At 59.0% G+C, this 57,671-nt stretch carries 52 protein-coding genes and 1 pseudogene (2 of these 53 cut by a window edge); 24 read left to right on the forward strand and 29 right to left on the reverse strand.

The window, feature by feature from the left end; translation table 11 throughout:
- The 5 genes from gyrB to PY650_RS12370 all read right to left on the reverse strand — a co-directional run.
- Positions 1-2,072, reverse strand: partial view of a DNA topoisomerase (ATP-hydrolyzing) subunit B gene (gyrB, locus tag PY650_RS12350; RefSeq protein ID WP_285879555.1) — the 5' portion only. It extends 364 nt beyond the left edge of the window; 2,072 of the gene's 2,436 nt are visible here — the first part of the coding sequence; it begins with the start codon at positions 2,070-2,072; its stop codon lies beyond the left edge, outside the window.
- Positions 2,073-2,220: 148 nt separating this feature from the next.
- Positions 2,221-2,586 carry a helix-turn-helix domain-containing protein gene (locus tag PY650_RS12355; RefSeq protein ID WP_285879556.1) on the reverse strand — a complete coding sequence of 122 codons (366 nt, stop codon included), beginning with the start codon at positions 2,584-2,586 and terminating at the stop codon, positions 2,221-2,223.
- Positions 2,583-3,167 (reverse strand): Smr/MutS family protein, encoded by a 585-nt coding sequence (locus PY650_RS12360; RefSeq protein ID WP_285879557.1) that lies wholly within the window; start codon positions 3,165-3,167, stop codon positions 2,583-2,585. Before PY650_RS12360 ends, PY650_RS12355 begins: the two co-directional genes overlap by 4 nt.
- Positions 3,167-4,285: a murein transglycosylase A gene (gene mltA / locus PY650_RS12365; RefSeq protein WP_285879558.1), complete on the reverse strand. Its 1,119-nt coding sequence runs from the start codon at positions 4,283-4,285 to the stop codon at positions 3,167-3,169. Before mltA ends, PY650_RS12360 begins: the two co-directional genes overlap by 1 nt.
- Positions 4,282-4,983 (reverse strand): Tim44/TimA family putative adaptor protein, encoded by a 702-nt coding sequence (locus PY650_RS12370; protein ID WP_285879559.1) that lies wholly within the window; start codon positions 4,981-4,983, stop codon positions 4,282-4,284. Before PY650_RS12370 ends, mltA begins: the two co-directional genes overlap by 4 nt.
- 145 nt (positions 4,984-5,128) lie before the next feature.
- Between PY650_RS12370 and PY650_RS12375 the strand changes: the two genes are divergently transcribed.
- Both PY650_RS12375 and secB read left to right on the forward strand, forming a co-directional pair.
- The gene (locus PY650_RS12375) at positions 5,129-5,668 is read left to right on the forward strand and encodes an FxsA family protein (RefSeq protein WP_285879560.1); all 540 of its coding nucleotides are present in this window, start codon (positions 5,129-5,131) and stop codon (positions 5,666-5,668) included.
- A gap of 94 nt (positions 5,669-5,762) precedes the next feature.
- On the forward strand, positions 5,763-6,245 hold the full coding sequence (gene secB, locus PY650_RS12380) for a protein-export chaperone SecB (protein WP_285868797.1): 483 nt from the start codon (positions 5,763-5,765) through the stop codon (positions 6,243-6,245).
- An 84-nt stretch (positions 6,246-6,329) separates the two neighbouring features.
- Here the strand turns inward: secB and dnaQ are convergent, their stop codons facing one another.
- Genes dnaQ through PY650_RS12405 form a run of 5 tightly spaced genes read right to left on the reverse strand, consistent with a single transcriptional unit; the run spans position 6,330 to position 9,971 of the window.
- A complete protein-coding gene (gene dnaQ, locus PY650_RS12385; protein ID WP_285879561.1) occupies positions 6,330-7,046 on the reverse strand; it encodes a DNA polymerase III subunit epsilon in 717 nt (238 codons plus the stop codon).
- Position 7,047: 1 nt separating this feature from the next.
- The gene (gene coaE, locus PY650_RS12390) at positions 7,048-7,665 is read right to left on the reverse strand and encodes a dephospho-CoA kinase (protein ID WP_285879562.1); all 618 of its coding nucleotides are present in this window, start codon (positions 7,663-7,665) and stop codon (positions 7,048-7,050) included.
- Positions 7,665-8,522, reverse strand: coding sequence for a shikimate dehydrogenase (locus PY650_RS12395; protein ID WP_285879563.1), 858 nt, complete (start codon positions 8,520-8,522; stop codon positions 7,665-7,667). Before PY650_RS12395 ends, coaE begins: the two co-directional genes overlap by 1 nt.
- Entirely contained in the window at positions 8,515-9,114 is a 600-nt protein-coding gene (locus PY650_RS12400) for a Maf-like protein (protein WP_285879565.1), read from the reverse strand. Before PY650_RS12400 ends, PY650_RS12395 begins: the two co-directional genes overlap by 8 nt.
- 35 nt (positions 9,115-9,149) lie before the next feature.
- On the reverse strand, positions 9,150-9,971 hold the full coding sequence (locus PY650_RS12405; RefSeq protein WP_285879566.1) for a pyruvate, water dikinase regulatory protein: 822 nt from the start codon (positions 9,969-9,971) through the stop codon (positions 9,150-9,152).
- Between the two features lie 401 nt (positions 9,972-10,372).
- On the opposite strand from PY650_RS12405, the gene hemE reads away from it, so the two are divergent.
- The 8 genes from hemE (at position 10,373) to PY650_RS12445 (ending at position 19,261) form a co-directional block, all read left to right on the forward strand.
- Entirely contained in the window at positions 10,373-11,407 is a 1,035-nt protein-coding gene (gene hemE, locus PY650_RS12410) for a uroporphyrinogen decarboxylase (protein ID WP_285879567.1), read from the forward strand.
- 4 nt (positions 11,408-11,411) lie between these two features.
- Positions 11,412-11,966, forward strand: coding sequence for a protoporphyrinogen oxidase HemJ (gene hemJ / locus PY650_RS12415; RefSeq protein WP_285879568.1), 555 nt, complete (start codon positions 11,412-11,414; stop codon positions 11,964-11,966).
- A 200-nt stretch (positions 11,967-12,166) separates the two neighbouring features.
- On the forward strand, positions 12,167-13,432 hold the full coding sequence (gene rho, locus PY650_RS12420; RefSeq protein ID WP_004127423.1) for a transcription termination factor Rho: 1,266 nt from the start codon (positions 12,167-12,169) through the stop codon (positions 13,430-13,432).
- A gap of 137 nt (positions 13,433-13,569) precedes the next feature.
- Positions 13,570-14,892, forward strand: coding sequence for a tRNA uridine-5-carboxymethylaminomethyl(34) synthesis GTPase MnmE (mnmE, locus tag PY650_RS12425; protein WP_285879569.1), 1,323 nt, complete (start codon positions 13,570-13,572; stop codon positions 14,890-14,892).
- A 109-nt stretch (positions 14,893-15,001) separates the two neighbouring features.
- Positions 15,002-16,882: a tRNA uridine-5-carboxymethylaminomethyl(34) synthesis enzyme MnmG gene (gene mnmG, locus PY650_RS12430; protein ID WP_285879628.1), complete on the forward strand. Its 1,881-nt coding sequence runs from the start codon at positions 15,002-15,004 to the stop codon at positions 16,880-16,882.
- Positions 16,883-16,907: 25 nt separating this feature from the next.
- The gene (gene rsmG, locus PY650_RS12435; RefSeq protein ID WP_285879570.1) at positions 16,908-17,525 is read left to right on the forward strand and encodes a 16S rRNA (guanine(527)-N(7))-methyltransferase RsmG; all 618 of its coding nucleotides are present in this window, start codon (positions 16,908-16,910) and stop codon (positions 17,523-17,525) included.
- 20 nt (positions 17,526-17,545) lie between these two features.
- The gene (locus PY650_RS12440; protein ID WP_285879629.1) at positions 17,546-18,343 is read left to right on the forward strand and encodes a ParA family protein; all 798 of its coding nucleotides are present in this window, start codon (positions 17,546-17,548) and stop codon (positions 18,341-18,343) included.
- 33 nt (positions 18,344-18,376) lie between these two features.
- Positions 18,377-19,261: a ParB/RepB/Spo0J family partition protein gene (locus PY650_RS12445; RefSeq protein ID WP_285879571.1), complete on the forward strand. Its 885-nt coding sequence runs from the start codon at positions 18,377-18,379 to the stop codon at positions 19,259-19,261.
- A gap of 15 nt (positions 19,262-19,276) precedes the next feature.
- Here the strand turns inward: PY650_RS12445 and holA are convergent, their stop codons facing one another.
- The 3 genes from holA to leuS are packed head-to-tail and all read right to left on the reverse strand — an operon-like array spanning position 19,277 to position 23,470.
- A complete protein-coding gene (gene holA, locus PY650_RS12450) occupies positions 19,277-20,314 on the reverse strand; it encodes a DNA polymerase III subunit delta (RefSeq protein WP_285879572.1) in 1,038 nt (345 codons plus the stop codon).
- A gap of 14 nt (positions 20,315-20,328) precedes the next feature.
- The gene (gene lptE, locus PY650_RS12455; protein WP_285879573.1) at positions 20,329-20,850 is read right to left on the reverse strand and encodes an LPS assembly lipoprotein LptE; all 522 of its coding nucleotides are present in this window, start codon (positions 20,848-20,850) and stop codon (positions 20,329-20,331) included.
- Positions 20,840-23,470, reverse strand: a complete 2,631-nt coding sequence (leuS, locus tag PY650_RS12460) for a leucine--tRNA ligase (RefSeq protein ID WP_285879574.1) — start codon at positions 23,468-23,470, stop codon at positions 20,840-20,842. Before leuS ends, lptE begins: the two co-directional genes overlap by 11 nt.
- Before the next feature lie 200 nt (positions 23,471-23,670).
- On the opposite strand from leuS, the gene PY650_RS12465 reads away from it, so the two are divergent.
- The gene (locus tag PY650_RS12465; protein WP_285879576.1) at positions 23,671-24,330 is read left to right on the forward strand and encodes a YggS family pyridoxal phosphate-dependent enzyme; all 660 of its coding nucleotides are present in this window, start codon (positions 23,671-23,673) and stop codon (positions 24,328-24,330) included.
- Positions 24,331-24,389: 59 nt separating this feature from the next.
- Here PY650_RS12465 and PY650_RS12470 read toward each other — a convergent pair whose 3' ends face one another.
- Positions 24,390-25,094, reverse strand: a complete 705-nt coding sequence (locus PY650_RS12470) for a DUF1013 domain-containing protein (RefSeq protein WP_285879577.1) — start codon at positions 25,092-25,094, stop codon at positions 24,390-24,392.
- Between the two features lie 221 nt (positions 25,095-25,315).
- Here PY650_RS12470 and acs point away from each other — a divergent pair, with 221 nt between their 5' ends.
- A complete protein-coding gene (gene acs, locus PY650_RS12475; protein ID WP_285879578.1) occupies positions 25,316-27,274 on the forward strand; it encodes an acetate--CoA ligase in 1,959 nt (652 codons plus the stop codon).
- A 249-nt stretch (positions 27,275-27,523) separates the two neighbouring features.
- On the opposite strand, the gene PY650_RS12480 is transcribed toward acs, so the two are convergent.
- Positions 27,524-27,742, reverse strand: a complete 219-nt coding sequence (locus tag PY650_RS12480; RefSeq protein WP_285879579.1) for a DUF1674 domain-containing protein — start codon at positions 27,740-27,742, stop codon at positions 27,524-27,526.
- A gap of 108 nt (positions 27,743-27,850) precedes the next feature.
- On the opposite strand from PY650_RS12480, the gene htpX reads away from it, so the two are divergent.
- From htpX to purH, 4 genes are all read left to right on the forward strand, one after another.
- Complete coding sequence (gene htpX, locus PY650_RS12485; RefSeq protein WP_285879580.1) at positions 27,851-28,840, forward strand: zinc metalloprotease HtpX; 990 nt, start codon at positions 27,851-27,853, stop codon at positions 28,838-28,840.
- Positions 28,831-30,243, forward strand: coding sequence for an RsmB/NOP family class I SAM-dependent RNA methyltransferase (locus PY650_RS12490; RefSeq protein WP_285879630.1), 1,413 nt, complete (start codon positions 28,831-28,833; stop codon positions 30,241-30,243). Before htpX ends, PY650_RS12490 begins: the two co-directional genes overlap by 10 nt.
- A 176-nt stretch (positions 30,244-30,419) precedes the next feature.
- Positions 30,420-32,048 (forward strand): heparinase II/III family protein, encoded by a 1,629-nt coding sequence (locus PY650_RS12495; RefSeq protein ID WP_432761521.1) that lies wholly within the window; start codon positions 30,420-30,422, stop codon positions 32,046-32,048.
- Between the two features lie 90 nt (positions 32,049-32,138).
- Entirely contained in the window at positions 32,139-33,755 is a 1,617-nt protein-coding gene (gene purH, locus PY650_RS12500; RefSeq protein ID WP_285879582.1) for a bifunctional phosphoribosylaminoimidazolecarboxamide formyltransferase/IMP cyclohydrolase, read from the forward strand.
- A gap of 164 nt (positions 33,756-33,919) precedes the next feature.
- Here the strand turns inward: purH and PY650_RS12505 are convergent, their stop codons facing one another.
- The gene (locus PY650_RS12505) at positions 33,920-35,308 is read right to left on the reverse strand and encodes an MFS transporter (protein WP_349644492.1); all 1,389 of its coding nucleotides are present in this window, start codon (positions 35,306-35,308) and stop codon (positions 33,920-33,922) included.
- Between the two features lie 147 nt (positions 35,309-35,455).
- Positions 35,456-40,246: an NAD-glutamate dehydrogenase gene (locus PY650_RS12510; RefSeq protein ID WP_285879583.1), complete on the reverse strand. Its 4,791-nt coding sequence runs from the start codon at positions 40,244-40,246 to the stop codon at positions 35,456-35,458.
- Between the two features lie 295 nt (positions 40,247-40,541).
- Between PY650_RS12510 and pdxY the strand changes: the two genes are divergently transcribed.
- Both pdxY and PY650_RS12520 read left to right on the forward strand, forming a co-directional pair.
- Positions 40,542-41,417, forward strand: coding sequence for a pyridoxal kinase PdxY (gene pdxY / locus PY650_RS12515; RefSeq protein WP_285879584.1), 876 nt, complete (start codon positions 40,542-40,544; stop codon positions 41,415-41,417).
- Between the two features lie 73 nt (positions 41,418-41,490).
- On the forward strand, positions 41,491-42,129 hold the full coding sequence (locus PY650_RS12520) for a carbonic anhydrase (protein WP_285879586.1): 639 nt from the start codon (positions 41,491-41,493) through the stop codon (positions 42,127-42,129).
- 73 nt (positions 42,130-42,202) lie between these two features.
- Here the strand turns inward: PY650_RS12520 and PY650_RS12525 are convergent, their stop codons facing one another.
- From PY650_RS12525 to leuB, 8 genes are all read right to left on the reverse strand, one after another.
- On the reverse strand, positions 42,203-43,024 hold the full coding sequence (locus PY650_RS12525; RefSeq protein ID WP_285879587.1) for a lytic murein transglycosylase: 822 nt from the start codon (positions 43,022-43,024) through the stop codon (positions 42,203-42,205).
- A 280-nt stretch (positions 43,025-43,304) separates the two neighbouring features.
- On the reverse strand, positions 43,305-44,339 hold the full coding sequence (locus PY650_RS12530; RefSeq protein WP_285879588.1) for an aspartate-semialdehyde dehydrogenase: 1,035 nt from the start codon (positions 44,337-44,339) through the stop codon (positions 43,305-43,307).
- Between the two features lie 328 nt (positions 44,340-44,667).
- Positions 44,668-45,174, reverse strand: coding sequence for a Dps family protein (locus tag PY650_RS12540; RefSeq protein WP_285879589.1), 507 nt, complete (start codon positions 45,172-45,174; stop codon positions 44,668-44,670).
- A 309-nt stretch (positions 45,175-45,483) separates the two neighbouring features.
- On the reverse strand, positions 45,484-46,233 hold the full coding sequence (locus PY650_RS12545; RefSeq protein WP_285879590.1) for an SDR family NAD(P)-dependent oxidoreductase: 750 nt from the start codon (positions 46,231-46,233) through the stop codon (positions 45,484-45,486).
- Between the two features lie 179 nt (positions 46,234-46,412).
- The gene (locus PY650_RS12550) at positions 46,413-46,706 is read right to left on the reverse strand and encodes a winged helix-turn-helix domain-containing protein (protein WP_285879591.1); all 294 of its coding nucleotides are present in this window, start codon (positions 46,704-46,706) and stop codon (positions 46,413-46,415) included.
- 319 nt (positions 46,707-47,025) lie between these two features.
- Positions 47,026-47,769 (reverse strand): lipid A 1-phosphatase LpxE, encoded by a 744-nt coding sequence (gene lpxE / locus PY650_RS12555; RefSeq protein WP_285879632.1) that lies wholly within the window; start codon positions 47,767-47,769, stop codon positions 47,026-47,028.
- 29 nt (positions 47,770-47,798) lie between these two features.
- Complete coding sequence (locus tag PY650_RS12560; protein ID WP_285879592.1) at positions 47,799-48,620, reverse strand: phosphatase PAP2 family protein; 822 nt, start codon at positions 48,618-48,620, stop codon at positions 47,799-47,801.
- A gap of 132 nt (positions 48,621-48,752) precedes the next feature.
- Positions 48,753-49,865 (reverse strand): 3-isopropylmalate dehydrogenase, encoded by a 1,113-nt coding sequence (leuB, locus tag PY650_RS12565; RefSeq protein ID WP_285879593.1) that lies wholly within the window; start codon positions 49,863-49,865, stop codon positions 48,753-48,755.
- 176 nt (positions 49,866-50,041) lie between these two features.
- Here leuB and PY650_RS12570 point away from each other — a divergent pair.
- A pseudogene (locus tag PY650_RS12570) lies at positions 50,042-50,857 on the forward strand (IS110 family transposase); the annotation flags it as partial.
- 127 nt (positions 50,858-50,984) lie between these two features.
- On the opposite strand, the gene PY650_RS12575 reads toward PY650_RS12570, so the two are convergent.
- The 3 genes from PY650_RS12575 to PY650_RS12585 form a co-directional block, all read right to left on the reverse strand.
- Positions 50,985-51,803, reverse strand: coding sequence for a sugar phosphate isomerase/epimerase family protein (locus PY650_RS12575; RefSeq protein ID WP_285879595.1), 819 nt, complete (start codon positions 51,801-51,803; stop codon positions 50,985-50,987).
- A gap of 188 nt (positions 51,804-51,991) precedes the next feature.
- Entirely contained in the window at positions 51,992-52,600 is a 609-nt protein-coding gene (gene leuD / locus PY650_RS12580) for a 3-isopropylmalate dehydratase small subunit (RefSeq protein ID WP_285879596.1), read from the reverse strand.
- Between the two features lie 189 nt (positions 52,601-52,789).
- The gene (locus PY650_RS12585) at positions 52,790-53,020 is read right to left on the reverse strand and encodes a hypothetical protein (RefSeq protein ID WP_133709258.1); all 231 of its coding nucleotides are present in this window, start codon (positions 53,018-53,020) and stop codon (positions 52,790-52,792) included.
- Positions 53,021-53,145: 125 nt separating this feature from the next.
- On the opposite strand from PY650_RS12585, the gene PY650_RS12590 reads away from it, so the two are divergent.
- The 3 genes from PY650_RS12590 to PY650_RS12600 are packed head-to-tail and all read left to right on the forward strand — an operon-like array spanning position 53,146 to position 54,716.
- On the forward strand, positions 53,146-54,075 hold the full coding sequence (locus PY650_RS12590; protein ID WP_285879597.1) for an HpcH/HpaI aldolase/citrate lyase family protein: 930 nt from the start codon (positions 53,146-53,148) through the stop codon (positions 54,073-54,075).
- A 28-nt stretch (positions 54,076-54,103) separates the two neighbouring features.
- Entirely contained in the window at positions 54,104-54,310 is a 207-nt protein-coding gene (locus tag PY650_RS12595; protein ID WP_285879598.1) for a DUF1737 domain-containing protein, read from the forward strand.
- A 58-nt stretch (positions 54,311-54,368) separates the two neighbouring features.
- Positions 54,369-54,716, forward strand: coding sequence for a hypothetical protein (locus PY650_RS12600; protein WP_285879599.1), 348 nt, complete (start codon positions 54,369-54,371; stop codon positions 54,714-54,716).
- 21 nt (positions 54,717-54,737) lie between these two features.
- On the opposite strand, the gene PY650_RS12605 is transcribed toward PY650_RS12600, so the two are convergent.
- On the reverse strand, positions 54,738-55,175 hold the full coding sequence (locus PY650_RS12605) for a metallopeptidase family protein (protein WP_120706134.1): 438 nt from the start codon (positions 55,173-55,175) through the stop codon (positions 54,738-54,740).
- A gap of 163 nt (positions 55,176-55,338) precedes the next feature.
- On the opposite strand from PY650_RS12605, the gene PY650_RS12610 reads away from it, so the two are divergent.
- Together PY650_RS12610 and PY650_RS12615 are read left to right on the forward strand one after the other, a co-directional pair.
- Positions 55,339-56,307 carry an ImuA family protein gene (locus PY650_RS12610; RefSeq protein WP_285879600.1) on the forward strand — a complete coding sequence of 323 codons (969 nt, stop codon included), beginning with the start codon at positions 55,339-55,341 and terminating at the stop codon, positions 56,305-56,307.
- A gap of 40 nt (positions 56,308-56,347) precedes the next feature.
- Positions 56,348-57,671, forward strand: partial view of a Y-family DNA polymerase gene (locus tag PY650_RS12615; protein ID WP_285879633.1) — the 5' portion only. It continues 104 nt past the right edge of the window; 1,324 of the gene's 1,428 nt are visible here — the first part of the coding sequence; it begins with the start codon at positions 56,348-56,350; its stop codon lies off the right edge, out of view.

Genomic DNA, 57,671 nt, shown 5'->3' on the forward strand with positions numbered 1-57,671 from the left:
GAGCCGATCAGGGCCATGTCGAGAACGACGACTTCCTTGACGCCACGCACCATGCGCTCGAAACGCAATCCGCCTTCGCTGGTGAGACCGCCGCTCCAGCCGCGTTCAGTTTCCTCGGCAATGATATCGAGCCGCTTGGCGACGTCATCCACCAGATTTTGCGCTCGCGCCGCGTCGCTGACGAGCTCGGCATTCAGTGCGCCGGCAATCGCCGCCTGTTCGACAACGGCGCGGTTATAGCGCGAATGCAGGTTGTCTAGCAGCGTGCGCAGACGCAGCGCATCGACAATGACCTCGCGCAGATCCTGACCGGCACGGACTTCACCGCTGCCGAGCCGCAGGCTGGCATCCTCGAGACCCTGGCCGATCAAATATTCTTCCAGTGCCTTCTCATCCTTCACATATTGCACCGACTTGCCGCGCGTCACCTTATAGAGCGGCGGTTGAGCGATGTAGAGATGGCCCCGCTCTATGAGATCGGGCATCTGCCTGAAGAAGAAAGTAAGGAGCAGCGTGCGAATATGGGCGCCGTCGACGTCGGCGTCTGTCATGATGATGATCTTGTGGTAACGCAGCTTGTCGGCATTGAACTCGTCCTTGCCGATGCCGGTGCCGAGCGCGGTAATCAGCGTGCCGATTTCCTGGCTCGAGAGCATCTTGTCGAATCGGGCGCGCTCGACGTTCAAGATCTTGCCGCGCAGCGGCAGGATCGCCTGATTTTCGCGCGAACGGCCCTGCTTGGCTGAACCACCTGCCGAGTCGCCCTCGACCAGGAAGACTTCGGACTTGGCCGGATCGCGTTCGGAGCAATCGGCAAGTTTGCCGGGCAGCGAAGCAATATCGAGAGCGCCTTTGCGCCGCGTCAGCTCGCGCGCCTTGCGGGCGGCTTCGCGCGCGGCGGCGGCTTCGACGACCTTGCCGACAAGCACCTTCGCATCGGCCGGATGTTCTTCAAGCCAGGTGTTCAGCGCTTCGTTGACAAGGCTTTCGACCACTGGACGAACCTCCGACGACACCAGCTTGTCTTTGGTCTGCGAGGAAAATTTCGGATCCGGAACTTTTACCGAAAGCACTGCAGTCAGGCCTTCACGGCAATCGTCACCGGTCAGCGTCACCTTTTCCTTCTTGGTGATGCCGGAGGTATCGGCATAGGAGGTGATCTGGCGCGTCAGCGCGCCTCGGAAGCCCGCCATATGCGTCCCGCCATCCCGCTGCGGGATATTGTTGGTGAAGCAAAGCACGTTTTCATGGTAGCTATCGTTCCACCACATTGCCACTTCGACGGTGATGCCATCCTTTTCACCACGGATGGATACCGGCTTTTCGACCAGCGGCTTCTTGGCACGATCGAGATAGGCGACGAAAGCCTCCAGGCCACCGTCGTAGATCATTTCTTCCTGCCTGATGTCGGAGTGACGCTTGTCAGTCAGCAGAATGCGAACGCCGGAGTTCAGGAACGCGAGCTCGCGCAGGCGATGCTCCAGCGTGGCATAATCGAATTCCGTCATGGTGAAGGTTAACGAGCTCGGCATGAAGCTGACTTCGGTGCCGGTCTCGTCACCGGCATCTCCCGTCTCCCGCAGCGGCGCGTCGGCAACGCCGTGGGTGAAGCTCATTTCATGAATCTTGCCCTGGCGACGGATCTTCAGCCTCAGCCAGACGGACAATGCGTTCACGACCGAGACGCCGACGCCGTGTAGGCCGCCAGAGACCTTGTAGGAGTTCTGATCGAACTTACCGCCGGCATGGAGTTGGGTCATGATGACCTCGGCGGCGGAAACGCCTTCGCCGGTATGGATGTCCGTCGGGATACCGCGGCCGTTATCTGTTACCGTCACTGAGCCGTCGGGGTTGAGCGTCACCGTGACGATGTCGGCATGGCCGGCCAGTGCCTCGTCAATGGCGTTGTCGACGACCTCATAAACCATGTGATGCAGGCCGGAGCCGTCATCCGTGTCACCGATGTACATCCCGGGACGCTTACGCACTGCATCAAGACCCTTCAGAACCTTGATGGAATCTGCGCCATATTCGGCATTGCCGCCGTTTTCGGGTACGGATGTATCGGTCATATATTGAAGTCTTTCCAGTGTTTTAGAGAACACCACCGATCTCTACCGAATCAGCGGTTTTTCTTTCCCTGAATATAGGATGTTTCGCCCCGAACTTCCAAACGGAAGGCCCCCAATTCAGGCATAAAGCAGGGGATTAAGGCGGTTTTCAGCCGCTTTTACCGGCATTTTCGAGAAGCTGGGACAGCTCCCCGATCGTTGCCGCATCGAGGCTGCGAATCCGGCCCGCCAACCGATTGATGAACGCCGTATATTCCGGCGCCAGGCCCGAGGTATCGATGACGACGCGCGGGTCTGAAAAGCGCGCCAGCAGGAATAATTCCTCTGCTTCGTCCCAGATGATGTTGAAGTATCCGGCAATGCGTTGCAATAAATCGAAGGTCGGCGTGCCGCGCTTCCCATGTTCTAAGGCAGATAAATAAGCCGGAGTCACATTCAGTGCCGCCGCCATTTCCTTCTGCGAGACGCCCTTGCGCGCCCTGAGTTTTCGAACCGCCTCACCGAACGGGGTCACAGCATATCCCCCTTCAATCGCGACAGTCGGATATAGAGGGCGCCGTCTCCGCCATGATGGTGCGCCGCCGTCTCGTACGACGAAATCAGGAAGCGGAACTCCGGCTTGGAAAACCACATTGGTACCGCACGCTTCAACGCGCCGTCGCTGCCCGTGGAACTGCCTTTACCGGTGATGACAAGCACATGGCGAAGACCGCGCTCATGCGCCCGGAGGAGGAAATCCAGAAGCATGGTATGCGCCTCGCTCTGGATCAGCCCATGCAGATCGATCCGCGCTTCCAGCGCCAGCCGGCCCTTGGCGATCTTACGCTTGACCGGCCGCTCCAGCGGATGGTGGGTGCCGGAAGGTTGTTTTGCCGGTGGTGGCGGAACTTGCGGGCCGGCGGACGCTGCCATGGCCTTCGCCTTCTCGGCACGAGCGGTTTCCTCCGCCTGCGCCTCCGCCGCCACAATCTCGTCGAAAGCCTCCAAATCCGCAAGTCGCCCTGGCATCGGCCGAGTGCTTTTTGCCACTTTGCCCCAGAGAATGCGTTCGTCCGTACTGAGTTTTCGTTCCTTGGTCTGTCGTCCTGAAGCCATCAGCCAAACCTCTGAGCTGCCGCCCTCGGAACCAATATATAAAAATCCGCATCGTTGCGCACGGTACCGGCAAGCTCTCCGGCGTCGTAACCAGATCCGGTAAAGATATCTCCGCGCGCCGGGCCGACGATCGCCGAGCCGGTGTCGAGCGCCAGCATCAGCCGCCCAAAAGGCCCGCCGCCATCGAGATGAGTCAGACTTTCCGACTGGATGAAGAAAGGAAAGCCAAAAGTATGGATCAGTCGATCGACCGCTAACGCGCGGCCCGCGACTAGCGGCACTTTCGCTGCTGCGATCGGGCCGAGCGTCGGATCGCTGACATCGGCCTCGCGGAAGAAGATGTACGACCTGTTGTGCCAGAGGACCTCATCGACCTCCTGCGGATGCGCATAGAGCCAATCGCGGATCGTCTGCATCGAAATGGTCGCCCGGTTGAGCACACCGCGTTCGATCAGCAGACGGCCGACGGCCGAGAAGGGATGCCCGGCCTTTGCGGCATAGGTGATCCGGCCCATGCGCCCATCAGGATAGCGCAGCCTCGCTGCGCCCTGCACATGCACAAAGAACACATCCACTTTGGATTTCGCCCAGGCGATCTCCAGGCCTTTGCCCTGCAGATAACCGCGATCGATCTCGCCACGATCCGGATAGACCGATACGATCCCGTTTTCGAGACGACCGAACATGTAGGATGGATCAAGCTCAGCGGGCCGGCTGCTATCATCGAGGTCGATCAGATCATTCGGGCGGCGATAGAAGGGATAGCGATAGATCTCGTCGGGCGTTGCGGAGACTATGATCTCCGGCTCGTAGAAGGCTGTCACAAACCCTCTGGCGCCGTCGCCGCGGCGAATGAAGAAGGGCCGGCAGCGCTCCTCGAAAAACATACGAGCTTCGGCTGCGTCCTTAGGTTCATATCCTTCCGCATCGTCGAGCAGGGTCAGCAAATCGTTCGCGGTCAGGCCGGCGGCACCGGTGCGGTAGGGCCTCACGTCCCTGATATGGGCCCGGCAGTCCCTCATGACGCGAAAAAGGCTGGAAGGATCATCGTCCTTCCAGCCATTCAGATCGGCGAAGGTTGCCGGCTCAAGCCTGAAGTCCTGCGAGGGAATGGTCATTGTTCGGATTCGGTCGCCACCAGTTTCCAGTTAGGATCGCGCGAGCGGCTGTCGCGGGCAAAGGTCCAGAGATCGCTGATCTCGGCTACCGCTTCGGCGTCACCGTCGATCAGTGCGCCGGCCTTGTCGTAGGTCGCCGAGATCATCTGGCTGACGATACGCATCGTCACGAAAGCTTCCGTTCCCTTCATCTCGGCGCTGAGGAGGTCAGCCTTGTCGATGCCGACGAAGGTGGACTTCACTTTTTCGCCCTTGGCTTCCCGCTCGGCAATGGCGGCATCGAAGCCCTCATAGACTTCGCGGGACAACAGGCCCTTCAGCGCCTTACGGTCGCCATCGGCAAAGGCCATGACGATCATCTCATAGGCCATACGCGCACCATTGACGAATTCCTTCGGGTTGAAGGACGGGTCGGCCTTGTTCAGTTCACGCAACGAGTCATTGAGCGGCGTACCGGCTGCCGCAAAGGCGTCGATGGCGGCAAAGCGATCTTCGTCTTCCGCGACATCGCGGCGCGGCAGGGTCACGACCTTGCCGGCGTCGGGGGCTGTCGGACCAGTCGCCGAATCGGGAGAACCGTAGAGATCGCGCGGCGGCTTCTCATTCCCCGTGCGGCGGCCAAGAACGCTGCGCAGCTGAAAGAAAATCAGCACCGCCGCCACCAGGAAAAAGATCGTCACAAAGTCGTTTGCACCCATCTCGTGTCGGAACCACCGTTAAATTTGAGAGTTTCAATTCCCATATAGTCCGCATCCATCTATCATTCAAATAGCGGACTGGTATCTTTATTATGCGCGATGGACTAACGCTAAGCATACAAGCCCGCTTCCAGGACACGTTAACATGCGCCTATCCCTTGTTCCTATCTTCGTCTTTCTGATGCCGCTTGCTGAAATCGCCGGCTTCATCATCGTCGGCAAGATGATCGGCGTCTGGGCGACATTGGCACTTGTCATCCTCAGCGCCCTCCTGGGCGCCGCCCTTCTCAGAATCCAGGGCATCGGTATCCTGCAGCGCATTTCGGCCGAAAGCCGCAACGGCGGCGACCCTGGACGCGAGATGGTTCATGGCGCCATGATCGTCGTTGCGGCATTCCTCCTGATGCTGCCCGGCTTCATTTCTGATATTATCGGCTTGCTGCTCTTCATTCCGGCGATACGTGAGCTTGCCTGGAAGGTTCTGCGCAAGCGCATTGTCGTTCTGGGCAGTTCACGCGCCTTCAGACGCGGAGCTGAACAAGCTGGACAAGGCCCGAACGCAGGTCCCGGCCCGAAAACTCGGCCGCGCGGACCCCGGCAAGTTGTCGATCTCGACGAGACCGATTTTCATCGCGAGCCCAATCGCAACTCGCCCTGGTCTGACCAAAAACGCCTTGAAGAATAGGGCAAAGAGGCCAAAATGGCCAAAGCCTCAAGGGTTGTAAGCCCTTATTCGAAATGCTAGATGGCGACACCCATAGACGTCAGAGGAAACCCCCATGGCCAACGAGAATAGCGGCAACGGCGCAACGAACCCGAGCCTTTCCATCCTTGCCCAATACACCAAGGATCTTTCCTTCGAAAATCCTGGTGCTCCGCGCTCGCTGCAGGCCCGGGAAAATGCCCCCGATATCAACATCAATGTCAACGTCAACGCCAATCCGCTGTCGGAAGCAGATTTCGACGTCGTCTTGACGCTGAATGCCGAAGCCAAGGATGGTGACCGGGTTCTCTTCCATACCGAGCTGGTTTATGGCGGCGTCTTCCGCGTCACCGGTTTTCCCCAGGAACACATGCTGCCGCTGCTCTTCATCGAGTGCCCGCGCCTGCTGTTCCCCTTTGCCCGTCAGATCATCGCCGACGTCACCCGCAATGGCGGCTTCCCGCCGCTGATGATCGACCCGATCGATTTCGCCCAGATGTTCTCGCAGCGTGTCGCCGAAGAACAGGCCCGCGCCCAGGTCCAGGCGGTCCCGAACTAAGTCTTCGGTTTCTTCGATCGATGGAACTAAACTAAAAGCCCGGATTTCGATCCGGGCTTTTTTTGTTCAGTCTGAAATATTTTCTCAGTTTGAGGTGCGGTATTTCGACCAGATGCCTTTTTCCCCCAGCTTGCCGATCAATGCGGCATGATTTTCCAGCTCGACCTGGCTCAATCTGCTCGCCAATGGCTTCGGCCGCACCAGGATATCCAAGCTCATCTCGTCCATATCCTCGACCTGAGGAGACCGTGCTGAGGAACCGTTGATGCTGCCGAGACCAAGGGCCGTCTGCCTGCCGCCGATCATCTCGATATAGACCTCGGCCAGGAGTTCGGAGTCGAGGAGCGCGCCGTGTTTGGTGCGGTGGGAATTGTCGATGCCGTAGCGCCGGCAGAGCGCGTCCAGTGAGTTCGGTCCCATCGGATGCTTGCGCCGCGCCATGGCCAGCGTATCGATCACCGTATCGGGTAAGATCGGTGGGCGGCCTAGCCTGGCAAATTCGGCATTGACGAAGCCCATGTCGAAAGTCGCGTTATGGGCGATCCACTTGGCTTCGCCGAAGAAGTCGAGGATTTGATCGACGACATCGGCAAATGCCGGCTTGTCTTGCAGGAACTCGTCAGTGATACCATGCACGGCAAGTGCATCCGGATGCACTTTTCGGTCGCCGGGATTGATATAGAGATGAATGGTCTTGCCGGTCGGAAAATGATTGAAGAGCTCGATACCGCCGATTTCGATGACACGGTCGGCTCTGTTGTCGAGGCCGGTCGTTTCCGTATCGAAAATGATTTCGCGCATATCAGGCCTTTCCACCAGTAGGCTCGTTGACTGTCGACCGCTGCTGCAGATCCGCTATGATGTTTTTGACCTGCTCCCGCGCTGCGTCTATGCTTTGGCCGGTGTCGATGATGTAATCAGCCCGTGCCCGCTTCTCGGCATCCGGAGTCTGGCGAGAGAGAATCATATTGAATTTTTCCTCCGTCATGCCCGGTCGGGCAAGTACTCTTTGCCTTTGAATCTGTGGATCGCAGCTGACGACGACGATCTTGTCGACCCTTTTATCGGCGCCGGTTTCGAATAGCAGCGGAATGTCGAGCACAACGATTTCCGCGCCAGCAGCACGCTGGCGATCCAGAAACTTCCGCTCCCGCTGCCGCACCAGTGGATGGACGATGGCTTCCAGCCGTTTGAAACCGGAGGGATCGTTGGCAAGTTTGCTGGCAAGCGCCTGCCGGTCGACAGCCCCGTCCTTCGTCGTTCCAGGAAAAGCGGCTTCGACCAAGGCTACGGCTTCACCAATGTAAAGATCATGCACCACCGCATCGGCGTCGTTCACCGGGATGCCGGCTTCAGCAAACAGCTCGCCCGATGTCGATTTTCCCATACCGATGGAGCCCGTGAGGCCTACGCGGATCATCAATGCTTTTCCATATCGGCGATGATCAAGGCTCGCAGCGCTTCATCGACCACAGGGCGCTTGCCGAACCATTTTTCAAAACCTGGAACGGCCTGGTGCAGCAACATGCCGAGACCATCGACAATGCGAAAACCCTGTTCTTCGGCCTGGACCAGCAACGTGGTTTTCAGTGGTACATAGACGATGTCGGTCACAACGGCATTTGCGGCCAGCGGCGAAAAATCGATACGCGGTGCCGCTTCGCCGTCCATGCCTAGAGAGGTCGTATTCACGAAGAGACCGGCATCCCGCATCACCTCTTGCAGCGATGCCATCCGATGGGCATGGACGCGTCCGCCGAACCGATCCGCCAGTTCCTGCGCCCGTTCGACGGTGCGGTTGACGACGTGAACTTCCCCGATGCCACGGTCCCTCACCGCCTGGATGATGGCGCGGCTCGCGCCCCCCGCCCCCAGAATCACCACTCGTCCGATACGATCCCAACCCGGATGGCGCTCATCCAGATTGGCCGTGAAACCGCGGCCGTCCGTATTGGTCGCATGCAGCAAACCATCCTGAAGCCACAGCGTGTTCGAAGCTCCGAGTTCGATGGACAATTCATCCGGTCGATCCACCAGTTTAAACGCCGTCTCCTTATGGGGGATCGTCACATTGCCGCCGACGTAACGGCTCGAACCGTCCTTCAATGCGGCGATGAAGGCCGGAAAATCATCCGGCGAAACCTCATGGGCGCGATAACTGCCAGCGAGACCGAGTGTGCGCAGCCAGTGGCCATGGATCAATGGCGAGCGCGAATGCTTGACGGGATAGCCTGTGACAAACGCATTCGGTCCGAATGTTTCACGTGAATCACCCATCAATCACTCCAAGCTCACGAAGCTGCTGAAGGAGAGGCAGCATCGGCAATCCGACGATAGTAAAATAATCGCCGTCGATTTTCGAGAAAAGCTGTATCCCCTCGGCCTCGAGCTGATAGGCGCCAACGCTTGACAGCGCCTTGTCGCCAACGCGGTTCAGATGGCGATGGATAAAATCGGACGAGAGATCGCGCATGGTCAAGTCGGCGTGCGAGACATGTTCCCAGATGATGTCGCCGTTGCGCGCCAACGCGATGGCGCTGTTGAGGCGATGGGTCTTGCCGGACAAAATACGTAGATGGTTTTCGGCGTCCAACAACGTCTTCGGCTTATGGAAGACCTGATCACCAAGCGACATTGTTTGATCCGAGCCGATGACGAGCGAGCCGGCGAAACGATCGCTCACCTCTTTCGCCTTGCCCTTGGCAAGCACAAGCGCCACGGCGTCCGGTCCGGCGCCATCCTGCTCCAGCGGTGCTTCGATTGCGCGTTCGTCGATTTGAGCCGCCACCGCTTGGAAATGCAGACCGGCATTTTGCATCAGCATCCGCCGGAACGGGCTGGAAGAGGCAAGAATGAGCGGCGCTGTCATATCGGATTAACCTCGGAAATCTTGATATTCAGCGCTTAACGCAGCTTCGGTCGCAGAGCAACAATGGCGGCCGCAGTCTCTTCGATCGAGCGGCGGGTGACATCGATGACAGGCCAATTGTGCCGAGCGCAGAGCGAGCGAGCATATTTGAGCTCCTCGGAAATCGTCGCCCGATCGATATAGTCACCCCGATCGAAACCGGCCGTCGCGCCAAGGATGCGATTTTCACGAACCTGAGATATACGGTCGGTCGTTGCCACCAGCCCAACGATCAGCGGTTTGGTCGCCCGGATCAAGCTCTCGGGCAAAGGCACGCCATGGACGATCGGGATATTGGCGGTCTTGATACCCCTATTGGCGAGATAGATGCTCGTTGGCGTCTTCGATGTCCGGCTGATGCCGATGATAACGACATCGGCATCATTATAATCATCCTGCATCTGCCCATCATCGTGATCCATGGTGAAGTTCAGCGCCTCGATGCGGGCGAAATAGTCTGCGTTCATCACATGCTGGGCTCCGACGCGGCGGCGCGACGCTGTACCGAGATAAGTCTGGAAGACATTCATGACAGGCTCGAGGACATTGACGCAGGGTACAGCCATCTCGCGACAACGCTCGGCGATGATATCGGCAAGCTCGCGGTCGACGATGGTATAAAGGACGATCCCAGGACTATGGTCGATGGCTTCCAGAACCGGCAGTAGTTGTTTGCGGTTCCTAATCAGCGGATAGACATGCTCGATCGGCTGGCTGGCATGGAATTGCACTGAGGCGGCGCGGCCTGCGGAGATCAGAGTCTCACCGGTTGAGTCAGAAATCAGATGCAGATGAAAGAAGCTTGTCCGGTTTTCCACGCTACTTTCCGTCGCCTGTTGATATTTCGGGAGAGTAGAGAGGTACGGGAAGCAGCCGGTCGGGGGCAAGTGGAAAACTGCCGGCTTTTCCACATTTCGAATTTCGCTATGGGAGTCTTTTCGGAGTTTGTGGGTAATGTGGATAATTCCCGTTCTACAGCGATCCTCCTCGATTTATCCCCAGACCGGCCCAAAAAGAAAAACAGCTTCAAGCCCTTCAAAACACTGATCTTACTTCTTCGTTGTCCACATAACTTAGAGGCAGCTTGACCTCTTTGCCCGATTTTGATGGATGCGCGACATTTTGGATCGGCCGTGGATAAATATTAATCCTTGATAGTCACCGACTCTAAGAAATAGAAACCTTAGATATATGTTTGGTTTTATATGGGATGACGACTTTGAGCGAGGAACGCCGGAAGATCATGAGAGTGCTCAGCGGAGAAACGCTGACCCCTCCCCCTCTTTGGTTGATGCGCCAAGCCGGACGCTATCTCCCCGAATATAGAGAGACACGGACGAGGGCCGGAAGCTTTCTCGAACTCTGTTATACTCCGGAGTATGCGGTCGAGGTGACGCTGCAGCCGATCCGGCGGTATGGCTTCGATGCTGCGATCCTGTTTTCCGATATTCTGGTGATCCCCGATGCGTTGAAACGCAATGTCCGCTATACCGAGGGGCACGGCCCGGAGATGGATCCCATCGACGAAACGGGCATTCGGGCGTTGAACGGCGAAGGTGTGGTTGAGTACCTCGCTCCGGTCATGGAGACGGTGCGGCGGCTGCGCGGTGAACTGCCGGAGGAAACGACGCTCCTTGGCTTCTGCGGCGCGCCCTGGACAGTTGCCACCTATATGATCGCCGGTCATGGCACATCCGATCAGGCCCCTGCCCGGCTCTTCGCTTATCGGCATCCCAAAGCATTCGAGCATCTGCTCATGCTGCTGGCCGATATCTCCGCCGATTATCTCCTGGCGCAGATCGATGCCGGCGCCGACGCTGTGCAGATCTTCGATTCCTGGGCGGGTGTGCTTGGGGAGACCGAGTTTGAGGCTTTTGCCGTGAAACCAGTTGCCAGGATCATCGCCTCGATCAAGGCACGGCGGCCGCAGGCCAGGATCATCGCCTTTGCCAAGGGCGCGGGATATCTGCTCAAGACCTATCGGCAGAAGACGGGTGCCGACGCTATCGGACTAGACTGGTCGGTGCCGCTTGCCTTTGCCAGGGAGTTGCAGCAGGACGGCCCGGTTCAAGGCAACCTCGATCCGATGCGGGTCGTTGCCGGCGGTAAGGCGCTTAGCGATGGGATCGACAATATCCTGCAGCAGCTGGGGCACGGCCCACTGATCTTCAATCTCGGCCACGGAATTACGCCGCAGGCCGATCCGTCCAATGTCGCTGCTCTAGTCGAGCGCGTGCGCGGATGGAAAGGGTGAACGGATGAATGAGCGTTCGGGGGAAAAGCAGATAGATTCTCGCGCCGGCGCTTATGCCAGCCGGCGCGCCTATTTGATGATCCTATTGTTCGCGGTGCTGGCGATTGGCCTCTTTGCCTGGCATCCGGACAATCTCTACCTCTGGATTAAGGCTTTGCACATCATCGCGGTTATTTCCTGGATGGCCGGGCTTTTTTATATGCCGAGGCTTTTCATCTATCATACCGACGCCGAGCCCGGTTCGCAGCAATCGGAAACTTTCAAGGTGATGGAGCGACGACTTGAGCGGGTGATAATGACGCCCGCCATGATCCTGACCTGGGTTTTCGGGCTCTATCTCGCCTGGTCGGCTTATGATTTCCAGGGCGGCTGGCTGCATGCCAAGATGGGCCTTGTCGTGCTGCTGACGGCTATCCATATCTACTTCAGTCGGGCGGTTGGCGAGTTTGCACGAGATGAGAACCGGCATTCTGCCCGATACTGGCGGTATATGAACGAGGCGCCGACAGTGCTTATGATCCTGATCGTGATCCTGGTCGTGGTGAAGCCGTTTGCGTAAAATACGAAGCAGAACTTAGCGTTTAAGTTAAATTTCTTTCATTTCGTCACCCCCCCTTGCGGGGCACAAAGTGAATCGCTATTTTCCCGCCATCTCTTCTTCGTGGCATGTATCCGTTCCGTCGCCCGCGAATACCCTCATCGCGGTTCTGAATACGACCAACACTGCCTTTCCCCTTCTAAAACAGAGTAAATCCCTTCATGGCTGAAATGAAGCTTCAAGAACTTAAGAACAAATCCCCGACCGATCTCCTGGCGTTTGCCGAATCGCTCGAGGTCGAAAATGCCAGCACGATGCGCAAACAGGAACTGATGTTTGCCATTTTGAAGGTGCTTGCCAGCCAGGACGTGGAAATTATCGGTGAAGGCGTTGTCGAGGTCCTGCAGGACGGGTTCGGCTTCCTGCGTTCGGCCAATGCCAATTATCTGCCGGGTCCCGACGATATCTATATCTCACCGTCGCAGATCCGCCGCTTCTCGCTGAAGACGGGCGATACGGTCGAGGGACCGATACGTGGACCGAAGGAAGGCGAGCGCTATTTCGCGTTGCTGAAGGTCAACACCATCAATTTCGATGATCCGGAAAAGATCCGTCACAAGGTCCACTTCGACAATCTTACGCCGCTTTATCCGAACGAACGCTTCCGCATGGAACTCGACGTTCCCACCTCCAAGGACCTGTCACCACGCGTCATCGATCTCGTAGCGCCGCTCGGCAAGGGCCAGCGCGGTCTGATCGTGGCGCCGCCACGCACCGGCAAGACCGTGCTACTGCAGAACATCGCCCATTCGATCACGGCCAATCACCCGGATTGCTATCTGATCGTTCTTCTCATCGACGAACGTCCTGAAGAAGTGACGGATATGCAGCGCTCGGTGCGCGGCGAAGTCATTTCGTCGACCTTCGACGAACCCGCCGTTCGCCACGTGCAGGTCGCCGAGATGGTCATCGAAAAGGCCAAGCGCCTCGTCGAACATGGCCGTGACGTCGTTATCTTGCTCGATTCGATCACTCGTCTCGGCCGTGCCTACAACACGGTCGTTCCCTCCTCCGGTAAGGTTCTGACCGGCGGTGTCGACGCCAACGCCTTGCAGCGCCCGAAGCGCTTCTTCGGCGCGGCGCGTAACATCGAAGAAGGCGGTTCGCTGACCATCATCGCGACGGCGCTAATCGATACCGGTAGCCGTATGGACGAAGTGATCTTCGAAGAATTCAAGGGCACCGGTAACTCGGAAATCGTTCTTGACCGCAAGGTTGCGGATAAGCGCATCTTCCCAGCGATGGATATTCTGAAGTCCGGTACCCGTAAGGAAGACCTGCTGGTGCCGCGTCAGGATCTGCAGAAGATCTTCGTTCTTCGCCGGATCCTTGCGCCGATGGGTACTACGGATGCTATCGAATTCCTAATCGACAAGCTGAAGCAGACGAAGAATAACCCCGACTTCTTCGACTCGATGAATACTTGATCCTTAGCCGGATTCACAGTTGCCGTTATACGGCGAAAACTTGAGATGAGCTATCGGGTCGCGTCGTGCGGCCCGATTTTGTCTAAGCTCAGCTCTGCTGGGCTCACGGCGAAATGATTCGGATGCGGATCAATCCAATGCAGGATTTCAATGACACGATCTTTGCACTTTCCAGCGGTGGCCTTCCGGCCGGTGTCGGAGTGGTGCGCATCAGCGGGCCGGAGGCTCTGGATGTAACCAATGTACTCGTCGGATCATTGCCAAAGCCTCGGCAAGCAGCGTTGAAAACGATTCGGACTCGAAATGGTCTTGTTATCGATCGTGGTCTGGTTCTGACTTTTCCCGGACCTGCATCCTTTACCGGGGAGGATAGCGCAGAAATTCATGTGCATGGGGGCAAGGCCGTCGTTGCCATGCTTCTCGAAGAGCTTGCGGCCTTTAAAGGTTGCCGACTCGCTGAGCATGGTGAATTTTCGCGCCGCGCGCTCGAAAATGGCAAGATGGATCTTGTCGAAGTTGAAGGCCTGGCGGATCTCATTGCGGCCGAGACGGAAATGCAGCGGCGACTGGCCGTGGAACATACGGCAGGTGGGCTATCGAAGCTGTACGAAGACTGGACGGATCGGTTGACCCGCGCTCGTGCTTTGATCGAAGCGGAGCTGGATTTTGCCGATGAGGACGATGTTCCAGGTTCAGTGTCCGACCTGGTTTGGGCAGACATGGTAAAGCTGCAGTCGGAGCTGTCCGAACATCTGGCCGGGGCTGATTTTGGCGAGATTGTCAGGGACGGGTTGAAGGTTGTCATCGCCGGTGCCCCGAATGCCGGAAAATCAAGCTTGATGAACGCACTTGCGCGTCGCGAGGTTGCCATCGTCACCGAGATTGCCGGGACGACACGCGACGTTCTGCATATCGATCTCAATATTGAGGGATATGCGGTAAAGCTATACGACACCGCAGGCTTGCGAGAGACCGAGGAAGTCGTTGAGCGGGAGGGAATCAGGCGGGCACTGAAGACGGCGGCGGAAGCGGATATTATCCTGTCGCTTGCAGAGATTGGTACTCCGGCGCAAACGGATTTTCCCGAGTTTGACGGCAAGGTCATTCGGATTGGTACTAAGTCGGATATTCACCCAATTGATGATGGTGAACACTACGACCTATGTATGTCTTCGTCGACGGGCGCGGGGCTCGCGGAGCTGCATCAATTGTTGGTTAGTGATTTACTAACCCGATCCGCAGCATTTTCCTTGGCATTACCAAGCCGCTTGAGGCATCGGACGCTATTGACGGATAGCTTGGAGGCACTGGGCCGAGCCGTCACCTCGACATCCGCAGGGTTGGATATGCGCGCGGAGTTCCTACGGCAGGCGGCGCACAGTCTAGGCCGCATCACCGGAAGGGTTGATGTCGAAGATCTTCTCGATGTCATCTTTTCGGAGTTCTGCATCGGTAAATGATTCACGTGAAACATTGCGTCATCTGATGGCGTCAAAGACGTTTCACGTGAAACCTCCTTGACTCTTGGATTTGGTGTGCCAAACAGACGGCAACGCTGAGGGCCTGACAATGCTCGATAAAATATATGATGTGATAATAGTGGGTGGTGGACATGCGGGCAGCGAAGCTGCCGCTGCCGCCGCCCGCTTGGGCGCGCAGACGGCGCTGGTGACCCATAAGCGCGAAACGATTGGCGTGATGTCATGCAACCCTGCTATCGGTGGTCTGGGCAAGGGTCATCTGGTCCGAGAGATTGATGCGTTGGATGGTTTAATGGGCCGCGTCGCGGATGCTGCTGGCATTCAGTTTAGGATGCTGAACCGGAAAAAGGGCCCGGCTGTCCGTGGCCCACGTACCCAAGCGGATCGGAAACTTTATCGTCTTGCCATGCAGGCAGAGATCGATGCAATCGCGAATCTTGATATCATCGAGGGAGATGCTTTCGATCTCGCCATCGAGGATGGCCGCGTTACAGCGGTAGTCTTGAAGGACGGTCGGGTCTTTCGTTGCGGCGCCGTTGTTTTGACGACCGGCACCTTTCTCCGCGGCTTGATCCATATCGGTAACAAGAAGATTCCAGCTGGCCGTGTCGGAGAAGAGCCGTCCGTGGGGCTATCAGCGACCTTGCAGCGCTATGATTTAAGGTTGGGTCGGTTGAAGACGGGTACGCCGGCGCGCCTGGACGGGACGACCATCGATTGGAGTTCAGTGGGCCGCCAAGGGGCAGACGATCAACCAGTGCCGTTTTCATTCATGACTGACTCTATTGCCAATCGGCAAATCGAATGTGGCGTGACGCGGACGACACCGGCGACACATAAGATAATTGCCGATAACCTTCTGCGTTCGGCGATGTATTCGGGACAGATCGAGGGCGTTGGTCCGCGGTATTGCCCATCGATCGAAGACAAGATCGTTAAATTCGGCGAACGTGACGGTCACCAGATTTTTTTGGAACCCGAGGGATTGGACGACACGACGGTCTATCCAAATGGAATATCTACATCGCTTCCCGAAGACGTGCAGGATACTTTCATCCGAACCATTCCGGGTCTGGAACGAATTCGGATTCTGCAGTGCGGCTACGCGATTGAGTATGACCATGTAGATCCGCGTGAACTGAAGCCGTCGCTGGAAGTGATGAAGATCCCCGGCTTGTTTTTAGCTGGGCAGATCAATGGAACGACCGGATATGAGGAGGCGGGAGCGCAAGGGCTGATTGCCGGCCTAAATGCCGCGCGTCTGGCTTCTGGTGATAAGGCGGTCCAGCTGAGCCGCACGGAATCCTATATCGGGGTAATGATCGATGACCTCACGTCGCGGGGAGTGGCCGAGCCCTATCGGATGTTCACATCTCGTGCGGAATACCGCTTGTCGCTTCGTGCGGATAATGCGGATCTTCGTCTGACGCCGCTTGGTATAGCTCTCGGTTGCGTCGGCAGCGAACGTGCTTCGCGCTTCGGCGGCTATGTAGGGAAGTTGGACCAAGCGCGCACCCAGCTCAAAGGATTGTCGGTCACGCCGAGCGAAGCAGAGAAGGCTGGATTGCATCTCAATAAGGATGGTCAACGCCGATCAGCATATGATCTTCTGTCCCATCCGAGCCAATCTGTCAAATCGCTGTCTGGTCTGTGGCCGGAGCTACTATCGATCGATCCGCGCGTCGTCGATGCGGTGGAGATCGAGGCAGCCTATGCGGTCTATTTGGACCGTCAGACCTCGGACATTGTGCAGGTGCGACGCGAGGAAGAGCGGGTCATACCGATGGATTTTGATTTCTCCGCGCTGTCCGGTTTGTCGAACGAGTTGAAGCAGAAGCTCGTGGTGGCACGACCGAAGAATATTGCGCAAGCGTCGCGAATCGACGGGATGACACCGGCGGCGATATCGCTTCTGCTCGCCTATCTGCGAAAGCTGGGCGCAGCGGAAGAGCAGAAGCTCGTTTCCTGACATTGCAAGGTGTGAGAGTCCTTCCATGGAATTGAACGGTGTGCGTGTTTCACGTGAAACACAGGGACGATTGCAGCACTTTGCGGAGCTGTTTCAGAAATGGGCGAGGACCATCAATCTGGTGGCACCCTCGACAATCAACGACCTCTGGCAAAGACACATTGCCGACAGCGCGCAGATCTTTCAACTTCATCCGAGGCCAGCCCGATGGGTCGACCTCGGGAGTGGAGGAGGTTTTCCCGGCGTCATTACAGCGATTCTTCTAGCAGAACAGGCGGATGGGCACGTCGATTTGGTGGAAATCAATCAAAAAAAGGCTGCTTTTTTGCGGGTTTGCCTGAGGGAATGCGAAGCCCGCGGCACCGTCCATAAGATTCGAATCGAAGAAGCGCCAAAAGTCATCGGTCACTGCGAGGTGATCTCGGCGAGAGCGCTTGCCGAGCTGGATGTGCTATTGGAGTACGCGGCGCCGTGGGCGGAGCGCAATGAAAATATTCGTTTGTTGGTGCATAAAGGCCGGGATTACGAGCGCGAGGTCCAGAAAGCCCGTGGTCGTTGGGAATTCGATCTGGTAAAACACAAAAGTGTTGTCGAGCGAGATTCTGTTATTTTGGAGTTAAATCGCCCTCGACGTCGAACTTAACCATAATTGGATATGTGGCAATGATCGGCGAGCGAAACCGGATTATTACTATCGCTAATCAAAAGGGTGGAGTCGGCAAGACAACCACCGCGATTAACCTGGCCACGGCACTGGCCGCCATTGGTGAGCGTGTCCTGATTGTCGATCTAGATCCGCAGGGTAATGCCAGCACTGGTCTAGGAATCGAGCGGCGTGATCGCAAGCTATCGTCATATGACCTTCTGGTTGGCACGCACACGATTCTCGACACGGTTCAAGAGACGGCGGTCCCCAATCTCTTCATTGTGCCATCGACAATGGATCTGCTCGGCATCGAGATGGAGATCTCTCAGGAGTCCGATCGCGTCTTCCGGCTTCGCCGGGCTCTGGCCGGCGCAGGTGCCGCCGCTTTTTCCTACATCCTGGTCGATTGCCCGCCCTCGTTCAACCTACTGACCATGAACGCGATGGCGGCGGCGCATTCGGTGTTGGTGCCGCTGCAGTGCGAATTTTTCGCGTTGGAAGGTCTCAGCCAATTGCTGGAAACCGTCGATCAGGTGCGGCGCAGCGTCAATCCCCTTCTGGACATCCAGGGCATCGTGCTGACGATGTTTGATTCCCGCAACAATCTCGCGCAGCAGGTCGTCAACGACGTTCGCACGCATTTGGGTGAGAAGGTCTACCACACGTTGATCCCGCGCAATGTTCGCGTGTCCGAGGCGCCATCTTATGGCAAACCGGCAATCCTTTACGATCTGAAATGCGCCGGCAGCCAAGCCTATCTACAATTGGCGTCGGAAGTGATTCAGCGGGAGCGGCAGCGTAAGGCGGCAGCCTGATAAATATTGTTTATTCTGGAGTGAGTAGTTGCGATGAATGACGATCTTTCGAAGCGGCGTCTTGGGCGTGGGTTGGCAGCGCTCATCGGAGAGATGGATCAGCCCACGCCGGTGGACGCCGTCAAGCCCGGCGTCAATCCGGATCGCATGGTCCCGATCGAATTCATCAGCCGCAATCCTAAGAATCCACGCCGTTATTTCGACGAAACAGAATTGCACGATCTTGCCAGCTCCATTCGGCAGCATGGCATCGTGCAACCAGTTGTCGTGCGTACGACCTCTGTCGATCGTTATGAAATCATAGCCGGCGAAAGACGCTGGCGGGCGGCGCAACTGGCCGGTCTGATTGAAATTCCGGTGATCGTGCGCGATGTCGACGATAAGACCGCTCTGGAAATCGCCATTGTCGAAAACGTTCAACGCGCCGATCTCAATCCGCTAGAAGAAGCTCTGGGTTATGAACAATTGATCGCCGAACACGGTTATACGCAAAACGATCTTGGCGAGATCATTGGCAAAAGCCGCAGCCATGTCGCCAATTCGTTGCGGCTGTTGAAGTTGCCGGAGCCGGTTCGCGACATGCTGGCCGGCGGTAGCCTATCCGCTGGTCATGCACGCGCGCTGGTTTCGACTTCCGATCCCGCTGCGCTCGCCCGCACGATCATTGCCAAGGGCATGTCAGTGCGCGATGCGGAGCGGTTAGCGCAAAACGACATCAAAGCTCAGAACGATCCGCGGCCAGCCGTGACTCGCAAGGATGAGAAGGATTCCGATACGCTGGCGCTGGAAAGGACATTGTCCGACACCCTCGGGCTGGATGTCACGATCAACCATCGCGGCAGCGGCGGTCAGGTGAAGATTGCCTACAAGACCCTGGAGCAGCTTGAAGAGATCTGCCGGCTGCTGGAACGGCGTTGAGTTGTTTGGCGTGAGTCAGCCCTTACGGGCTGATTGCAATGTGGTCGCCAGCAGTGTTTGCGTTGCGATCGTGTCTTCTAGGCTGGCGCGCTGCCTGGTCTGGAGGATGGCGGCCTGCAACCGGTTCATTTCGCGGGCAATTGCCGGCGCGGCCCAGCTTTTGAGGGCCTGCTCGATGATCGGCTTGCGGCGAAAGTGCAGATGCCGGCCTAGAGTTTGCATCACCTGCGCCGGTGGTACACGCTTTTCATCCATTTCCGTGCGCATCATGTCCAGTAACTGGAATTGCCTCAGGCAACCCTGTAGCACGAGGAACACGGGTGTCTTCGAGGAGGCGATCTTCTGCATTGCGTTCAGGAAAGCTTCTGAATCGCCCTTAAGAATGGCATCCACGGCGTCGTCTGCTGAAACGGCGCTGGCGTCGCCGATGATGTCGATCACGTGATCTTCTTCGATCGTCCCCTGCCCGCGGCAATAGAGCGCGAGCTTGCGCACCTCGTTGCGTGAAGCGATACGGTCGCCGCCCAATAGTTCCAATAGAATCTGGCGCGCCGCCGCCGTGATGCGGAGATTTTCATTTGCCAGCTCAGCATCGATAAGGCCATTGAGCGCGCGAATGTCGTCGGCATAACAAGGAATAGTTGCGACAGACCGAGAAGTCTCGGCTACTTTACGAAGGCCGGAGCCTTTCTTCAGATCGCCAGCCTCAATGATTACGAAACTGGTATCGGGAGGGTTGTCGGCAATAATCTGCAGTGAATCGACGAGCGTTTTCTCGTTTGCTGCGCCTCGGATCCACACCAGCTTTTCGCCGCCAAACAGGCCAATAGCATTGACCTCGTCCAGCAGTCGGCCGGCATCGCTGTGAAGATCGCCGACATCGAGTTTGATCAGGGAAAAAGCATCACTCAGATCGACACCGGTCTTACCGGCGATCTGCGCAGCCCGCTCGGTCACAAGGCCGCGGTCCGGTCCATAGATGACGAAGAGACGATAATTGCGCGCGGCGTATTGAAGAAAGCCTTCAAACTCATGAGATTTGATCTCCGCCATGCCGCGCGCTCATATCAGCGGCTAAGTGCGGCAGCGATGTCGGCGCCCACCAGTTCAGCAACTTCCCGTGCGGCACGGTCTTCCGAATCGCGGATAGCGCGCGCCTTGGCGAATTCCTGGGTCGGGAAGTCGACCAGCGATGTCACCGAGCGGTTGCCGGATTTCAGGACCTTGCCATCACCGGCATTCTTCAGCGTAAAGGATGCCGTGACCGTGGTGCGGCCGGCGCCCGAGGTGTCGGAAGATGGCAGATAGATAACACCGCCTGTACCGGAGCTGACGCTCAGATCCACCGTATATTTCGGGGTCTTCGCTTCGCCGGCGCCTCGGCCGGCAATGAAGATCAATTGATTGCGAACCACCTGACCCACGCGCGTACCGGCGTCAGAAAAGGAAACGTCGGCAAGCTTCTGGGTAACGCCAGTGTTCTCGGCATAGAGCGGCCGAACCTGGCAGGACGATAAAAGACCGGCAACGCCAATCATAGACGCAACGCCTGCAGCGCGAGCGAGCTTGAAAAGATTATCAGACGACAATGTTCACGATCCTCTGTGGAACGACGATGATCTTCTTTGGCGCCTGACCATTCAATGCGCTTCCGACGGCATCCAGGGCGAGTACGGCTTCTTGCACGGTATTCTGATCTGCATCGCGAGCAATTGTCAATTCGGCGCGCTTCTTGCCGTTGATCTGTACCGGATATACGATCTCGTTTTCGATAACGAGCGCTTGGTCGTAACTCGGCCAGGCGCTCATGGCGATTAAGTGCGTATTGCCGAGCGCTGCCGAGCATTCTTCGGCCAGATGCGGTGTGATCGGCGCGACCAATGCGATCAGGATCTCGACCGCTTCACGGACAGCGGAACGATAGCCGGAATCTGTCGCCCCCGCGGCGACCTTGGCCAGCGGAGCAGCCAAGGCGTTGACGAATTCGTAGATGCGCGCAACAGCCTTGTTGAAGGCGAGCTTGTCGTAATCGCCCTGAACCGCCTTCAGCGTGCGGTGGGCGACTTGTGAAATCGCCAGCGCTTCGCCCTCCTTAGCCGGAGTCGCGGCAACTGTCCTCAAAGCGTCCGCGGCTTCCGACACCAGACGCCACATGCGCTGCGTGAAACGATACGCACCTTCGACGCCCGCTTCCGACCAGATGACGTCGCGGTCGGGTGGCGAATCGGACAATACGAAGAAGCGGGCCGTATCGGCGCCGTAGGAGGCAATGATATCGTCTGGGTCGACGACGTTCTTCTTCGATTTCGACATCTTCTCGATCGCGCCGATGGCGATCTCTTCGCCGGTCGACAGCAGCGTCGCCCGTCTTTGGCCATCGATTTCCTCGATTCGGATATCAGCGGGTGACACCCATTCGCGCGTCAGCCCATGGCCGCGGCTATAGGTTTCGTGAACCACCATGCCCTGCGTGAACAGGCCCTTGAAGGGTTCCTTCGCTTCGACATGGCCGGTCTCGCGCATGGCGCGGGTAAAGAAGCGAGAATAGAGTAGATGCAGGATCGCATGCTCGATGCCGCCGATATATTGATCGACCGGCAGCCAGCGGTCAGCCGCCAGCTTGTCGGTGGGTTCGTGTTCCCACGGCGCGGTGAAGCGGGTGTAGTACCAGCTCGAATCGACGAAGGTATCCATGGTATCGGTTTCGCGACGCGCGTCCTTGCCGCAAAGTGGGCAGGAGACGTGCCGCCATGTCGGATGGCGGTCGAGCGGATTGCCCGGCTGATCGAAGGTGACGTCATCCGGCAGCTTGACCGGCAGATCCTGCTTCGGCACCGGCAAGACGCCGCAATCCTCGCAATGGATGACCGGGATCGGGCAGCCCCAATACCGCTGACGCGAAATGCCCCAGTCGCGCAGGCGGAAATTCACCTTGCGTTCGGCCTGCGGCACATTGCCGAGGTTTTTGGCCGCCAATCTCGTGGCCACCGCTTCGAAGGCTTCCTCCGTGTCCATGCCGTCCAGGAAGCGCGAGTTGATCATGATGCCGATGCCGTCATAGGCGACATCGCCGATGGTGAAGCTGGCGGCATCGCCATCCTTCGGCATGACGACGGGGACGACCGGCAAATGGTATTTGCGGGCGAAATCGAGATCGCGCTGGTCGCCGGACGGGCAGCCGAAGATCGCGCCGGTACCATAGTCCATCAGCACGAAATTGGCGATATAGACCGGCAGTTCCCAGGAAGGGTCGAGCGGATGGCGCACGCGGATGCCCGTGTCGATGCCCTTCTTCTCGGCGGTCTCCAATGCGGCAAGCGAGGTGCCGGCGCGGCGGCACTCCTCGCAGAAGGCATCGATTGCCGGATTCGCAGCAGCTGCTTCCTTGGCCAGCGGATGATCGGCCGATATCGCGAGGAAGGAAGCGCCAAACAGCGTGTCTGGACGAGTCGTATAGACGGTGATTTCGCGTTCTGCGTTGGGCGAGGTCTCCGGCACGATTTCCCAACGGATCGTTAGGCCCTCTGAACGCCCGATCCAGTTCTTCTGCATCAGCCGCACCTTTTCCGGCCAATGGTCGAGCGTATCCAGCGCGTCCAGGAGCTCCTGGCTGAACTCGGTGATCTTGAAGAACCATTGCGTCAGCTCGCGCTGTTCGACCAGCGCGCCGGAGCGCCAGCCGCGGCCGTCGATGACCTGCTCGTTGGCAAGCACGGTGTTGTCGACCGGGTCCCAGTTGACCTTGGACTTCTTGCGGTAGACAAGGCCCTTCTCCATCATGTCGATGAAGAGCATCTGCTGGCGATGGTAGTAGTCGACATCGCAGGTGGCGAATTCGCGGCTCCAGTCCAGCGACAGGCCCATGGCCCTCAACTGCGCCTTCATCGAGGCGATGTTCTTGTAGGTCCATTCCTTCGGATGCACCTTGTTGTCGCGGGCGGCGTTTTCCGCCGGCATGCCGAAAGCGTCCCAGCCCATCGGATGTAGCACATTGTAGCCACGGGCGCGTTTGTAGCGGGCGACGACGTCACCCATGGCGTAATTGCGCACATGGCCCATATGGATGCGGCCCGACGGATAGGGAAACATCTCAAGGACGTAATATTTCTCGCGCGGATCGGCGTTGTCGGTGAGGAAGACATTCTCCTCGTTCCATTTCTGCTGCCAGCGAGGCTCGGCGTCGCGCGGATTATAACGTTCGGTAGCCATTTGATCTTGTATTCCGGAATATCATGGGGAGTTGGCCGTGACCTTCATCACGAAACCAACCAAGCGTCAAGTTTAGCGGGTGCCGCAAGTGCCCTATCTTGCAAAGCAAAGCCGGATTCAGCGGCATCGGCTCTTGGCAAAGGCCGTCTGCCTCATTACTGCAAAGTCTCAGGAACAGGCGTAAATATCGAGGCAAAGAGATGGAACTTCAAGAGAGGTTGAACGCGGTTCGTGCCCATATCGCGGCAGCGGAGCGTCAGGCTAACCGGCCGGCGTGCGCCGTGCAGCTTGTCGCCGTTTCCAAGACCTTCGATGCCGAAGCGATCCGCCCCGCGATTTCGGCCGGCCAGCGGGCGTTCGGCGAAAACAGAGTGCAGGAAAGCCAAGGAAAATGGCCGGCGCTCAAGGCCGAAACGCCTGATATCGAGCTACATCTGATCGGGCCGCTGCAATCGAACAAGGCGGCGGATGCCGTGGCGTTGTTCGATGTCATCGAAACGGTCGACCGAGAAAAGATTGCCCGCGCCTTGGCCGATGAAATGAAACGCCAGAATAAGCTGCTGAGGCTTTACGTGCAGGTCAACACCGGCCTGGAGCCGCAAAAAGCCGGGATTGGGCCCGACGACACGATTGCTTTCGTCGATTTTTGTCGGAGAGAGCTTGGGCTTTCGATCGAGGGGCTGATGTGCATCCCCCCGGCCGATGAGAATCCCGGGCCGCATTTCGCGTTGCTCGCCAAGCTCGCCAAAAAGAGTGGCGTCGATAAGCTCTCCATGGGCATGTCGAGTGACTATGAGATTGCTGTGGCTTTCGGAGCGACGAGCGTTCGCGTTGGTTCTGCGATTTTCGGCGCGCGTTAAGACCCAAAAGAAAAGCCCCGGCTCTCATCGGGGCTTCGAACTACGGGGCCGATCGCGTCTCAGTAGCGGTCGTCATCATCGTCCGGGGTGGTGGACTTCAGCGACTTCAGCTTCGCGAAGACGGCGTCGGCGTCGATTTCCTTTTCCTTCTCGTCGTCGCGCTCGTAGCTGAAGCCGAGCTTCTCGGTCTCCTGCGCCGGCTGCAGTGTTGCGCCGAGTTCGGCGGCGGTCGGCAGCGGACGACCCTTGGCAGCCTTTTCCACTTCCATGTCGAGGTCGATCTGGCTGCAGAGGCCGAGCGTCACCGGATCCATCGGCGTCAGGTTCGTTGAGTTCCAGTGTGTCCGATCGCGAATCTGTTCGATGGTCGACTTGGTGGTGCCGACGAGGCGGGAAATCTGGGCGTCCTTCAGTTCCGGATGGTTGCGTACGAGCCAGAGAATGGCATTCGGCCGATCCTGGCGCTTGGAGACCGGCGTGTAACGCGGGCCGCGGCGCTTGGATTCCGGTACGCGAACCTTTGGCTCTGAAATCTTCAACTTGTGGTTCGGATTGGCTTCGGCACGCGCGATTTCGTCGCGCGAAAGCTGGCCGGTGGCGATTGGGTCGAGGCCCTTAATGCCCTGGGCCGCTTCGCCATCGGCAATGGCCTTGACTTCGAGCGGATGCAGCTTGCAGAACTGCGCAATCTGGTCGAACGACAAGGCTGTATTGTCGACAAGCCAAATGGCGGTTGCCTTCGGCATGAGCAATTGTTGAGCCATGGATATAGTCCTTCTGTCAGTCCGCGCCGGTGTCGCGGTCCGGGGTGTAATACCACATTGTCCGGGAAATATGGCCCTATATAACCGCAGTGTTGCGGAATTGCAATTCTTTGCGGATGAAATGCGCTTTGTCCAATTGCTGTCGTAACTTGAGCTGCTATTGATTGCGTGGAATGAGCGCCATAATCTCGAAAGAGAGGGCAAAGATTGAGGAGGAAACCATGTCGGAAAAGATTCATCCGGTGACGAAGCCGGTCAAAGCGCAAGCTTTGATCGATGCGGCAAAATATCAGAAATGGTACAGGCAGAGCGTCGAGGATCCCGACTATTTCTGGGGCAAACACGGTCAGCGGATCGACTGGTTCAAGCCGTATACCAAGGTCAAGAACACGTCCTTCAAGGGGAAAGTCTCGATCAAATGGTTCGAAGACGGGCTGACCAACGTTTCCTACAATTGCATAGACCGTCACCTGAAGAAGCATGGCGATGACGTGGCTTTCATCTGGGAAGGCGACAACCCCTATATCGACAAGAAGATCACCTATAACGAGCTCTACGAACACGTCTGCCGCCTGGCGAATGTCTTGAAGAAGCATGGCGTCAAGAAGGGCGATCGCGTCACCATTTACATGCCGATGATCCCCGAGGCCGCCTATGCGATGCTCGCCTGCGCCCGCATCGGCGCGGTGCACTCCGTCGTCTTCGGCGGCTTCTCCCCGGAGGCTTTGGCGGGCCGCATCATCGATTGCCAATCGACCTTCATCATCACCTGCGACGAGGGGGTTCGCGGCGGCAAGCCAGTACCGCTTAAGGAGAATACCGATACGGCGATCCATATCGCCGCCAGGCAGTATGTCACCGTAGAGAAGGTTCTGGTCGTGCGCCGCACCGGCGGCAAGACCGGCTGGGCGCCGGGCCGCGATCTCTGGTATCATCAGGAAGTTGCAACGGTGAAGCCGGATTGTCCGCCCGCGAAGATGAAGGCGGAAGACCCGCTGTTCATCCTTTATACGTCAGGCTCGACCGGCAAGCCGAAGGGCGTGTTGCACACGACCGGCGGTTATCTCGTCTATGCGGCGATGACGCATGAATATGTTTTCGATTATCATCCCGGCGAGATATTCTGGTGCACCGCCGACGTCGGCTGGGTCACCGGTCATTCCTATATCGTCTACGGGCCGCTGGCGAATGGCGCGACATCGCTGATGTTCGAGGGCGTGCCGAATTTCCCAGATCAGGGCCGCTTCTGGGAGGTTATCGACAAGCACAAGGTCAATATCTTCTATACCGCCCCGACGGCGATCCGTTCTCTGATGGGAGCCGGCGATGATTTCGTCAAGCGCTCCTCGCGCTCTTCATTGCGGCTCCTCGGAACGGTCGGCGAGCCGATCAATCCGGAAGCGTGGGAATGGTACTACAATGTCGTCGGTGATAGCCGTTGTCCGATCGTCGATACCTGGTGGCAGACCGAGACCGGCGGCCATATGATCACGCCGCTGCCGGGCGCGACCGACCTTAAGCCGGGTTCGGCGACCTTGCCCTTCTTCGGCGTTCAGCCGGAGCTAGTGGACAATGAGGGCAACCTGTTGGAAGGGGCAGCCGACGGCAATCTCGTCATCGCCGACAGTTGGCCCGGCCAGATGCGTACGGTATATGGCGATCATGAACGCTTCATCCAGACCTATTTTTCTACCTACAAAGGCAAATATTTCACCGGCGACGGGTGCCGGCGCGATGAGGACGGTTATTACTGGATCACCGGCCGTGTCGACGACGTGCTCAACGTCTCCGGCCACCGGCTTGGCACCGCCGAGGTCGAATCGGCCCTAGTCTCGCACCAGGACGTCTCGGAAGCTGCCGTTGTCGGCTATCCGCATCCGATCAAGGGTCAGGGCATCTATTGCTATGTGACACTGATGGCCGGCCATGAGGGCACGGATGCGCTGCGGCAGGAACTCGTGAAGCACGTGCGAGCCGAGATCGGCCCGATCGCCTCACCCGACAAGATCCAGTTTGCCCCCGGCCTGCCGAAAACTCGCTCGGGCAAGATCATGCGCCGTATCCTGCGCAAGATTGCCGAAGACGATTTCGGCTCGCTCGGCGACACCTCGACGCTGGCCGATCCGGCTGTTGTCGACGATTTGATTGCCAACAGGCAGAACAGGGCGGATGCGGCTTGATCGAAGTTTATCTTGCTCCTGGCGGGCGGGATACAGTTTCTTAGGAATTGGGCGAGGGCTAATCTTCGCCTAATTTCTTTATTGTCTTCCGGAAGCAATTAAAAAGACGACTGCTATGCGGGCGAATTGGTCGAGTGGGCCCTCGCTCCAAGCCACCGCGTCTCGGAAGATCTCCGGCTCTGCCGGGGTAGTTCAATGCGTATTCGCAGCAGCACATTCAGGACCGTGAACGACTTTCTGAAGCCGATCTCAAAAATCGATCGCACGCCCATTGATTTCCCAATCGCCGAAGCGTGAAGGCTCAGCGCCACCGCGTCCGCCGGTTTCGGGGGGGAGCTCGGGTTGGGCCCGCACTTTACGGCGCTCTTCGGCCTCGGCTAGCGCTCGCTTGGCGGCCGGCGAGAGCGGCTTGCGAGGCGCCTCGCTGGCGTCGATGTCGTTTTTATTGTCGTTATCTGCAATCTGCATGGCGTGATGCGGCCTAGAGCTGTTGAAATAGGCGGGTGAATAGCCAAATCATAGTGCGTCCGGCCGCAAAGAAAAAGGTTCGGACCGACGATGTGATGGAGACATCAGATGAACCTCATGCGCACAGCCATGTTGCTTGCCTTCATGACGGCCCTGTTTATGGGCGTCGGCTATTTGATCGGTGGTCAAGCGGGCATGATGATAGCGCTTGTCGCTGCAGCCGGCATGAATTTCTTTTCCTATTGGAATTCCGACCGCATGGTGCTCTCCACCTATCACGCGCAGGAGGTGGGAGAGCGCAGCGCACCGGAATTCTATCGGATCATCCGCGATCTCGCGCGGAATGCGGGTCTTCCGATGCCGAAGGTCTATCTCTATGACAGTCCGCAGCCGAATGCCTTCGCCACCGGCCGAAATCCCGAAAATGCCGCTGTTGCTGCCTCGACCGGCCTGCTCAACGCTCTGACGCCAGAGGAAGTGGCTGGCGTGATGGCGCATGAGCTGGCGCATGTACAGAACCGCGATACGCTGACGATGACGATCACGGCGACACTCGCCGGCGCCATTTCCATGCTCGGCAATTTCGCCTTCTTCTTCGGTGGTCGCCGCGACAGCAACAATCCTCTTGGTGTTGTCGGCGTGCTGGTGGCGATGATCGTCGCGCCTCTCGCGGCCATGCTGGTGCAGATGGCGATCAGCCGCACGCGTGAATATTCTGCCGACCGCCGCGGCGCGGAAATCTGCGGCAATCCCCTTTGGCTTGCCTCGGCGCTCGGCAAGATCGCCCGAGGGGCGGAGTATATTCCGAATGAAGAGGCCGAAGCTCATCCGGCGACAGCACACATGTTCATCATCAATCCGCTTTCCGGTGCCCGCATGGACAACCTGTTCTCCACGCATCCGGACACGGAAAACCGCATCGCCGCGCTCCATGAGATGGCGCGCTACGGCAGTGGTGCTGCAGGCACTGCGGTGAATACGCCGCCCGACTTTGGCTCGACGGCACCGAATTTGACTGCTAATCCGGTGCGCAAATCGCGCTCCGTACCGAATACGGGCCGCGGTGGTTCACAACCGCCGAAGGGACCCTGGTCTTGAATCCCAACAATAAGAAACCTTTCAACAAAGACGGAAGACAATCGCGAAATCGCTCACCGCAGCATCGGCCGCATGAGTCGGCGCCACCCAAGCCCGGACTTGCCGCGCGCGCCGCCGCGACGAAAATCCTGGCGGCCGTGATTGACCGCAAGACGCCGCTTGACGGGATGCTGGACGCCGAAGGCGGCAATCCTGCCTATAAGGCGCTTGGCGAAAGCGACCGTGCGCTTGTGCGTGCCATTCTGAACTCGGCGCTGCGCCATTTGCCGCGCATCGAGACGGCGATCGCGTCGCTCTTGGATTCGCCGCTACCGGAAGGTGCCCGCGCTCTGCATCATGTGTTGGTGGTAGGTGCCGCGCAGATGCTCTATCTCGACGTGCCGGATCATTCCGCCGTCGATCTCGCCGTCGAGCAGGCCAACCAGGACCCGCGCAACCGCCGCTTCGCGAAGCTGGTCAACGCGATTCTCAGGCGAATCGGGCGGGAGAAGCAGGAAATTCTGGCCCAGGTCGCCACCGTGCCGGCCATGCCGGTCTGGTTCCTGACGCGTCTCGAAGCTGCCTATGGCTCTGACGCCGCGCTGAGGATTTCCAACACGCAATTGGAGCCGGCGGCGATCGACATCACGGTGAAATCCGATGCTGAAGGATGGGCTAAGCGCTTGAATGGCGTCGTGTTACCGACCGGCGGCGTGCGGCTTGCCGCTTTCGAGGGCTCGATTCCCTCGCTCGATGGATTTAACGAGGGCGAATGGTGGGTCCAAGATGCCGCCGCCAGCATCCCGGCGAAACTGTTCGGTTCGCTTGCCGGCAGCAAAGTGGTGGATCTCTGCGCCGCGCCCGGCGGCAAGACCGCCCAGCTCATCGTAGCCGGCGGCAGGGTGACCGCGCTCGACCAATCCGCCAATCGCCTCAAGCGGCTCTCCACCAATCTGGCACGGCTCGGGCTGGAAGCCGAAACCGTCGCCGGCGATATGGCCAAGTTCCAGCCCGAGGATCTCTTCGACGCCGCTCTTCTCGATGCTCCCTGCTCGTCGACGGGTACGACCCGTCGTCATCCCGATGTGCTCTGGACCAAGGGGCCGGAGGACATCGCTAAGCTTGCGGGACTGCAGGAGCGCCTGCTTCGCCATGCGCTGACCTTGGTCAGGCCTGGCGGGCTCGTGGTCTTCTCCAACTGTTCGCTCGATCCGGAAGAAGGTGAGGATCTTGTCGCGCGTGTTCTGGCGGAGACGGACATGGCCGAGCGCGTGCCGATCAAGCCCGAGGATTGGCCGGGTCTCGAGGCTGCAATCTCACGCCTCGGCGCCTTCCGCACCACGCCTGACATGCTGCCGCTCTCCGGCGGTTTTGCTTCCGGGCTGGATGGATTCTTCGCCGTGGTGCTCCGCCGCACGCGATAGCGGCGAACCTCTCTCAAGTGCTTACGCTCGACTCGACCAAAAATAGGGCACAATGTCCTCATTTGGCATATTCCTAACCTCTTCTTAACCACAGAGATAGAGAGTAAGCATAAGCAAACATGCAGGTTTTCCGGCAGGGTTCGGTGAGTTTACACATGCGGGAAGCATGGCGGCGAATGTCGCGCCGCACGGCGTTGGCGCGATTGCGTCTTACCCGCCACACGATGCGTGTGCCGGAACGGTTGATCGTGGCTCCGACGGACCTGCGCAGCATCGATCCGTTTTTCGTTGAAGAGCTTTTGAATGGCCGCATCCTGTTGGCGGGCCGGGTGCTGGAAACGCAGGGCAAATCACCTTTCGCCTTGGAGCTGCCGTCGCAGGCCTTTGCCGCCCGGCTGCACAGTTTCCGCTGGCTACGGCATTTGCGGGCAGAAAAGAGCGATCAGGCTGCTGCGATGGCGCGATCCATTCTCAACGATTGGATGGCCGTCCATGGCTACCGATTGCGGGGCGTCGCCTGGGCGGCTGATACTGCCGCCCAACGGCTAATTGCCTGGCTTTCGCATTCGCCCGTGGTCCTGCAGGGGACGGATGGCGGTTTTTATCGCCGTTTCATGCGTATGCTGGCCTTCCATGTCCGTTATCTCCGTCGCGTGGCGGCAACGACACGGGACGGCGAAACACGGTTTAGGGTGCGGATTGCGCTCGCCCTGTCCTCTGTCGCTATGCCGAACGGCGCCTCAACACTGAAGCGCGCCGGCCAAGCGCTCGACCGGGAAATCGACCGGCAGATCCTCCAGGATGGTGGGCATATTTCGCGCAATCCGCGTGTGGCGCTGGAACTGCTGCTCGATCTGCTGCCGCTGCGCCAGACCTATGTCAATCTTGGCCATGATGCACCGACACGGCTGATCCCAGGCATCGATCGCATGTATCCGGCCCTGCGCTTCTTCCGGCATCAGGATGGCGACCTGGCGCTGTTCAATGGCGCGACCTCGACGCTCGCCAACGAGCTGATGTCGGTGCTGCGTTATGACGAAACGGCCGGCCAGGTGTTCAAGGCGCTTCCGCATACCAAATATCATAGGCTGGCGGCTGGACAGGCCGTGGTCATCGTCGATACCGGGGCGCCTGCTTCGGCGGACCTCAGCCGTACGGCGCATGCCGGCTGCCTGTCCTTCGAAATGTCTTCGGGCAAATCCCGCTTCATCGTCAATTCCGGTTCGCCTAATTTTGCGGGTGACCGCTACGTCCAGGCGGCCCGTGCCACGGCGGCGCATTCGACCGTGACGCTCGACGACACGTCGTCGAGCCTGTTTTCCAAGTCGAAAACGCTCGGCCCGGTGATGGTTAGCGGCGTCAAGAAAGTCATCGTTGAGCGCGCCGAAACTGAAGATGGCCGCGATTACGTCCGCGCCGTGCATGACGGCTATCTCTCGACCTTCGGTTATGCCCATGAGCGCGAGCTGAGCCTGAATGCCAGCGGCACCATTCTTGCCGGCCGCGACCGCTTTTTCGTTCCGGAGGGCAAGAAATCACTGCTGAAGAGCGATGGCGGCCTGGCCTCTGCACGGTTTCACATCCATCCTTCTATCAGCCTTCTGCAGACCGAGACCGACTCCGCCTTGCTGATCGCTCCGGACGGTGAGACCTGGGTATTCTCCTCGCCGGGCAACGAGGTGTTGGTGGCAGAGGATATCTTTTTTGCCGATGCTTCCGGCATGCGTTCTTCTGACCAGCTCGAGATCGTTTTCCCGATCGCCGAAAAGGCGGAAATCCGGTGGTTTTTATCCTATCGGCCATAGGCTAAGTGCCTAAGCTGTGTTAACGGGGCGGGCATATTGTCCCGCGCCGCTGTTGCCGGACATCTCCTCACGCTAGAATGGAGAAAGCCCATGGCCGTCGTTTCCAAAAAAATCCCAGCCCCCGACAAAGTGAAGGTCAAGACCGCGCTTCTGTCCGTGTCCGACAAGACCGGCATCGTCGAGCTCGCCCGGGCGCTCAGCGAAAAGGGTGTGCGGCTCTTGTCGACGGGCGGCACACACAAGACCATCGCGGCCGCTGGCCTTACCGTAACCGATGTGTCCGACGTGACGGGCTTTCCGGAGATCATGGACGGCCGCGTCAAGACGCTGCATCCGAAAGTCCACGGCGGCCTGCTCGCCATCCGAGATGACGCCGAGCATCAGGCGGCGATGAAGGAGCACGGCATCGAGGGTATCGACCTCGTCGTCATCAATCTTTATCCGTTCGAAGACGTGCGAAAGGCCGGTGGAGACTATCCGACGACGGTCGAGAATATCGACATCGGCGGCCCCGCGATGATCCGCGCTTCGGCCAAGAACCACGCCTATGTCACGATCCTCACTGATCCGGCCGATTATCCCCAGCTCCTGGAACAGCTTTCGGCCGACGCCGGCCAGACCGCTTATGCCTTCCGCCAGCGCTTGGCCGCCAAGGCTTTCGCTCGCACCGCGGCCTATGACGCGATGATCTCCAACTGGTTCGCCGAGGCGCTGGACATCGCGACACCGCGCCACCGCGTCATCGGTGGCGTCCTGCACGAGGAAATGCGTTACGGCGAAAACCCGCATCAGAAGGCGGCATTCTACTTCACCGGCGAACATCGGCCGGGTGTGTCGACCGCGACGCTGATCCAAGGCAAGCAGCTCTCTTACAACAACATCAACGATACTGATGCGGCCTATGAGCTCGTTGCCGAGTTCCTGCCGCAAAAGGGTCCCGCATGTGCGATCATCAAGCATGCCAACCCTTGCGGCGTCGCCACCGGCCCGAGCCTGGTCGAGGCCTACAAGCGGGCTCTGGCCTGCGACCCGGTCTCGGCTTTCGGTGGCATCATTGCCCTGAATAGCCTGCTCGATGCGGAAACCGCGGAGGAGATCGTCAAACTTTTCACCGAGGTCATCATCGCGCCGGAGGTCAGCGAAGAAGCCAAGGCGATCATCGCCCGCAAGCCGAACCTTCGCCTGCTTTCGGTCGGCGCCCTGCCCGATCCGCGCGCAGCCGGCCTGACCGCCAAAACCGTATCCGGCGGTCTGCTCGTCCAGAACCGCGATAACGCGCTGGTCGAAGATATGGAGCTCAAGGTGGTTACGAAGCGTGCGCCGACGGCACAGGAGCTGGAGGACATGAAGTTCGCCTTCCGCGTCGCCAAGCACGTGAAATCAAATGCTGTCGTCTATGCCAAGGACGGGCAGACAGCCGGTATCGGCGCCGGCCAGATGAGCCGCGTCGATTCCGCCCGTATTGCCGCGTTCAAGGCGGAAGAAGCTGCCAAGGCCATGGGGCTCGCCGAGCCGCTGACGCGCGGCTCTGCCGTCGCTTCCGAAGCCTTCCTACCGTTTGCCGACGGTCTGCTGTCGGCGATTGCAGCAGGTGCGACGGCCGTCATTCAACCGGGCGGTTCGATGCGCGACCAGGAAGTCATCGATGCCGCCAACGAGCACGGTGTTGCGATGGTCTTCACGGGCGTGCGCCATTTCCGTCATTGAGCTGGCTCCGCCGTCTTTTCGCCCATCCTGGTCCTGAGCTTTTCGAAGGACGAGGGTGGCCCCGGATGTAGCCGCGCGCCCTCGTGGTTCGAAACGGCCCGTCGGGCCTCTCCTCCATGAGGCCTACCTCTCAAGATATATCCCAAAATCGAAGAAGGGATATCCTATTTGACCTTGTCGGCAGGATAGGGTGTCGGCAACAAAAGCAGCAGCCCGCCGGCGAGGAAGACGATCAGCGTTGCCATGCCGAGGCGAGCAGAGCCGCTCCAAAAGGTGATCAGGGAGAAAAGCAGGGTCGCCATGAAGCTGGTGGCGCGGCCGGAGAGCGCGTATATGCCGAAATAGCGGCCTGCTTCAGTAAGGCTGACGCTGCGCGCAAGATAGGAGCGCGAGGAGGCCTGCACGGGGCCGAAGGCGAGGCCGATCAACAGGCCGTAGGCGATATAAGCCTTCTCCGCGGCAGTGCCGAACAGGCCGCCGGAGCTCACGGTCGAAAGCGGTACGAAGCCGAAGAGTGTGAAGCCCGGTCCGGTGGAAATGATGCCGAGTGCCGCCAGCAGCAGCATGGTCAGACTGATGACGACCGTTATCTTGGAACCTAGCCAGCGATCGACATAACCCGCGGCGAAACAGCCGAAAATTGCGACAACATTGAGGATGATGCCGTAAATCCCGATCTCAATGGTCGCCCAGCCGAACATGCCTGCGGCGAAGGTGCCGCCGAGGATCAGCAAGCCGTTGACGCCGTCCTGGTAGATCATGCGCGCAAGCAGGAAAAGACTGATGCCCCGGCGGCGCTTCAGTTCGCCGAGCGTCGTTGCGAGCTCGTTCAGGCCGGAGCGAACCGCTGCACCGAATGGCCGGCCGCGGGGAGCATCCGGCGTGAAGAAAAACATCGGCAGAATGAAGAGAAAATACCAGACGGCGGAAATCGGCCCGGTGATGCGCGCATCTTCGCCTCGAGTGGCGTCGAGGCCGAATAGCGGTGTGAGGCCGAGGATGGTCTTGCCGGTTTGCGGGTTGCCGGCCAAAAGCGCCACCACGGAGATGAGCACGATCATGCCGCCAAGATAGCCGAGGCCCCAGGCAGCGTTCGACAACCGGCCGATATCGCTGTTGCCGACGAGGCGCGGCATCATCGAATCGTTGAAAACGATCGAAAATTCTGCCGAGATCGAGGCGAGGATCATGAAGATGACGGGATAAATCACCGGCGAGCCAGGTGCGGCGCCCCAAAGGCAGAAGAGGCTGATGATCTTGATGACGGCGAAAAAGGCGATCCAGGGTTTGCGTGCGCCGGATTGATCGGCAATCGAGCCAAGCACCGGTGACAGGACGGCGATGATTACCGAGGAAATCGTCGCCATGTTGCTCCAGGTCGTCTGCGCCGCGACGGGATCCGCCGTCAGCCGTGCGACAAAATAGGGGCCAAAGATGAAGGTGGTGACGACTGTAAAGAACGGCTGCGCCGCCCAGTCGAAGAACATCCATCCCCAGATGCCTCGCGCCGACACTTTCGCGGGCGCATCGTCCCTTATCTCTGTGGCCACCAAATTCCTGCCCCTGATCCTATAGCGCGTCTAGAGCTGTTCAGCGTTTCATGGAATCGCTTTGTCGCTCTATCCCTTTGTTTTTACTCATTCCAGGAAAACCGGTTCGAACTTGTCCTGGAATTGCTCTGTTGAGCCGGGCGGACTGTCTCATCTCGCCCGATCATGCGCAAGGTCGGTCAGGAGGCCGGCGGCGACAGTGATCCGGGCAAGGTTCGGATCGCCGCTTTCGCTAAGGCCGACAAGCTCTTCGGCAATGCGGTTGATGCGAATGCGGTCTTCGGCGTGCCACGCGAGGATCGGCTGCTTGTCCTTGGGATGATTGTTGAGCGCCGAGATGACGATGTCTCGACGGGCGCCGGCGATTTGATCGAGGCTGCGCGTCAAGGCCAAGCTTTCATAGTGATCGCCGGTAATGATGCGGCTGCCGGCAAGCAGCAGGCGGCCGACGCGGAAAGTCTGCGACACGGTGAAGTAGCTTTCGGCGGCGCGATTGAGTGTATCGCCGGTGCGCTCGGCGATCTGCATGATCTCCGGCACGAGGACGAGCGCGTAGATCGTCGCGATCTCGGAGGCGAGTTTCTCCGGAAGACCGGCGGCCTGGTAGTCCGCCTGTCGGGCGGTGATTTCGGCCGCGAAATCCGCGGGGATATGGCTGAGGAAGACTGGACGCAGCTTCTTCAATGCCGCTTGAAGCCGGCTAACTGTTTCCCCGATATCGCCTTTGGCAGCGCCGATCTTGAGCAGAAGGCGGGTGAGGGCGGTGTAGACCTCGGTGATTTCGCCGTAAACGCGGTTCTGCGTCTGACCGCCGACCTTGCCGTCCAATGCATCGGTTTCGTTCCAGAGTCGATCGAGATCGAAGCCGTCGCGGGCAAGCACGGCAGCCTTGACCACTTCGGCGGCAGACGCCGCCGTCGCATCCATCATGCTGACGGCAAAGCCCGGCCCACCGCGGTTGATCGCTTCGTTCGCGAGCGCTGTCGCGATGATTTCGCGGCGCAGCCGATGGCCGGCGATGTCGCCGGCATTGGAGCGCTGCATCTTAGCCGGAAAATAACGGCTGAGCGTTGCGGCGAAATAGGGGTCGTCCGGCAAGTCGCTTGCCGCCACGGCATCGAAGAGCACGATCTTGGCGTAGGAGAGCAGGACACCGATCTCGGCACGGGTGAGTGGCCGGCCATTGGCGTAACGCTCGGCAAAGGTCTGGTCGTCCGGCAGCGTTTCGACCTTACGGTTGAGCTGCTTGGCCGCTTCCAGAACGCTCATGAAGCGGCTGAGCTCCAGGCCGTTGCCGGTGCCTTTGCGTTCGGTCAGCGAGATCGCCAGCGACTGCAGATAATTGTTGCGCAGCACAAGCGTCGCCACTTCGTCGGTCATCGACGCCAGCAGCGTATCGCGCGCGGCGCGCGTCAGACGGCCATCGAACATGGCTGAGGCCAGCGCGATCTTGATGTTGACCTCGACGTCCGAGGTGTTGACACCAGCCGAATTGTCGATGGCGTCGGAATTGCATCGCCCGCCACCAAGGCCGTAAGCGATGCGGCCCTTCTGGGTAACGCCGAGATTGGCGCCCTCCCCGATCACCTTGGCGCGAACCTCTTCTGCCGTAACGCGGATCGGATCGTTGGCGCGATCGCCGACTTCCGAATCCGTTTCGGCGGGTGCCTTCACATAGGTGCCGATGCCGCCGAACCAGAGCAGGTCCACAGGGCTCTTCAGGATCGCCGTGATGATCTCGGCTGGCGTCGCCACCATCTTGTCGATGCCAATGGCGGCGGCGGCTTCAGGCGTCAGCGTTACCGATTTCGCCATGCGCGAGATGATCATTGCGCCTTTCGACAGGATGCTCTTGTCGAAATCCTGCCAGCTCGAGCGGGCGAGGTTGAAGAGCCGTTGCCGCTCGGTGAGTGTCTTTTCCATGTTCGGATCGGGATCGATGAAGATATCGCGGTGATCGAAGGCGGCGAGCAGGCGGATTTTCGGCGACAGCAGCATGCCGTTGCCGAAGACGTCACCGGACATATCGCCGACTCCGGCGACGGTGAAGGGCGTTGTCTGGATGTCGATATCCAATTCACGGAAGTGACGCTTGACGGTCTCCCAGGCGCCTCGAGCGGTGATGCCCATTTTCTTGTGATCGTAACCGGCTGAGCCGCCAGAGGCGAAGGCATCGTCGAGCCAGAAGTTCGCCTCCTGCGCCAAGGCATTGGCCGTGTCGGAGAAAGTAGCGGTGCCCTTGTCGGCAGCGACGACGAAATAGGGATCGTCGCCATCCAGCCGCACCGTATCCGACGGCGGGACGACATCCGTGCCGGAGATATTGTCGGTGATCGACAGCAGCGTGCGGATGTACGTCTTGTAGGCTTCGCGGCCGGTGTTGAAGATCTCGTCGCGGTTGCCGCCGACCGGAAGCTTTTTTGGATAGAAGCCGCCCTTGGCGCCGACCGGCACGATGACGGCATTCTTCACCTGCTGCGCCTTTACCAGGCCAAGCACCTCGGTGCGGTAGTCTTCAGCGCGGTCCGACCAGCGCAGGCCACCACGGGCGATCTTGCCGAAGCGCAGATGCACGCCTTCGACCTCGACACCATAGACGAAGATTTCACGGAAAGGCCGCGGCTCGGGTAGGCCATCTAGCAATTTCGGGTCGAGCTTGAAGGCAAGCATGGCCTTTGGCGTGCCGTCGGCGCTTTTCTGGAAGTAGTTGGTGCGCAGCGTCGCATCGACCGCGTTGACATAGCGTCGGAGAATCCGGTCGTCGTCGAGGCTTGGAACGTCGGCGAGTTCGGTTTCGATAGTGGCATGCAGCTCAGAAATCCTTTTCGCGCGGTTCTTGTCGCTGAGTCTGGGGTCGAGCGTGTCGTGGAATAGGCGAAAGATCGAAGCTGCGATGCGCGGATATTTGTCCAGCGTCGCAGCGATGTAATCCTGCGAATAGGCGATGCCGGCTTGGCGGAGATAACGGGCATAGGCGCGCAGGACATTGGCCTCACGGGCGGATAGATCGGCTGAGACGATCAGCCGATTGAAGCCGTCATTATCAATCGCGCCGCCGAACGCAGCGAGGAAGGCTTCCTCGAGCGCAGCCCCATGCCGAGCGAGATCAATCGTCACGCCGCCGCGGGCTTCCAGCTCCATGTCGTGGAGAACGAGATGGGTGGTCGCGCCATCCTTGGCGGTGACATAGATGTCGAAGGTTCGCTCGCTCAAGACGTTGAAACCGAGATTTTCGAGCAGAGGCACGCGGCGCGACAGCGCCAGATTGCCTTCGCCGTGGAAGATCTTCAGCGACAGGATATCCCCGGTTTCGTCCTTGCGGATGTAGAAGGCGATGCGGATCTGTCCGGCGCCGGTAATCGCCGTGATATCCGGCAGGTCGGCCACGGCGTCATCCGGCGAAAAGGCCTCCTGAAAGGCCTGGCTGACGGAGATATGCGGCGCCTTCGGCCCTGCCAGCATTTCGAAGCGGTCGTCCCAGCGAGCGGTGATGGCTCGGATCGCGTCTTCGAGCCTGGCTTGCGGAATATGCGGAGTCTTGCCGACGCTGCGGCCGATGATGAAATGCACACGCGCCACGCCGCCTTCCGGGAAGGCCGGATAGTAGGCGGAAACGCGACCGTCGTAGACGGTCTTCAGATAATTGCCGATCTTCTCGCGGACGACGGAATCATATTCTTCGCGGGGAACGTAAACGATGACCGAGACGAAACGGTCAAAATGGTCGATGCGCGGCAATGCACGCACGCGGGGCCGATCGGCAAGGTCGTTGATCTGTTCGGCAAAACTTGCGAGTAGTGTCGTGTCGATCTGGAAGAGATCGTCGCGCGGATAAGATTCTAACGTATTGTCCAGCATGCGCCCGGAGTGGCTTGCCGGGTCGAAGCCGAAGTGGTCCTTGACCTTCTGCACCTTGGAGCGCAGCAACGGCACTTCGGCGGCCGCGCTCGTGTATGCGGTCGAGGTATAGAGGCCGACGATGCGTAGCTCGCCGGTGACATTGCCGTCAGCGTCAAAACGCTTGACGCCGACATAGTCCATATAGGCGCGGCGGTGGACGACCGACTTTACATTGGCCTTTGTGACAATCAGAAAGTCCGGTCCATCGAGGAAGGCGAGGATTTCCGGTGTGGTGGTGACGGCATCCTTGCCCTGGCGCAGGACGCGAACATCGGGATTGGAGAGGATGCCGAGGCCGGCGCCGCGGTCGCGCTCCACCTTGGCGTCGGCGCCCTTGCCGGAATAGACATATTCGCGCATGCCGAGGAAGGTAAAATTGCCGTCGCGCAGCCAGGCGAGGAAGGCCAGCGCCTCGTCTCGATCCGCCTTGCGGCGGGCGGTCGCCTCATAAGTGGAAAGCTCCGCAATCACGGTGTCCAGCCGCGCCAGCATCGGCTTCCAGTCGGAAACGGTCAGATGCGTCTGATCGAGTACGGTTTGCACGCGCTTAATCAGGTCTGCCGCCTGTGCCGCGGTCAGCGGCGACAAATGCAGTTGGATATGGCTGACGCGATGGGAAGGATCGCTCGGCTGATCGGCGGAATAAAGCGCAGGCTGCTTGCCGTGCTCGACGACGAGGATCGGGTGCACGGCCATGTAAAGGTCGCGATAGGTGCTCGTCACCTCGCCCATGGACGATTCGTAGAGGAAGGGCATGTTGTGGTCGGTGATCGACAGGATCGACACGGGCACGCCGTCGGGCTCGATATTGGCAATCTGCTCAATACTGACGCGCGGAGAAGTGCCGCTCCAGGCCGCCAGTTCTCCGGCCGCATGCACTGAAGCAAGGGAGAGCATTTCCGGGCTGTAGCGCTCCAAATCGTCATTGCTCGCCCGGCCGAACAGAATCTCGGGATCGAGATGTGCCTCGCCGGTCGCGGCGGCGATCTTGCGCGCCGCTTCGATCTGCTTTTCGCGCTTTGGATTAATCCTGGATGCCATGAAATTCCTCCCATATTTCAAGAGTTTTGGTCACTTTATCAGAAGGTCTACCGAAAAAACTGGCAAAATGAATGCGGATTTCATTGCTTTTCGACCGATCTGGCCACGAATTTTGAAGATTCTTGCTGGCCCGAAAGATCTCACTGCAAACCGCATGAAGATTGGGGCAAAATTGATGGCATTAGCTAGTCAACAGAGGGTTTCATGACTCTGTGAACTGCAGTTGACAGAGTGACGATAAAGAGATCATCAACGCGCCATCGAAGTCGCAAGATCATAATTGGAAGCAAATATCATGTCGGATTCTGCGGCAGGCGCCGTTATCGTCATCTCCAGCCATGTTGTCAGAGGTTCCGTCGGCAATCGCGCCGCCGTCTTCGCGCTGGAAACCTTGGGGCATCCGGTTTGGGCGCTGCCGACCGTCGTTTTGCCTTGGCATCCCGGTCATGGCCGTTCGACGCGGCTGACCTTCAACGAGGCGGATTTCGACCACGCGATCGACGATCTTATCGCCGCACCCTGGCTGTCGGAGGTGAAGGCTGTGCTGTCGGGTTACTTCGGCAATGCCGCGCAGGCTCGCTCCGTCGCCCGACTGGTGATGGCTCTGCGGGAAAAGAACCCCGATCTCTTCTATGCCTGCGATCCGGTGATCGGCGATGCAGGCGGGCTCTACGTATCTGAGGCAACCGCGGAGGCAATCCGCGATCACCTCATTCCGCTGGCTTCACTGGCTACGCCCAACCGCTACGAGCTTGCCTGGCTCGCCGGTGCGCCGCTTGAGGATAACAATGCCGTCATGGACGCCGCCTTGGCGCTCGGACCATCGCGCATGCTGGTGACGTCGGCCGTGCCAATGATGACCGGCGGCATCGGCAATCTCTATCTCAGCGGCCGCAACGCGCTGTTGGCCGAACATCGCAGCATCGACAATGCGCCGAACGGGCTCGGCGACCTGCTCTCGGCCTTGTTTCTGTCGCGGCTTCTTTCTGGCATGGATGAAGAGCGGGCGCTGCAATTGACCACGGCCAGCGTCTACGAAGTGTTGGCGCGGGCAGTCAAACGTGGCAGCGACGAGCTGACGCTCGCAGCAGACGCATCCAGCCTGGCGACGCCGATGGCGATGGTGCAGATGCGGCACCTGCTGCACCCCGCGCAACGACGGAAAAAGTAGCTATCCAGTATCCCAGGGAGGTTTTTGCGGTGCAATAGTTGCCATCGGCCGTGCTGCACTGTAATTCAATGTCATGAGCTTCCCTACCTCCCTTCTGAACGGCTATCGCAACTTCATGAGCGGGCGTTATGTCGACGAGCGCGAACGCTATCGCAGCCTGGCGGAGGAAGGCCAGCAGCCAGCGACCCTGGTGATTGCCTGTTCCGACAGCCGCGCGGCACCGGAGACCATTTTCGATGCTGGTCCTGGAGAGCTTTTCGTCATCCGCAACGTTGCCAACATGGTGCCGCCGTATGAGCCGGATGGCCATTTTCACTCGACGTCTGCAGCTCTGGAATTCGCGGTACAGTCCCTGAAGGTCTCGGATATCGTTGTCATGGGGCATGGTCGCTGCGGCGGCATTCGTGCGGCGTTGGACCCGAATGCCGAGCCGCTGTCGCCGGGCGATTTCATCGGCCGGTGGATGGCTCTCGTAAAGCCGGCCGCCGAGCAAATCCAGAGCAATGACGTCATGACGCCGGGCGAGCGTCAGACGGCGCTGGAGCGCATATCCATCCGCAATTCTCTCAATAATCTGCGCAGCTTCCCCGATATCCAGGCGCTGGAAGAGGAAGGGAAATTGAACCTGCACGGGGCATGGTTCGATATCTCGACCGGCGAGCTGTGGGTGATGGACCCGAAGACACGCGATTTCATCCGGCCGGAAATTTGAGATTAGAATAGACAAACGAAAAAGGCGCTCCGCACTATTTGGTCGAAGCGCCTTTTGTTGTTGTTTCGCCGGATTACTGGCCGTCGATCTGCTTGCCGATATAGGCGATTGCCTGCTGGTAGACCACTGCATCGTTCCAGCCGCCGATCGCTGCGAAATTCGGTTCGCCGGGCTGATAGCCGAGACCCGGCTGCCAGCCATGGCCCCTCAGGAAGTTTGCAGTCGAGGCCAGCGCGTCGGCACGGGAGCCGACCAGATCGACCTTGCCGTCGCCATCGCCGTCGACGCCGTAATTGACGACGTTCTTCGGCATGAACTGCGTCTGGCCGATTTCACCATGGGCCGCGCCGCGGGCGGACGGGCTGAGATAACCTTCGCCGACGAGCTTGAGGGCGGCATAGAGCTGATCGGTGAAGAAGTCGGTGCGGCGGCAGTCATAGGCAAGAGTCGACACGGCTGAGAGCGTATGCTGGTCGCCCATGAAGCCACCGAAACCGGTTTCCATGCCCCAAATGGCGATGATCGGGCCGGCGGGCACGCCGAAGCGCTTCTCGATTTTTTGGAACAATGCGGCGTCGGCCTGTTTCATTTTCCTGCCGCGGCTGATGATCTGCTGGCCGCCGCGCTTCTTCATGAACTCGTCAAAGGAAAGCTTGAAGCTCTTCTGACCGCGATCGGCGCGGATGGTTGGTTGATTGTAGTGAACGTTGGCAAAGGCTCGATCGAGGACGGAGGCGCTGACGCCCTGGGCCTGCGCTTCCTGTTTGAATTGCTGTACCCAATTCTCAAAACCGGCAGAGGAGTTGCCGCAAGCTGCTGCATTCGCCGCAAAGGGCGTTACCAACAGCAACCCGCCTGCCACGAGAGCTGCCATTCCAGACTTTGTCATGCGCATTCAGAGTCCCCGAATTCTTACCGCGCGAGGCGCGGTAACTGTTTTCAATGGCGCATTAGCCTTGCATCTTCTGGGCTTATGCGCGGTCTTGTTGTCACCGGACCATGCCAGTATCCGGCGATTCTGTCATTATCACGTTTTAGCGATCAATATTTTCGCTTCACGTGAAACATTGGTAACTTTGCAAAAGCCCCGCCTTTCGTTCCGAAATGGCGAGGCTTTTCATTGATTCCTGCTTAGCCAGCAAAGGTTGAAAAACCGTAAATGGTTTATAAACGGTTTATGCGGCCTGCCTGCGAGGCTTGACCAGACCGCGGTTAATCAAGAGTTCGGCGATCTGGATGGCATTTAGTGCAGCGCCCTTGCGCAGATTGTCGGAAACGACCCAGATGTTGAGACCGTTTTCGACTGTCGCGTCCTCGCGAATGCGGGAGATGTAGGTAGCGTCCTCGCCGGCGGACTCGTAGGGCGTGATGTAGCCGCCGTTTTCACGCTTATCGATGACAAGGCAGCCCGGCGCCTCGCGCAGAATATCGCGGGCCTGGTCAGCGGTGATTTCGTTTTCGAACTCGATATTGACCGATTCCGAATGGCCGATGAAGACTGGCACGCGCACGGCGGTGCAGGTGACCTTGATCTTCGGATCGAGCATCTTCTTGGTTTCGGCGAGCACCTTCCATTCTTCCTTGGTGTAGCCGTCTTCCATGAAGGCGTCGATGTGCGGGATAACGTTGAAGGCGATACGCTTGGTGAACTTCTTCGACTCGATCGGATCGGCGACGAAGACGGCGCGGGTCTGATTGAAGAGCTCGTCCATGCCGTCTTTGCCTGCGCCAGATACGGATTGATAAGTGGAGACGACAACGCGCTTGATCTTGGCGAAGTCATGCAGCGGCTTCAGGGCCACTACGAGCTGCGCGGTCGAGCAATTGGGGTTGGCGATGATGTTGCGCTTGGTGAACTGGGTGACAGCGTCCGGGTTGACTTCCGGAACGATCAGCGGCACGTCGGCGTCATAGCGCCAGGCCGAGGAGTTATCGATGACAACGCAGCCCTGGGCGCCGATCTTCGGCGAGAACTTCTTGGAGACATCGCCGCCGGCCGACATCAGGCAGATATCGGTGTCGGAGAAATCGTAATTTTCCAGGTTCGAGACCTTCAGCGTCCGGTCCCCGAAGGAAACCTCGGTGCCCTGCGAGCGGGCCGATGCCAGCGCTACGACCTCGTCAGCCGGAAAACCGCGTTCGGACAGGATGTTGAGCATTTCGCGGCCAACATTTCCGGTCGCGCCCGCAACTGCAACTTTGAAACCCATTTCACAAGCTCTCTTTCTCTTCTCTCCTCTTGGGCGAGGGGGGAACCGCGGTCATGGCGACCGGTTCCTGTCCCCGGCCGGGCCGGGGAGAGAGCGGCAGGCCAGAGACGTCAGACGGTTTTCGTCGTCGTTTTGGCCTTGGTTTTGGAAGAAACCGGAAAACAGAACTCCCATCCGGCGATTTCCGCCAGGTGACTGAAGCTATCGATCTGTTCGAAGCGAAGCATGGAGGCCTTCCTTTTCCGTCGCCGGTTCTAAGAGGTTTTCCACAGGAGTCAAGGATTTTGCGTCCCCACCTCCGTGGGAACGCGGAAATCAGGGCGAACTTTTAACGATTGGTACGCGTGGATTCGAACAGGAACCACGTGCGGCGTTCCGTCTCGTCCAGCCAGTTTTCAAGCAGGCTGGCGGTGGCGAGATCGCCATATTCATCGCAGACGTCGTGGGTGGCGCGAATTTCGGCTGCAAGCTTGAGATTGTCGTCGGCCAGTTCGGCAAGCATGTCCTGAGCGTCGACATATTCGGCATCGTTGTCGGGAATGCGCTGCAGCTTGGCGATATGACCGATCGAACGCAGCGTGTTGCCGCCGATCTTTCTGGCGCGTTCGGCAATAGGATCGGTCATATCGAAGATCTGCTCGCCCTGCTCATCCAGCAACAGGTGATAATCGCGAAAATGCGGCCCGCTCATATGCCAGTGAAAATTCTTGGTCTTGAGATAAAGGGCAAAGACATCGGCCAGCAGCGCACTCAGCGCTGCGGAAATATCACGCGTCGCTTCTTCGCTGAGGTTGGTATGAGTGTGCAGTTTTGATCTGGTGTTGGCGGTGTTCATGGTGACGTGCTCCGTTTCGTTGCTCGCAACAGCGATCTTTCAGAGGATTTCTCAGGAACTATTGGCGTGCGCCCTCGTGTGGGATCGCATTGCAGACAGGATCTGTCTTGAAAGTTTTCACGGTCAAGATGGTCGTTTCGCAGCAAAATAGACTGCGGGGATCTGCGGAAAAACCCGAACGAAAGGATAGTAGGAAGACGGAGACGGTTTGGCAATTGTTGCCGGATGCGATCAATCGGGCTGGAGCCATGACGTACTGAATAATGCCGCTCCCCTTGCCAGGAGGGGAGCGGCTCCCAGCTATAGGGGTTACTTTAGGCCGCCGCCGGCATAGAGGGTTTCGCCCGTCAGCCAGCCGGAGTCCTTCGAGGCGAGGAAGACGGCGATCGGGGCGATATCTCCAGGCTGCCCGAGACGGCCGAGCGGCGTCTGCGAGACCATATGCTTTTCGAAATCGCTGCCGGCAACGCCCGCCGCAATGAGGCCTTCAGTCTCGACGCCACCGGGCGAGATGGTGTTGACGCGGATGTTGCGCGGACCGAGCTCCTTGGCGAGGATCTGGGTAATCGAGGTCACGGCCGCCTTGGTCGCGGTATAGACCGCCGAGGTCGGCAGGTTCATGGTGACAGCGGTCGAGGCGATGTTGATGACGTTGCCGCCCTCGGGGCCAAAATGTTTGACCGCTTCCTGGGTCGTCAGCAACGTGCCGAGAACATTTATGTTGAATTCACGATGGAATTCCTCTTCGGTGATCTCTTCCAGCGCCTGAAATTGATAGACGCCGGCGTTGTTTACGAGGATGTCGACGCCGCCGAAAGCTTCCTTGGTTTCAGCGAAAAGGCGCTTCACATCGGCGGTTTTTGAAACGTCGGCATGAGCCGCGATCGCCTTGCCGCCCTTGGCGATGATCTCGGCCACGACCTTGTCGGCGCCTTCGCGGCTCGAGGCATAATTGACCACGACAGCGGCACCGGCTTCGCCCAGTGCCTTGGCGATGCCCGCGCCGATGCCTTTCGATGCTCCGGTCACGACCGCGACCTTACCTGCCAGCTTACTCATGTTATCTCCTGTCGAGATGATCGTTAGATAGTTAGACAAAGATCGAATTATTGGCGCAGACCAGGCCCGGACTTGGCGGCCTTCATCCCGTCAGTTCGATATTTAGATAATCATCTAATTGATACAAGAGGAGGGGAGCGGTGCGAAAGGAAAATGTCGGGAAAAATGGAAAATGATTGTCAGATAGTACCGAGTTCCGCCATGTAGGCGTTCAGAATATCGCGCCGAAGCACCAGGCTTGCAAACTTGCCGTCCCGTAGGATCTCGATAAGACCGGCGTTCTCGAGTTCCTTAAGGTGATGGGAAATCGTGGCGGCGCTGACCGTATGGCATTGCGCCAACACGCTGCACGGCATCGGATCGTCGGTACCGCCGATCTCTTTCAGTATCTGCACACGACGTGGCTCAGCGAGCGCGCGGGCAATCAATCCTATCTGCCTTTCGCTCAGTCGTGTATGCCCTGCATCGGTCATTGTCGCCGCCACATCGCAAACGGGATGGATTTCCCGCAAATTCGCCGTTCCAGATATATGAATGCCGGACATGGTTGGCAATCGTTCAGGGTTTTGTGGCGACGAGGCCATAGAAAATCCGCGAATGATTTTTCGTGAACTATGAGGCCGACCCTCGTGGTTCGAGGCTTTGCCGCTTTCGTTGACGCTTTGGCATCAAAGCACCTCACCATGAGGCGGAGCGACGATCGAGGTCAGCTCAAGGAAAGCCCTCACCCTAAGAAGCGAAACCCGAAGGGTGAAGCCTCGAAGGACGGGGGGCGGATACGGGAAACGATCCCTACTTGCTCTTCAGCAAAGGCAATCTCGGCACCGGCCAGCCTGTCTCGTCGATGCGAAAGAGCAGGCCGTAGCGGGAATAGATGATCGCCATCATGAAGGAAAACCAGCCGCCGAGCGCGAGGCCGGCGATCACATCGCTCGGATAATGCGCACCGATCATCACGCGTGTCGCGGCGAGCCAGAGGGCACAGGCGGCGAAGATATAGCGGTAACGCGGAAAGAGGAAGGCGAGTGCGACGAAGAAGGCACCGATGGTCGTCGCGTGGCCGGATGGGAAGCTTTCGAAGCTGGCATGGCCATTAAAGGGCGAGAAGCCGAAAGGACCCCAATCCACAAAATGGGTCGGACGTGCGCGGCCGATGGCGCGTTTTAGGAGATTGGCGATGATGCCCGAAAGCGTAATAGTCGTCAGTAGATAGCCGCCGATCTGACAGATGCGCAGAGCCTGGCAACGACTGCGCGGCGACTGCAATAGACGGCTACCGGCCCAGCCTTCGAAGAACAGGAAGGCGCTAAGCAGGATGATCCAGCCGGATTCGCCGAAATTGGTGAGCAGCTTGCCGAAGAAATGAATGGGCGGAGCGATGTTCTTGATGTTTGCGCCGACCGGCCAGTCGAACAGCAGGGCCGCGAGCAAGACGACATTGGCGGTCAGGAACAGGCAGACCTTCCAATGCGAAGGTGCAAAACCGCTCTTGTTTCGCCGCCACCGCCTGTCGAGAGACGTCAAGATCGCCTGCATATCCACCGCCTCGCCGCCATTTTCATCAATCAATGATTACGCGTAGCAGGCTCCTGCCACAGTTTTTTAAAGGATTTGTGACGGTCGCTGGACCAGCGAAGCCGATGGTTCAGCCGCGGGCGCGGCCAACCATCCTGTCCGGTCGAAAAGACCAGGCCGAACCGGCAAAAGAGGATCGCGACGGCGAAGGCGATCCAGGCGCCGAGCGCGAGACCAGCGGCGACATCGCTGGGATAATGGACGCCGATGATGATGCGCGAGGCGCCGAGCCAAAGGCCGATGCTGACAAACAGCAGCCGGAATCGCGGGAAAAGCAAGGCCAGAGCGGCAAAGAGCGAACCCACATTGGCCGAATGCGCGGAAGGAAAGCTCTCGAAGAGAAAGTCGCCGCGAAAGGGCTGGAAACCGAGAATGCCGTATTGATCATAAAGCGGGGGTCGTGCACGACCGATCGCGTATTTCAGGAAATTCACGATAATGCTGGTGGAAAGAGCCGACAGACCGACATAGGCAACCATCTGGATGAGATAGGCGGTGCGGTAACGCCTGTGCGTCGGCGAGCGTCGTCGGGCGACGAAAAGGACGACAGCAAACACGACGGCGATTGCGGAGAGAATCGAGACCAGCCTGCCGATATCGGTGACGGCGCCTGCGACAGCGATCAATCGGGGCGAGAGGTTCTTCGCAGCTTGCCCAAGCGGAATGTCGAAGACGAAGAATGCGAGAATGACGATGTTGATAGCCGTCAGCGTATAGCCGAGCCAAGGGAGGCGGCTATGATGGTGGCGGCGAACGTGATAACGCCGCGCCAGTCTTTGCCAGGGTCGCAATTGCCGCCGGATTGAACTCACCGGCGGCGATGTCGTTTCCGTGTTCATGCGAGGGGAAATAGGAGTCTGCCGTGTTCAGTTCAACAAAAAAGCCCTCGCTCTTTCTTACCGAGCGAGGGCCTTGAATGTTTCACGTGAAAAATCAGGCACTGCTTATGCCGACAGAGCCTTGAATTCGGCGAGGATGGCGTCGCCCATTTCGACGGTGCCGACCTGACGGCTGCCAGCGGACATGATGTCGCCGGTGCGGATGCCGCTGTCGAGGACGTTGGCGATCGCCTTTTCCAGTGCATCGGCGTCGGCGACGAGGCCGAAGGAGTAGCGCAGGCACATGGCGAAAGAGGCGATCATGGCGATTGGGTTGGCGATGCCCTTGCCGGCGATATCAGGCGCTGAGCCATGCACGGGCTCATAGAGCGCCTTGCGCTTGCCGGTCTTGGCATCTGGAGCGCCGAGCGAGGCGGATGGCAGCATGCCGAGCGAGCCTGTCAGCATGGCGGCAACGTCGGAGAGCATGTCGCCGAAGAGGTTGTCGGTGACAATGACGTCGAATTGCTTCGGCTGGCGCACGAGCTGCATGCCGCCGGCATCGGCGAGCATATGCTCGAGCTGCACGTCGGCATATTTTTCTTTATGCGTCGCGGTAACCACCTGGTTCCAAAGCACGCCCGACTTCATGACGTTGCGCTTTTCCATCGAGCAGACGCGATTGTTGCGGGTGCGCGCCAGTTCGAAGGCGACGCCGGCAATGCGCTCGATTTCGTAGGTGTCGTAAACCTGCGTGTCGATGCCGCGCTTCTGGCCGTTGCCGAGGTCGATGATCTCCTTCGGCTCGCCGAAGTAGACGCCGCCGGTGAGCTCGCGGATGATGAGGATATCGAGGCCGTCGACCAGCTCCGGCTTCAGCGAGGAGGCCGATGCTAGCGCCGGATAGCAGATGGCCGGGCGCAGGTTGGCGAACAGCTGGAGATCCTTGCGTAGACGCAGCAGGCCGGCTTCCGGGCGCACTTCATAGGGTACGCTGTCCCACTTGGGGCCGCCGACGGCGCCGAAGAGCACGGCGTCGGCCGCCAGCGCCTTGCCCATGTCTTCTTCGGAAATGGCGGCGCCATGTGCATCATAGGCGCAGCCGCCTACGAGGCCCTCATCCGTGACGAAGCCGGCATTCTTCGCCTTGTTCATATAGGCGATGATCTTGCGGACTTCGCCCATGGCCTCGGGGCCGATGCCGTCGCCCGGCAGGAGGAAGAGATTGCGCACTGTCATGGAAAAGCCTCCGCAAAAGAAAAAGTTGCGGGGTTTTTAGACCTGCAAATGCGGCTTTTCAAGCGAGGAAGGCGGTGAAGCGGTACGGTTTTCGGGCTTTTGAAAGCAACCACCCGCCCTCGCCCTTCAGGGCCCTGTGGGCCAACTCAGGGTGAAGGCTGAGCGTGTCGACGACGCGATGGAGCAATGATGCGGCAGGCTGCGATAAGCTCGCAATTGCAGTAGCTAGCCTGGTCGTCGTCGAAGCAACCGGCGGCTGCGAGATGCGGAAGGCGCGCACGTTGATGGCGGCCGGCATTGCGGTTGCCGTCGTCAATCCCCGCCAGGTCCGCGACTTTGCCAGAGCCGGCGGCCGATTGGCCAAGACCGATCAGGTCGATGCCGAGGTCATTCTGCACTTCGCCAAGGCGATGCGGCCGGCACAAATCCACCATATCGACGACGGCCGCATTGCCTTGGCCGCGCTGGTGGCACGCCGTCGTCAACTCATCGACGTGCCCGTTGCCGAGAAGAACCGCCTCGAACATGCATCTGCGGATATCGCCGCTTTCATTTACGAGCTGCTTGCCTCCTTCAAGGCGCATCTCATCCGCATCGACACGGCCATCGAGGCTGAACCCGATATGGCAGGACGGCGCAACCTCCTGCTCTCCGTTCCCGGCATCGGCGAGACCACAGCCGCCATTCTGATCGCCGAACTTCCGGAACTTGGCAGCATCGACGACAAGAAACTGGCCGCTCTGATCGGCGTCGCGCCCATGGCCCACGACAGTGGTGCCATGCGCGGCCAGCGACACATCGGCGGCGGACGATCCGCCTTGCGCCGTGCGCTCTACATGGCAGCCCTGTCGGCCATTCGTTGCTCAACGACAACCACGACCTTCTACACAAGGCTGTGCGATGTCGGCAAACCGCCAAAGGTCGCCATCGTCGCCGCCATGCGAAAGCTCGCAACCATCCTCAACACTACCCAGTGGGCAGAGCCTCGAAGGACGAGGGTGGCCTCCGGTCCTTCGACGGGCTCAGATGAGGGCGGGGTGAGTTGCGAGCTAGTCGCTAAGCTAGCCCTTATGGTGAGGGCCCGAAGGGCCGTCGCGAACCACGAGGGCGGGTTTCCGCTTACTCAGCCAGGCACAGCGAAGCGAGGTAGGCGGCCGATTCCGGGATCTTGGACTTGTCCTTGATCTCAATGATCAGGCGCGGATTGCTGTCGAGCTTGGCAAGGGCGGCGAAGACGGCGCGCCAGTGGATGTTGCCTTCGCCGAGGCTCCAATGACGGTCGGCGTAACCATCGGCATCCTGCAGATGGATGTGCTGCAGGCGATTGCCGGCGGCATGGACGTAGTAGTCGACCGGTGGTGCGCCAGTGTAGCCGTGAGCGTACTGGGCATGGCCGGTGTCGATCGAAACGGCGACGGCCGGCGAATTGAAGCTGTCGGCGAGACTGACGCGGATATGCGGATCCTTGTCTTCGATGTTTTCGATGACCATGGTCAGGCCGATATCTTCCGCGCGCTTGACGGCTTCCTTGAGCGTCAAGTGCGTGTATTCAATGATCTTTTCGCGTTCGCCCTTGTTGTTGTCGAAGTTGTTGTAGGACCAGGACGTATACGGGCTATGAATGACCATCTGCGTGGCGCCGATATTGGCGCAGACGTCGAGGGCCTGCATCAGGCGCTTCGAAACGACCGCGCGAATATCCGGATCCTGCGAGGCGATGATGAAGCCCCAGAACGGTCCGTGGATGCCGAGACGCCCCTGATGGCCGTCGAGCAATTTCCTGGCGCGCTCGGCGAGCGGCGCCCAGTCGCCGTTCAGGATGTCGGCTTCGACGAAGCTCTGCAGTTCCAGATCGCGCGGCTTTGCGAGCAGCCAGTCGCGGTGGATTTCGACGTCGGCGAGCGTCATGGCGGCGCCAACAATAGGAAGAGAGGTCATGGAATGCTCCGTTCGGGAGGGGAAGAAGAGGGGCAGGAAAAGCCGCTTGGGCTTCCGCAGAGGCTATATGAACCCGCTTCTTGTCGGAGATATTACAGACCGACCAAAGTCATGACCTTATGCGACGGAAACAAAAAGCCGGGCGATGAAGCCCGGCTTGGAAACGCAGATGCGATGATGAAAATCGATCAGGCAGCCCAGGGACGGGATGCGGCGTTCGACTTTTCGAAGCTGTCGATCGACTTGGCCTTTTCCAGTGTCAGACCGATATCGTCGAGGCCGTTCAACAGGCAATGGCGCTTGAATTCGTCGAGCTCGAACTTGAGGGTGCCGCCGTCCGGGCCGGTTATTTCGAGGTTTTCCAGATCGACCGTCAGTATGGCGTTGGAGCCGCGCGAGGCGTCATCCATCAACTTGTCGAGGTCTTCCTGGCTGACCTTGATCGGCAGAATGCCGTTCTTGAAGCAATTGTTGTAGAAGATGTCGGCGAAGCTTGTCGAAATGACGCAGCGGATGCCGAAGTCGAGCAGTGCCCATGGGGCATGTTCGCGCGAGGAACCGCAGCCGAAATTGTCGCCGGCGACGAGGATCTTGGCGTTCTGATAGGCCGGCTTGTTGAGGACGAAATCCGGGTTCGGCGAGCCGTCTTCATTGTAGCGGGCTTCAGCGAACAAACCCGTGCCAAGACCGGTGCGCTTGATGGTCTTCAGATAATCCTTCGGGATGATCATGTCGGTGTCGACATTGACGACCGGGAGGGGTGCTGCGACACCGGTCAACTTCACGAACTTGTCCATGGGGGTCCTGCCTTCAATTTTCGTCTATGCACGAATTAACCTGCCAATAGAGCAAATCCCTGGAAAAATGAAGGGCAATCTTGGAAATGCTCCGAAATGGGCGGTTCAGCCGCAGTTCCGCAACTCAGCAATCGCGCGCGGCTGAGCGCATTGGAAAACAGCGAGGAGCCGCCCTGCCCTGATCTTGTCTTAGAGGTCGATGATCGTGCCGCGGCCATCATTCCAGACGCGCATTTCGCGCTGACCATTAGCCTTGGCACGGACCGGAGCAGGCTTCATCCGCAACGAAATCGCGCGGCCCACCATAAGCACGGTGAGAATGCCGCCAACGGCAAGCGTGAGCGAAACGGTAAACAGCGCCAGGGCTGCAAACACGGTGATGCCGGCAAGCGCGATAAACAAGGAACGGATATTCTGCATGGTGAGACCTCTCTACACATAGCAATGTGGTCCTGTCTCCCTCCCTCTGCAAGAGGAGCATGGCTTTTTGTTGTCTTATACGTTGTTATCTTGCCTGATGGCTGAAAGCGCGGCAAAACTCTATCATGACCCGCGCCGTCTCTCCCCGTTCCGTCCGCCTGCGCCGCTCGGTGCTGAGTGTTCCCGCGATCAATCGCCGTGCTCTTGAGAAGATAGCCAGCCTGGATTGCGATGCGGTCATCTGCGATCTCGAGGATTCCGTGGCGCCGGAGAAGAAGGCGGAAGCGCGGGAGAATCTGCGGAGTTTTTTCGCCGCTCAGCCGCCTCCCGGTCGGGCCGGCAAAGAGTGGATCATCCGCATCAATAGTTTGTCATCCGGTTTTGGCGCGCATGATCTGGAGCTGGTGCTGGCGCTCGAACCGGATGCGGTTCTTCTGCCCAAGATCGACGAGCCGCAGGATGTGACTGTTGTCAGCGACAGGCTTGCTGAGGCGGATGCGCGGGAGGACCTGCGGATCTGGGCGATGATCGAGACGCCGCGCAGCATCTTAAACGCCGCGGCAATAGCCGAGGCCGGCCGCACGCCTGGGAGCCGCCTTGATTGCTTCGTCGTCGGTCTCAATGATTTGCGCAAGGAGACTGGCGTGCTGCCGCAGCCGGGCCGCGCGTACCTCGTGCCCTGGCTGATGCAGGTGGTGCTGGCCGTCAGCGCCTATGGGCTCGACGCCGTCGACAGCGTCTTCAACGATTTCAAGGATTTCCAGGCCCTGGACGCCGAATGTGCCGAGGGCCACGCTATGGGCTTTGCCGGCAAGATGCTGATCCATCCGAGCCAGATCGACATCGCCAACCGGCATTTCGGCCCGAACGAGGCCGCTCTTGCCGAGGCGAAAGCCATTATCGCCGCTTTCGCCGATCCGGCGGCGAGCGGCCTCAACGTGGTGAACCTGGGCGGGCGCATGGTCGAGCGGCTGCATCTTGTCCAGGCGGAAAGACTGGTCCATAAAGCTCGCTTGATTTCAGATCGCCATCGTCCTTCGACAGGCTCAGGATGAGGGCTAATGGGTTACGAAAGACGATTTGATGAAACTCTATCGCTTCCTCAGCGGACCGGACGATTCCTCCTTTTGCCACAAGGTAACCGCTGCGCTGAACAAGGGCTGGGAACTCTCGGGCTCGCCGACCTATGCCTTCAATGCCGCGACCGGCCTGATGCAGTGCGGCCAGGCGGTGGTCAAGGAAGTCGAAGGCAAAGATTACGATCCGGAAATGAAGCTTTCTGAGCAGTAAGCCTATAACGGATGCGTTTCGAGATGCGCTTAAGTTAAAGGGCAGATGGAACAAGGTTTTGTTCTCAACGCTATTGGAGTCATTGCCAGATGGCCACAGGGATTGGGAAGACGTGATCGAATACTGGGGAATGGTGTTCAACAGTGAGGAATTGATTTCTTACGTTTGCGAACCTATCCCTCTTGCTTTCCTCGACAAGAGATTCTCGAAATATCTCAATCCTATTGTGAATGCGTTTGGCGTCGTTCATGTTGATGCAGAAGATATAAGCGTGGAAGCCTATAGAATTGACAGAAATATTCTTAAAGAGATATTTATAACTTTGACGGATGTTGTTGACTACAATTCCACTTGTCTTAAAGACATTTGGCACGCAACGGTCACTATGCCGGTTCGCAAAGACTGATCAAGTGTGTGAGCGAATGCTTCACCGATCCGTCGCTTCTTCCGCGCTCGCCTCGATGCGCTCCATGTCCTCGTCGCTCAGGCCGAAATGATGGCCGATCTCGTGGATCAGGACATGGGTGATGATGTCCCCGAGGGTTTCTTCGTTTTCAGCCCAATAATCGATGATCGGCCGGCGATAGAGGCGGATCTTGTTCGGCATCTCCCCGGTCTGCGCGGTGAAACGTTCCGATATGCCACGGCCTTCGAACAGGCCGAGCAGGTCGAAGGGCGTTTCCAGCGCCATGTCCTCGAACACCTCGTCGTCAGGAAAATCTTCGATGAGAATGATGAGATCGCCGGTCAGCGAGCGAAATTCGTCCGGCAGGTGGCCGTAAGCCTCCATTGCCAGCGATTCAAATGTGCTGATTGAGGGCGCGTGGCGGTCCCGCCAATCCTCGCTCTGGTCAATGCGGGCCATAAATGCTCCCTTTCTTAGCTGGTCATATAGAGCCTTTGTTTCGGTTTTTCGAGAGTGGAATCAGACAGAGGAATATTTTCTCATAAAATGGTGTTGACTCTTCCTTGGACCTCTGGAATCCATAAGAACATAACAGGAACATATTGGATCTGGAGCTAACGTCATGGCTGAGGCCGCCGTGGCGCGGGATACGCTTTTTGCCCTGCGTGAAACCATCGCTCGACTGGAAGGCAGGCCGATACCGGCGCTGGCAGCCGTGGCGCATGAGGTGCTGGCGGCGGAGCCGGGAGCCGATCCGGCGGATGATGTCCAGTCGCTTGCGACTGGGGTCGCCGATCTCGACGAGGCGATGCAAGGCGGCGTGCCGCTCAATGGGCTGACGGAGATCCGATCGCTGGCCTTACGTGACGCCGGAGCGGCCAGCGGATTCACTCTCGCCCTCGCTGCACGGCTTAGAGCTCTTGCTGTGCAGGCTGGGGGGCAAGCTGCCGGCAAAAGCGCAACCGTATCCCCGGTTTTATGGATCGGCGATACGGTCGCGGCGATGGAGGCGGGCCTGCCCTATGCGATCGGGCTCCGGGATTTCGGATTGGAGCCGGCCGGCTTTCTGCAGGCATTGCCGCGTAAGCTGGAAGAGGCGCTATGGCTGGCGGAGGTGGCGCTCGCCAGTGCAGCTTTTGCGGTCGTCATTCTGGAGGTGCGCGGCAATCCGGCTCGCTTCGGGCTGACTGAGAGCCGCCGACTTGCGCTTCGGGCCAAGGCGGCGGGGCGGCCTTTGTTTCTATTGCGTCAAGCGGGTGAGGAGGAGGCGAGCAGCGCCCTCTTCCGCCTGCTCGTCGAACCCGCGCCGGCCCTGGCGCGGCCCCTGCCAGATGGATCGCTGCTTGGCGGCAGCATCGGTCATCCGGCCTTTCGTCTCACCCTGGAAAAAAGCCGTAACCCGGCGCCCTTTTCCATAACCCTGGAGTGGAATGCCCATGACCGCCAGTTTGCCCCTGTCCTCGACGCTCAACGCCCCGCCTTTCCCGGCGAATACGCAGCGCATTCTGGCGCTGACCTTTCCGCATCTGCCGACCGACCGGATCGCCCGCAAGCGATGGGGTCTGTCGTGGCGTTCGGCAGGCCGGCTTGAAGCGCCGCCACTTGCCTGTACCGGCAAGCTGAACAATGCCATACGGCTTACCGCGCTCAATGAAAGGGCCGAGACGATCGGCTTGAAGCTCAGCCAGGGTGTTGCCGAGGCAAAGGCGATCTGTCCCGACCTTGACGTCGTGGAAGAAGATCCGGGTGCGGACCGCAAGCTGCTGGAGGCGATCGCCGATTGGTGCGATCGCTATACGCCGCTGGTGGCAATCGACGGCAAGGACGGGCTCTTTCTCGATATTACCGGCTGCGCCCATCTCTTTGGCGGCGAAGAGGCGCTGCTCGAAGATATCCTGATCCGGATTTCCCGTCTTGGGCTCGATGTCCGCGGCGCCATCTCCTCCGCGCCGGGCCTGTCTTGGGCGGTTGCCCGTTTCGATGAGAGCCGCGTCATTCCTCCCGAGGCCATGGAAGAGGCGCTGGCGCCGCTGCCGGTCGCTTCGCTCAGGCTTGGCGAGGAAACCGTCGCCGCATTGCAGAAGCTGGGACTGAAGCAGGTGGGCGATCTCCTGGCCGCGCCGCGGGCGCCGCTGACCCGCCGTTTCGGCGCTCAACTGCTTTTGCGACTCGATCAGGCTGTCGGCCTGAACGAGGAGCCGATCTCGCCGCGCCGGCCAGTCGCGCAGTTGTCAGTCGAGCGGCGGCTTGCTGAACCGGTGCAGGCGGAGGCCGATATCCTGCAACTGGCCCACCAGCTTGCCGAAACACTGAAATCGGGGTTGGAAGGACGAAGCGTCGGCGGCCGCTTGTTCGAGCTTTTGTTGTTCCGGATCGATGGCGCGGTGTTCCGCATCGCAGCCGGAGCGTCGCAGCCGCTGCGGGAACCGAAACGGATCGCTAGTCTGTTTACGGAGCGCTTTAGTGCTGTTCATGATGATCTCGATGCGGGATATGGTTTCGAGATTGTCCGCCTCAATGTCCTGCAACATGCGCCTTTCGACGCGGCGCAGGGCGATTTCGTCGAGGAAGACCAGCAGGGCACCTCGCTTGCCGCCTTTGCCGACCGGGTCGCGGCGCGACTGGGGCCGGATTGCCTGCAGGGCTTCGAGCTGCAGGAAAGCCATATTCCCGAACGGGCCGTTCGATCGATGCCTGCCGTGGAGGACATCCTTGCTGCCCGCAGGCGGACGGGGAGCGAATATGCCGGTCACGACTTCTCCCGTGGTGAACGGCCTCTCCGGCTGTTTCGCATGCCCGAGCCGATCGAAACCTTTGCTACCGAAGTGCCTGACGGCCCGCCCCGGCAGTTCCGCTGGCGGCGGATCACGCATCAGGTCCTCCGGGCCGAAGGGCCGGAGCGGCTTGCGGCGGAATGGTGGATCGACAAGGAGGAAACTCCGGCCCGCGACTATT

This window comes from Martinezella calliandrae (assembly GCF_030272695.1).
In the GTDB taxonomy this organism is placed as follows: Bacteria; Pseudomonadota; Alphaproteobacteria; order Rhizobiales; family Rhizobiaceae; genus Rhizobium; species Rhizobium calliandrae.

Excerpts from the sequence above, each read along its gene's own strand:
- PY650_RS12360 (WP_285879557.1), bottom strand. The coding sequence starts at position 3,167 with ATGGCTTCAGGACGACAGACCAAGGAACGAAAACTCAGTACGGACGAA.
- mltA (WP_285879558.1), bottom strand. The coding sequence starts at position 4,285 with ATGACCATTCCCTCGCAGGACTTCAGGCTTGAGCCGGCAACCTTCGCC.
- PY650_RS12370 (WP_285879559.1), bottom strand. The coding sequence starts at position 4,983 with ATGGGTGCAAACGACTTTGTGACGATCTTTTTCCTGGTGGCGGCGGTG.
- PY650_RS12375 (WP_285879560.1), top strand. The coding sequence starts at position 5,129 with ATGCGCCTATCCCTTGTTCCTATCTTCGTCTTTCTGATGCCGCTTGCT.
- secB (WP_285868797.1), top strand. The coding sequence starts at position 5,763 with ATGGCCAACGAGAATAGCGGCAACGGCGCAACGAACCCGAGCCTTTCC.
- dnaQ (WP_285879561.1), bottom strand. The coding sequence starts at position 7,046 with ATGCGCGAAATCATTTTCGATACGGAAACGACCGGCCTCGACAACAGA.
- coaE (WP_285879562.1), bottom strand. The coding sequence starts at position 7,665 with ATGATCCGCGTAGGCCTCACGGGCTCCATCGGTATGGGAAAATCGACA.
- PY650_RS12395 (WP_285879563.1), bottom strand. The coding sequence starts at position 8,522 with ATGGGTGATTCACGTGAAACATTCGGACCGAATGCGTTTGTCACAGGC.
- PY650_RS12400 (WP_285879565.1), bottom strand. The coding sequence starts at position 9,114 with ATGACAGCGCCGCTCATTCTTGCCTCTTCCAGCCCGTTCCGGCGGATG.
- hemJ (WP_285879568.1), top strand. The coding sequence starts at position 11,412 with ATGAATGAGCGTTCGGGGGAAAAGCAGATAGATTCTCGCGCCGGCGCT.
- rho (WP_004127423.1), top strand. The coding sequence starts at position 12,167 with ATGGCTGAAATGAAGCTTCAAGAACTTAAGAACAAATCCCCGACCGAT.
- mnmE (WP_285879569.1), top strand. The coding sequence starts at position 13,570 with ATGCAGGATTTCAATGACACGATCTTTGCACTTTCCAGCGGTGGCCTT.
- mnmG (WP_285879628.1), top strand. The coding sequence starts at position 15,002 with ATGCTCGATAAAATATATGATGTGATAATAGTGGGTGGTGGACATGCG.
- rsmG (WP_285879570.1), top strand. The coding sequence starts at position 16,908 with ATGGAATTGAACGGTGTGCGTGTTTCACGTGAAACACAGGGACGATTG.
- PY650_RS12440 (WP_285879629.1), top strand. The coding sequence starts at position 17,546 with ATGATCGGCGAGCGAAACCGGATTATTACTATCGCTAATCAAAAGGGT.
- PY650_RS12445 (WP_285879571.1), top strand. The coding sequence starts at position 18,377 with ATGAATGACGATCTTTCGAAGCGGCGTCTTGGGCGTGGGTTGGCAGCG.
- holA (WP_285879572.1), bottom strand. The coding sequence starts at position 20,314 with ATGGCGGAGATCAAATCTCATGAGTTTGAAGGCTTTCTTCAATACGCC.
- leuS (WP_285879574.1), bottom strand. The coding sequence starts at position 23,470 with ATGGCTACCGAACGTTATAATCCGCGCGACGCCGAGCCTCGCTGGCAG.
- PY650_RS12465 (WP_285879576.1), top strand. The coding sequence starts at position 23,671 with ATGGAACTTCAAGAGAGGTTGAACGCGGTTCGTGCCCATATCGCGGCA.
- PY650_RS12470 (WP_285879577.1), bottom strand. The coding sequence starts at position 25,094 with ATGGCTCAACAATTGCTCATGCCGAAGGCAACCGCCATTTGGCTTGTC.
- acs (WP_285879578.1), top strand. The coding sequence starts at position 25,316 with ATGTCGGAAAAGATTCATCCGGTGACGAAGCCGGTCAAAGCGCAAGCT.
- PY650_RS12480 (WP_285879579.1), bottom strand. The coding sequence starts at position 27,742 with ATGCAGATTGCAGATAACGACAATAAAAACGACATCGACGCCAGCGAG.
- htpX (WP_285879580.1), top strand. The coding sequence starts at position 27,851 with ATGAACCTCATGCGCACAGCCATGTTGCTTGCCTTCATGACGGCCCTG.
- PY650_RS12495 (WP_432761521.1), top strand. The coding sequence starts at position 30,420 with ATGTCGCGCCGCACGGCGTTGGCGCGATTGCGTCTTACCCGCCACACG.
- purH (WP_285879582.1), top strand. The coding sequence starts at position 32,139 with ATGGCCGTCGTTTCCAAAAAAATCCCAGCCCCCGACAAAGTGAAGGTC.
- PY650_RS12510 (WP_285879583.1), bottom strand. The coding sequence starts at position 40,246 with ATGGCATCCAGGATTAATCCAAAGCGCGAAAAGCAGATCGAAGCGGCG.
- pdxY (WP_285879584.1), top strand. The coding sequence starts at position 40,542 with ATGTCGGATTCTGCGGCAGGCGCCGTTATCGTCATCTCCAGCCATGTT.
- PY650_RS12520 (WP_285879586.1), top strand. The coding sequence starts at position 41,491 with ATGAGCTTCCCTACCTCCCTTCTGAACGGCTATCGCAACTTCATGAGC.
- PY650_RS12525 (WP_285879587.1), bottom strand. The coding sequence starts at position 43,024 with ATGCGCATGACAAAGTCTGGAATGGCAGCTCTCGTGGCAGGCGGGTTG.
- PY650_RS12530 (WP_285879588.1), bottom strand. The coding sequence starts at position 44,339 with ATGGGTTTCAAAGTTGCAGTTGCGGGCGCGACCGGAAATGTTGGCCGC.
- PY650_RS12540 (WP_285879589.1), bottom strand. The coding sequence starts at position 45,174 with ATGAACACCGCCAACACCAGATCAAAACTGCACACTCATACCAACCTC.
- PY650_RS12545 (WP_285879590.1), bottom strand. The coding sequence starts at position 46,233 with ATGAGTAAGCTGGCAGGTAAGGTCGCGGTCGTGACCGGAGCATCGAAA.
- PY650_RS12550 (WP_285879591.1), bottom strand. The coding sequence starts at position 46,706 with ATGACCGATGCAGGGCATACACGACTGAGCGAAAGGCAGATAGGATTG.
- lpxE (WP_285879632.1), bottom strand. The coding sequence starts at position 47,769 with ATGCAGGCGATCTTGACGTCTCTCGACAGGCGGTGGCGGCGAAACAAG.
- leuB (WP_285879593.1), bottom strand. The coding sequence starts at position 49,865 with ATGACAGTGCGCAATCTCTTCCTCCTGCCGGGCGACGGCATCGGCCCC.
- PY650_RS12575 (WP_285879595.1), bottom strand. The coding sequence starts at position 51,803 with ATGACCTCTCTTCCTATTGTTGGCGCCGCCATGACGCTCGCCGACGTC.
- leuD (WP_285879596.1), bottom strand. The coding sequence starts at position 52,600 with ATGGACAAGTTCGTGAAGTTGACCGGTGTCGCAGCACCCCTCCCGGTC.
- PY650_RS12585 (WP_133709258.1), bottom strand. The coding sequence starts at position 53,020 with ATGCAGAATATCCGTTCCTTGTTTATCGCGCTTGCCGGCATCACCGTG.
- PY650_RS12590 (WP_285879597.1), top strand. The coding sequence starts at position 53,146 with ATGACCCGCGCCGTCTCTCCCCGTTCCGTCCGCCTGCGCCGCTCGGTG.
- PY650_RS12595 (WP_285879598.1), top strand. The coding sequence starts at position 54,104 with ATGAAACTCTATCGCTTCCTCAGCGGACCGGACGATTCCTCCTTTTGC.
- PY650_RS12605 (WP_120706134.1), bottom strand. The coding sequence starts at position 55,175 with ATGGCCCGCATTGACCAGAGCGAGGATTGGCGGGACCGCCACGCGCCC.
- PY650_RS12610 (WP_285879600.1), top strand. The coding sequence starts at position 55,339 with ATGGCTGAGGCCGCCGTGGCGCGGGATACGCTTTTTGCCCTGCGTGAA.